At 38.3% G+C, this 57,671-nt stretch carries 58 protein-coding genes (2 of these 58 only partly in view); 11 read left to right on the forward strand and 47 right to left on the reverse strand.

Annotated features, from left to right (window positions below; all coding sequences use genetic code 11):
• From fliG to bioD, 21 genes are all read right to left on the reverse strand, one after another.
• Positions 1 to 394: the 5' end (the start) of a flagellar motor switch protein FliG gene (gene fliG / locus CCAL_RS07715; RefSeq protein WP_194239021.1), read on the reverse strand. 608 nt of this gene lie to the left of the window's left edge; 394 of the gene's 1,002 nt are visible here — the first part of the coding sequence; it begins with the start codon at positions 392 to 394; its stop codon lies beyond the left edge, outside the window.
• A gap of 29 nt (positions 395 to 423) precedes the next feature.
• Positions 424 to 2,127 carry a flagellar basal-body MS-ring/collar protein FliF gene (gene fliF, locus CCAL_RS07720; RefSeq protein ID WP_170015809.1) on the reverse strand — a complete coding sequence of 568 codons (1,704 nt, stop codon included), beginning with the start codon at positions 2,125 to 2,127 and terminating at the stop codon, positions 424 to 426.
• A 4-nt stretch (positions 2,128 to 2,131) separates the two neighbouring features.
• Complete coding sequence (gene hisC / locus CCAL_RS07725; protein WP_170015810.1) at positions 2,132 to 3,232, reverse strand: histidinol-phosphate transaminase; 1,101 nt, start codon at positions 3,230 to 3,232, stop codon at positions 2,132 to 2,134.
• Complete coding sequence (pheA, locus tag CCAL_RS07730; RefSeq protein WP_169936699.1) at positions 3,229 to 4,308, reverse strand: prephenate dehydratase; 1,080 nt, start codon at positions 4,306 to 4,308, stop codon at positions 3,229 to 3,231. Before pheA ends, hisC begins: the two co-directional genes overlap by 4 nt.
• 7 nt (positions 4,309 to 4,315) lie before the next feature.
• Positions 4,316 to 5,515: a diaminopimelate decarboxylase gene (gene lysA / locus CCAL_RS07735; protein ID WP_169999876.1), complete on the reverse strand. Its 1,200-nt coding sequence runs from the start codon at positions 5,513 to 5,515 to the stop codon at positions 4,316 to 4,318.
• Between the two features lie 55 nt (positions 5,516 to 5,570).
• Positions 5,571 to 6,632, reverse strand: coding sequence for an LptF/LptG family permease (locus CCAL_RS07740; RefSeq protein WP_169936703.1), 1,062 nt, complete (start codon positions 6,630 to 6,632; stop codon positions 5,571 to 5,573).
• A complete protein-coding gene (pth, locus tag CCAL_RS07745; protein ID WP_169936705.1) occupies positions 6,629 to 7,177 on the reverse strand; it encodes an aminoacyl-tRNA hydrolase in 549 nt (182 codons plus the stop codon). The genes CCAL_RS07740 and pth overlap by 4 nt, the downstream gene beginning before the upstream one ends.
• Positions 7,178 to 7,186: 9 nt before the next feature.
• Positions 7,187 to 7,723: a 50S ribosomal protein L25/general stress protein Ctc gene (locus tag CCAL_RS07750; protein WP_170015811.1), complete on the reverse strand. Its 537-nt coding sequence runs from the start codon at positions 7,721 to 7,723 to the stop codon at positions 7,187 to 7,189.
• Positions 7,724 to 7,847: 124 nt separating this feature from the next.
• Complete coding sequence (locus CCAL_RS07755; RefSeq protein ID WP_169936709.1) at positions 7,848 to 9,032, reverse strand: type IV pilus twitching motility protein PilT; 1,185 nt, start codon at positions 9,030 to 9,032, stop codon at positions 7,848 to 7,850.
• Positions 9,033 to 9,041: 9 nt separating this feature from the next.
• Positions 9,042 to 10,040, reverse strand: coding sequence for a transaldolase (locus CCAL_RS07760; RefSeq protein WP_170015812.1), 999 nt, complete (start codon positions 10,038 to 10,040; stop codon positions 9,042 to 9,044).
• 2 nt (positions 10,041 to 10,042) lie between these two features.
• A complete protein-coding gene (gene serB / locus CCAL_RS07765) occupies positions 10,043 to 10,669 on the reverse strand; it encodes a phosphoserine phosphatase SerB (protein ID WP_169936712.1) in 627 nt (208 codons plus the stop codon).
• Positions 10,670 to 10,683: 14 nt separating this feature from the next.
• A complete protein-coding gene (locus CCAL_RS07770; RefSeq protein WP_169936714.1) occupies positions 10,684 to 11,178 on the reverse strand; it encodes a chemotaxis protein CheW in 495 nt (164 codons plus the stop codon).
• 10 nt (positions 11,179 to 11,188) lie between these two features.
• Complete coding sequence (locus CCAL_RS07775) at positions 11,189 to 13,513, reverse strand: hybrid sensor histidine kinase/response regulator (RefSeq protein WP_169936716.1); 2,325 nt, start codon at positions 13,511 to 13,513, stop codon at positions 11,189 to 11,191.
• Between the two features lie 8 nt (positions 13,514 to 13,521).
• A complete protein-coding gene (locus CCAL_RS07780; RefSeq protein ID WP_169971975.1) occupies positions 13,522 to 14,475 on the reverse strand; it encodes a chemotaxis protein in 954 nt (317 codons plus the stop codon).
• Complete coding sequence (locus CCAL_RS07785; protein WP_169972038.1) at positions 14,475 to 15,197, reverse strand: UDP-2,3-diacylglucosamine diphosphatase; 723 nt, start codon at positions 15,195 to 15,197, stop codon at positions 14,475 to 14,477. Before CCAL_RS07785 ends, CCAL_RS07780 begins: the two co-directional genes overlap by 1 nt.
• Positions 15,198 to 15,214: 17 nt before the next feature.
• On the reverse strand, positions 15,215 to 16,219 hold the full coding sequence (gene argC / locus CCAL_RS07790; protein ID WP_170015813.1) for an N-acetyl-gamma-glutamyl-phosphate reductase: 1,005 nt from the start codon (positions 16,217 to 16,219) through the stop codon (positions 15,215 to 15,217).
• Positions 16,220 to 16,221: 2 nt separating this feature from the next.
• A complete protein-coding gene (greA, locus tag CCAL_RS07795) occupies positions 16,222 to 16,710 on the reverse strand; it encodes a transcription elongation factor GreA (protein ID WP_169936722.1) in 489 nt (162 codons plus the stop codon).
• Between the two features lie 68 nt (positions 16,711 to 16,778).
• Complete coding sequence (gene lpxB / locus CCAL_RS07800; RefSeq protein ID WP_170015814.1) at positions 16,779 to 17,825, reverse strand: lipid-A-disaccharide synthase; 1,047 nt, start codon at positions 17,823 to 17,825, stop codon at positions 16,779 to 16,781.
• 49 nt (positions 17,826 to 17,874) lie between these two features.
• Complete coding sequence (locus CCAL_RS07805) at positions 17,875 to 19,455, reverse strand: peptide MFS transporter (RefSeq protein ID WP_170015815.1); 1,581 nt, start codon at positions 19,453 to 19,455, stop codon at positions 17,875 to 17,877.
• Positions 19,456 to 19,492: 37 nt separating this feature from the next.
• A complete protein-coding gene (gene bioA, locus CCAL_RS07810; RefSeq protein WP_172285142.1) occupies positions 19,493 to 20,836 on the reverse strand; it encodes an adenosylmethionine--8-amino-7-oxononanoate transaminase in 1,344 nt (447 codons plus the stop codon).
• The gene (gene bioD, locus CCAL_RS07815) at positions 20,829 to 21,512 is read right to left on the reverse strand and encodes a dethiobiotin synthase (protein WP_170015818.1); all 684 of its coding nucleotides are present in this window, start codon (positions 21,510 to 21,512) and stop codon (positions 20,829 to 20,831) included. The genes bioA and bioD overlap by 8 nt, the downstream gene beginning before the upstream one ends.
• Before the next feature lie 116 nt (positions 21,513 to 21,628).
• On the opposite strand from bioD, the gene surE reads away from it, so the two are divergent.
• On the forward strand, positions 21,629 to 22,405 hold the full coding sequence (surE, locus tag CCAL_RS07820; protein ID WP_169936732.1) for a 5'/3'-nucleotidase SurE: 777 nt from the start codon (positions 21,629 to 21,631) through the stop codon (positions 22,403 to 22,405).
• A 12-nt stretch (positions 22,406 to 22,417) separates the two neighbouring features.
• On the forward strand, positions 22,418 to 23,068 hold the full coding sequence (locus CCAL_RS07825) for a tRNA threonylcarbamoyladenosine dehydratase (RefSeq protein WP_170015820.1): 651 nt from the start codon (positions 22,418 to 22,420) through the stop codon (positions 23,066 to 23,068).
• On the opposite strand, the gene CCAL_RS07830 is transcribed toward CCAL_RS07825, so the two are convergent.
• From CCAL_RS07830 to CCAL_RS07920, 19 genes are all read right to left on the reverse strand, one after another.
• On the reverse strand, positions 23,069 to 23,638 hold the full coding sequence (locus CCAL_RS07830) for a MotE family protein (RefSeq protein ID WP_169936735.1): 570 nt from the start codon (positions 23,636 to 23,638) through the stop codon (positions 23,069 to 23,071).
• Positions 23,631 to 24,077: a flagellar export protein FliJ gene (locus CCAL_RS07835; RefSeq protein ID WP_169936737.1), complete on the reverse strand. Its 447-nt coding sequence runs from the start codon at positions 24,075 to 24,077 to the stop codon at positions 23,631 to 23,633. The genes CCAL_RS07830 and CCAL_RS07835 overlap by 8 nt, the downstream gene beginning before the upstream one ends.
• Positions 24,074 to 25,324, reverse strand: coding sequence for an adenylosuccinate synthase (locus CCAL_RS07840; RefSeq protein ID WP_169971983.1), 1,251 nt, complete (start codon positions 25,322 to 25,324; stop codon positions 24,074 to 24,076). The genes CCAL_RS07835 and CCAL_RS07840 overlap by 4 nt, the downstream gene beginning before the upstream one ends.
• Before the next feature lie 12 nt (positions 25,325 to 25,336).
• Positions 25,337 to 26,200 carry an ATP phosphoribosyltransferase regulatory subunit gene (locus CCAL_RS07845; RefSeq protein WP_170015822.1) on the reverse strand — a complete coding sequence of 288 codons (864 nt, stop codon included), beginning with the start codon at positions 26,198 to 26,200 and terminating at the stop codon, positions 25,337 to 25,339.
• An 11-nt stretch (positions 26,201 to 26,211) separates the two neighbouring features.
• Positions 26,212 to 30,312: an EAL domain-containing protein gene (locus CCAL_RS07850; RefSeq protein WP_170015824.1), complete on the reverse strand. Its 4,101-nt coding sequence runs from the start codon at positions 30,310 to 30,312 to the stop codon at positions 26,212 to 26,214.
• Positions 30,313 to 30,407: 95 nt separating this feature from the next.
• The gene (gene selD / locus CCAL_RS07855; protein ID WP_170015979.1) at positions 30,408 to 31,433 is read right to left on the reverse strand and encodes a selenide, water dikinase SelD; all 1,026 of its coding nucleotides are present in this window, start codon (positions 31,431 to 31,433) and stop codon (positions 30,408 to 30,410) included.
• Entirely contained in the window at positions 31,433 to 32,032 is a 600-nt protein-coding gene (gene yedF / locus CCAL_RS07860; protein ID WP_170015826.1) for a sulfurtransferase-like selenium metabolism protein YedF, read from the reverse strand. The genes selD and yedF overlap by 1 nt, the downstream gene beginning before the upstream one ends.
• Before the next feature lie 57 nt (positions 32,033 to 32,089).
• Positions 32,090 to 33,178, reverse strand: coding sequence for a methyl-accepting chemotaxis protein (locus tag CCAL_RS07865; protein WP_170015828.1), 1,089 nt, complete (start codon positions 33,176 to 33,178; stop codon positions 32,090 to 32,092).
• Between the two features lie 114 nt (positions 33,179 to 33,292).
• The gene (locus CCAL_RS07870) at positions 33,293 to 33,478 is read right to left on the reverse strand and encodes a sodium-dependent tyrosine transporter (RefSeq protein WP_169936749.1); all 186 of its coding nucleotides are present in this window, start codon (positions 33,476 to 33,478) and stop codon (positions 33,293 to 33,295) included.
• A 477-nt stretch (positions 33,479 to 33,955) separates the two neighbouring features.
• Positions 33,956 to 34,696, reverse strand: a complete 741-nt coding sequence (locus CCAL_RS07875; protein ID WP_169936751.1) for a winged helix-turn-helix domain-containing protein — start codon at positions 34,694 to 34,696, stop codon at positions 33,956 to 33,958.
• A complete protein-coding gene (gene fdhD, locus CCAL_RS07880) occupies positions 34,689 to 35,468 on the reverse strand; it encodes a formate dehydrogenase accessory sulfurtransferase FdhD (RefSeq protein ID WP_169936754.1) in 780 nt (259 codons plus the stop codon). Before fdhD ends, CCAL_RS07875 begins: the two co-directional genes overlap by 8 nt.
• 51 nt (positions 35,469 to 35,519) lie before the next feature.
• Positions 35,520 to 36,464: a formate dehydrogenase subunit gamma gene (locus CCAL_RS07885; RefSeq protein ID WP_170015830.1), complete on the reverse strand. Its 945-nt coding sequence runs from the start codon at positions 36,462 to 36,464 to the stop codon at positions 35,520 to 35,522.
• Complete coding sequence (gene fdh3B / locus CCAL_RS07890; protein ID WP_169936758.1) at positions 36,461 to 37,093, reverse strand: formate dehydrogenase FDH3 subunit beta; 633 nt, start codon at positions 37,091 to 37,093, stop codon at positions 36,461 to 36,463. The genes CCAL_RS07885 and fdh3B overlap by 4 nt, the downstream gene beginning before the upstream one ends.
• A 10-nt stretch (positions 37,094 to 37,103) precedes the next feature.
• Entirely contained in the window at positions 37,104 to 39,917 is a 2,814-nt protein-coding gene (locus tag CCAL_RS07895) for a formate dehydrogenase subunit alpha (RefSeq protein WP_170015832.1), read from the reverse strand.
• Between the two features lie 31 nt (positions 39,918 to 39,948).
• Positions 39,949 to 40,122: a twin-arginine translocation signal domain-containing protein gene (locus CCAL_RS07900; protein ID WP_169936762.1), complete on the reverse strand. Its 174-nt coding sequence runs from the start codon at positions 40,120 to 40,122 to the stop codon at positions 39,949 to 39,951.
• Between the two features lie 54 nt (positions 40,123 to 40,176).
• Positions 40,177 to 40,899, reverse strand: coding sequence for a TorD/DmsD family molecular chaperone (locus tag CCAL_RS07905; RefSeq protein WP_170015834.1), 723 nt, complete (start codon positions 40,897 to 40,899; stop codon positions 40,177 to 40,179).
• Between the two features lie 340 nt (positions 40,900 to 41,239).
• Positions 41,240 to 42,382 carry a carboxynorspermidine decarboxylase gene (gene nspC, locus CCAL_RS07910; RefSeq protein WP_194239102.1) on the reverse strand — a complete coding sequence of 381 codons (1,143 nt, stop codon included), beginning with the start codon at positions 42,380 to 42,382 and terminating at the stop codon, positions 41,240 to 41,242.
• 42 nt (positions 42,383 to 42,424) lie between these two features.
• Positions 42,425 to 43,039 (reverse strand): non-canonical purine NTP pyrophosphatase, encoded by a 615-nt coding sequence (locus CCAL_RS07915; RefSeq protein WP_170015836.1) that lies wholly within the window; start codon positions 43,037 to 43,039, stop codon positions 42,425 to 42,427.
• Complete coding sequence (locus tag CCAL_RS07920) at positions 43,036 to 43,530, reverse strand: tetratricopeptide repeat protein (protein ID WP_170015838.1); 495 nt, start codon at positions 43,528 to 43,530, stop codon at positions 43,036 to 43,038. The genes CCAL_RS07915 and CCAL_RS07920 overlap by 4 nt, the downstream gene beginning before the upstream one ends.
• A gap of 97 nt (positions 43,531 to 43,627) precedes the next feature.
• Here CCAL_RS07920 and CCAL_RS07925 point away from each other — a divergent pair, with 97 nt between their 5' ends.
• Genes CCAL_RS07925 through CCAL_RS07940 form a run of 4 tightly spaced genes read left to right on the forward strand, consistent with a single transcriptional unit; the run spans position 43,628 to position 46,845 of the window.
• The gene (locus CCAL_RS07925; RefSeq protein ID WP_169936774.1) at positions 43,628 to 44,929 is read left to right on the forward strand and encodes an MFS transporter; all 1,302 of its coding nucleotides are present in this window, start codon (positions 43,628 to 43,630) and stop codon (positions 44,927 to 44,929) included.
• Positions 44,930 to 44,944: 15 nt separating this feature from the next.
• Complete coding sequence (locus CCAL_RS07930; RefSeq protein WP_236860483.1) at positions 44,945 to 46,084, forward strand: BaiN/RdsA family NAD(P)/FAD-dependent oxidoreductase; 1,140 nt, start codon at positions 44,945 to 44,947, stop codon at positions 46,082 to 46,084.
• Positions 46,085 to 46,094: 10 nt separating this feature from the next.
• Positions 46,095 to 46,556 (forward strand): ribonuclease domain-containing protein, encoded by a 462-nt coding sequence (locus CCAL_RS07935; RefSeq protein WP_170015841.1) that lies wholly within the window; start codon positions 46,095 to 46,097, stop codon positions 46,554 to 46,556.
• Positions 46,546 to 46,845 carry a barstar family protein gene (locus CCAL_RS07940; RefSeq protein WP_169936778.1) on the forward strand — a complete coding sequence of 100 codons (300 nt, stop codon included), beginning with the start codon at positions 46,546 to 46,548 and terminating at the stop codon, positions 46,843 to 46,845. The genes CCAL_RS07935 and CCAL_RS07940 overlap by 11 nt, the downstream gene beginning before the upstream one ends.
• A 45-nt stretch (positions 46,846 to 46,890) precedes the next feature.
• Here the strand turns inward: CCAL_RS07940 and CCAL_RS07945 are convergent, their stop codons facing one another.
• Positions 46,891 to 48,087 carry a molybdopterin molybdotransferase MoeA gene (locus CCAL_RS07945; protein WP_170015843.1) on the reverse strand — a complete coding sequence of 399 codons (1,197 nt, stop codon included), beginning with the start codon at positions 48,085 to 48,087 and terminating at the stop codon, positions 46,891 to 46,893.
• A 150-nt stretch (positions 48,088 to 48,237) separates the two neighbouring features.
• Here CCAL_RS07945 and yedE point away from each other — a divergent pair, with 150 nt between their 5' ends.
• Positions 48,238 to 49,299 (forward strand): YedE family putative selenium transporter, encoded by a 1,062-nt coding sequence (yedE, locus tag CCAL_RS07950; protein WP_170015845.1) that lies wholly within the window; start codon positions 48,238 to 48,240, stop codon positions 49,297 to 49,299.
• Positions 49,300 to 49,340: 41 nt separating this feature from the next.
• Here the strand turns inward: yedE and CCAL_RS07955 are convergent, their stop codons facing one another.
• A complete protein-coding gene (locus tag CCAL_RS07955) occupies positions 49,341 to 49,775 on the reverse strand; it encodes a molybdopterin synthase catalytic subunit (protein ID WP_169936784.1) in 435 nt (144 codons plus the stop codon).
• 1 nt (position 49,776) lies between these two features.
• Positions 49,777 to 50,004: a MoaD/ThiS family protein gene (locus CCAL_RS07960; protein WP_170015848.1), complete on the reverse strand. Its 228-nt coding sequence runs from the start codon at positions 50,002 to 50,004 to the stop codon at positions 49,777 to 49,779.
• Positions 50,005 to 50,200: 196 nt separating this feature from the next.
• Between CCAL_RS07960 and CCAL_RS07965 the strand changes: the two genes are divergently transcribed.
• A complete protein-coding gene (locus CCAL_RS07965) occupies positions 50,201 to 51,415 on the forward strand; it encodes a saccharopine dehydrogenase family protein (protein ID WP_170015850.1) in 1,215 nt (404 codons plus the stop codon).
• Between the two features lie 29 nt (positions 51,416 to 51,444).
• Here the strand turns inward: CCAL_RS07965 and CCAL_RS07970 are convergent, their stop codons facing one another.
• From CCAL_RS07970 to CCAL_RS07980, 3 genes are all read right to left on the reverse strand, one after another.
• Positions 51,445 to 51,939, reverse strand: coding sequence for a low molecular weight protein-tyrosine-phosphatase (locus CCAL_RS07970; RefSeq protein ID WP_194239103.1), 495 nt, complete (start codon positions 51,937 to 51,939; stop codon positions 51,445 to 51,447).
• A 34-nt stretch (positions 51,940 to 51,973) separates the two neighbouring features.
• Positions 51,974 to 52,444, reverse strand: coding sequence for an MARVEL/CASP family protein (locus CCAL_RS07975; RefSeq protein ID WP_170015853.1), 471 nt, complete (start codon positions 52,442 to 52,444; stop codon positions 51,974 to 51,976).
• Positions 52,445 to 52,571: 127 nt separating this feature from the next.
• Positions 52,572 to 53,975 (reverse strand): carbon starvation CstA family protein, encoded by a 1,404-nt coding sequence (locus CCAL_RS07980; protein WP_170015856.1) that lies wholly within the window; start codon positions 53,973 to 53,975, stop codon positions 52,572 to 52,574.
• A 208-nt stretch (positions 53,976 to 54,183) separates the two neighbouring features.
• Between CCAL_RS07980 and CCAL_RS07985 the strand changes: the two genes are divergently transcribed.
• Complete coding sequence (locus tag CCAL_RS07985) at positions 54,184 to 55,011, forward strand: substrate-binding domain-containing protein (RefSeq protein WP_170015858.1); 828 nt, start codon at positions 54,184 to 54,186, stop codon at positions 55,009 to 55,011.
• 33 nt (positions 55,012 to 55,044) lie between these two features.
• On the opposite strand, the gene traT is transcribed toward CCAL_RS07985, so the two are convergent.
• Positions 55,045 to 55,620: a complement resistance protein TraT gene (gene traT, locus CCAL_RS07990; RefSeq protein ID WP_170015861.1), complete on the reverse strand. Its 576-nt coding sequence runs from the start codon at positions 55,618 to 55,620 to the stop codon at positions 55,045 to 55,047.
• Between the two features lie 157 nt (positions 55,621 to 55,777).
• On the opposite strand from traT, the gene CCAL_RS07995 reads away from it, so the two are divergent.
• Positions 55,778 to 56,005 carry a FeoA family protein gene (locus CCAL_RS07995; protein ID WP_172285143.1) on the forward strand — a complete coding sequence of 76 codons (228 nt, stop codon included), beginning with the start codon at positions 55,778 to 55,780 and terminating at the stop codon, positions 56,003 to 56,005.
• Positions 55,996 to 57,671: the 5' portion of a ferrous iron transport protein B gene (gene feoB / locus CCAL_RS08000; protein ID WP_170015864.1), read on the forward strand. It continues 844 nt past the right edge of the window; the window shows 1,676 of its 2,520 coding nt (coding positions 1–1,676); it begins with the start codon at positions 55,996 to 55,998; its stop codon lies beyond the right edge, outside the window. The genes CCAL_RS07995 and feoB overlap by 10 nt, the downstream gene beginning before the upstream one ends.

Consider the following 57,671-nt stretch of genomic DNA (forward strand, 5'->3'; position numbering starts at 1 on the left):
TAGTTTGCGGGTGTTCTTTGATGATAAAGTCGGCTAGTTGCTGAGGCTTGATCTTACTAAGATAGCCAAAGCTTTTTGTATTTTCCATACTTTTTGCTAGTTTATCAAGGATCTTTTGCGCCACTTCGGCTCCAAAAGTTCGATATAAAATTTCTTTTGCGTATTCTAAACCACCGCTTCTCATGTATTGATTTGACTGCATGAGAGCATAAAATTCTTCCAAGATAGCAGCAGCTACTTGCTTGTCTATGTTTCTTGCGGTTGCGATATACCCCGATATATCAGTGATAACATCAACATCCATATGAGAAAATATAAGGCTCGTCGCCTCCTCACCAAGCTGAATAAGAAAAATAGCAATCTTTTCAGGCATAGAAAGGTCATCATATATCATCTTTTGTTGTTCGGTTAATTTTACTGACACTAAATCTCCTTGCGGACGTTAAAGTCACTATCGTTTCTAACTAGCTCTTGAAGCAACGACGCTATCTCTTCGTTTCTATCAATCACCATATTTCTTATCTTTTCAAGAAGCACATCATATCTAAGCTCATCCTCATTAAAGTCACCACTAAGACCAAGTTGCTCCTCAACCTTTCGTCTTGCCGCTTTAAATTTCTCAAGCGTATCTTCCGCATCTGTCTCGATCTCTTCAAGCTGATCTTGCAACATTTGAGGATCGTCTTCTTTTGTCTCTTCAAGCATTTTTTGCATAAAGACGACGATGACCTTTTTATAAAACACATAAAGTAGCAGCACGACAAAAAGATATTTAAATATCGGCATAAACGGCATGATATAATTTTGCATAAAGCCGTTTACTCGTTGGTCTGTGCTTAAATTATCTTTAAATTTAAATTCAAAATTATCAAGCGTGACCTCATCACCTCTTTGCTGATTATATCCAATAGCTTGTTTGATCAAATTTGTTATAGACTCTTTTTGTGCAGGCGTAAGCTCGATAAATTCTATCTCACCGGTATCTTTACCGTTTTCATCTTTTTTGCCTTGATACTTACCGTCAACAACGACTGCAGCACTAACTCTAACAATACTTGCAAACTGACCTTTTATGTTTGTAACTTTTTTTGAAACTTCGTAGTTTGTTTGTTGTGAGCTTTTATTGTATTGCTCTCTTATGTTGCCATCTTCAAGACCTTGAACCGGGCCTATATTACTAACGGCACCCGGTACTCCCTGGATCTCATTTGGAGAGGTTCCTTGACGTTTTTCTTCGATATTGCTTTCGCTTCTAACCACGTTGTTTGGGTCATAAACTTCACTCAAGCTATCTTTTTTATCAAAGTCAAATTCTATATTTACCTTTGCAACAACACGCTCACTACCTCCTACTATCGGAGAAAGAACATTCATGATCTTTTGCTCGTAGTTATTTTCAAATTCTCGCTTATATCTTATCTGCTGAGCGATCATCTCACTATCAAATTCGCCATCCTCTTCGCCAAGAGCTATGCCGTCTTGATTTACGATCTTGACATTTTCTATATTTAAATTTGTAACTGCGGCTGCGACTAAATTTTTAATACCAAAAATTTGCTTTGAATTTAGACTTATACCCTGCTTTAGCTCAACAACGATCGAAGCCGTCGGAGGTGCTTGGCGTTCGGTAAATACCGTCTCTTTGGGTATCGCGATACGCACGGTTGCTTTTTGTATAGTTGAAAGGCTTTCTATTGTTCTAGCAAGCTCTCCCTCTAGTGCACGTTGAAATTTCACGCGCTGTTCGGCATCGGTCGAGCCAAATTCTTGTTTGTCAAATATCTCAAAACCTATCTTGCTATCTTTTGGAATTCCAAGTGTCGCAACCGCGATACGTTCTCTATAAACATCCGCAGTAGGAACAAGGATAGTGCCTTCGTTTGCAAGCTTGTATTTTACTCCGTCTTTATTTAGTTGATCAACTATCAAGGCGGAGTCATTTGGGCTTATGTTTTCAAAAAGCACACTATAGCCTGCGTACGTATCGCCTCGCATATCTTTGTATATACTTAAAAAAACTAAAAATCCCACAACAACGACAACCGAGCTTGCCGCTACTATCCTCTGCTTTAGTGTTAGCTTTTGGTAAATTTGACTTATTTGCTGAAGTAATGCCCGAAAATCCATATCTTCACTTTAACATTTCTTTTAACTCTTTAAGCACCCTATCGTTTTGCCACGGCTGGCCTATGGTTATACGCAAAGCGTTCATGCCGTAACTTTTAAGATCCCTTAAAATTATACCTTTTTTTAACATTTTTTGCACTATTTCGCTTGCGTTTTGCTCTTTAAATTTAAATGTAATAAAATTAGTATAGCTAGGGATAAATTCTATATCAAATTCGCGAGCAAATTCCTCATATCTAGTCATCTCTTTGAAGTTATTTTCAAGAGATTTTGTAACAAATTCTTCATCTTTTAGGGCCTCTATCGCGGCTTTTAAACTAAGAGTTGTTATGTTAAAAGGAGAGCGGATTTTACCTAGTTCTGCTATTATATTTTCATCAGCTATACCGTATCCTACGCGCATACCGCCAAGTCCATAAGCCTTTGAAAATGTCCCAAGATAGATCGCATTTTTAAATTCATTTACGATCTTAGCAGGATCTATCCATTTTTTCTTATCTTTAAATTCCGCAAATTCATTATACGCACAATCAAAAACAACAAGTGTTTCTTTACTGATTTCATTTAAAAATTTATATACCTCGTCTGCATCCAAGCAGCCTCCAAGCGGATTATTAGGAAGGCATAAAAATATGATCGCGATCTCATCTTTGTTAGCTTTATAAATTTCTAAAAATTCAGTCAAATCATGCTCTTGTGCTTTCGTGCGATAAACTTTAGCCCCTACGTGCTTTGTGTAAATTTCATACATAGCAAAGGTTACGCCAGCCATCAAAACGGCATTTTTTTCATTTGCTTTTGCGTGTATGCAAAATTCTATCACCTGATCACTTCCGGAGCCTATGATTATATTTTTTGCACCGATATTAAATTTACTAGCTAGAGAATTTTTAAGCTCAAAGTAGCTATCGTCAGGGTATAAAAACGCATTTTTAGCCACATCTTTTATCGCGTTTACAACACGCTCGCTAGTGCCAAATGGGTTTTCATTGCTTGCAAGCTTTATAACATCTTTTGGTTCTATTCCAAACTCTCTAACAACAAGTTCTATAGGCTTTCCTGCTTCGTAATTTACAAGTTGGGCTAAATTTTCATTAAATTTCATTGTTCGTCTCCGTTTAAATAGCTTCCAAGCCAAGTGATCTCGGCACCGCATTCTTTTGCTAACGAAAAGACATTTTGGACTTTCTCGTCATCAACATGACCTTCAAAATCAAGATAGAAAACCGACTTAAATTCGCGTTGTTTTATCGGACGGCTTTCTAATTTTGTTATATTTATATTTTCATTTTTAAAAATTTGAAGTAAGTCCACAAGACTTCCGGGCTTATGATCAGTCTTTGCAAGTATCGAAGTCTTAGAGCCTTGTGCTTTTGCATTTTTAAAGTCACTTAGTATAAAAAATCTCGTTCTATTTGCCATATTATCCTCTATGGTGTCATAAAGAATAGGCACATTGTGAAGCTTTGCCGCTATCTTCGAGCAAATGGCTGCCGAGTTTGAATTTTTAGAAGCAAGATAAGCAGCTTCAGCGGTTGATCTTGACGGTATAAATTCCACATCCAAAAGCATATGATCCTCTAAAAATTTACGACACTGGTTATAGCCTTGGGGATGTGAATATATCTTTTTTATATCTTTTATGTTTTCGCACTCGCTTACAAAACTGTGGTGTATGTCAAGATAAAGTTCTGCAACTATCTTAATATCAGGGAATTTTCTAAAACAGTCAAGAGTAGCGCCCACTGCGCCTTCGGTGTTATTTTCGATAGGAACAACGCCGTATTTTACCTCTTTTTGAGCAAGTATATTAAACACGGCTTCTATGGTTGCAAGTGGCAGATAAGAGCTCATCGCACCAAATCTACTCTCTGCGGCTTGATGAGTATATGTGCCTTCAGGTCCGAGATAGGCTATCTTTTGAGGCATCTCTAAATTTCTGCTAACTGCAAAAATTTCAAGATATATAGCCTCTATCGCCGCACGGTTTAAAAGCCCGCCTTTACGATTTATTAAGCGGTTTATTATCGCTTTTTCGCGCTCGGGTCTATAGATAGGAGCGCCGCTTGTTTGCTTTAAAACTCCTATCTTTTTAACAAATTCCATTCTCTCATTTAATTTTGACAAGACAAGATCATCTATCTCGTCGATATTTTTACGAAGTTCGTTTAACTCTTGCATGTTTTTCCTACATCAAATCTTTTTCAAGCGCGACTATATCCTCAAAACTCTCTCTACGTCTAATAAGCCTATCTTCACCGTCTTGCACCGCTACTTCAGCTGCGCGAGCTCGTGAGTTATAGTTAGAACTCATTGTAAAACCGTAAGCCCCGGCACTTTTTACCACAAGCAAATCCCCGCTCTCGCATGCAGGTAGATTTAAATTTTTAGCCAAAAAGTCGCCGCTTTCACATATCGGTCCGACTACATCGCAAAGTCCGGCACTTGTGTTTTTGCCGACAACATTTACATCATGATATGCACCGTATAAGCTGGGACGGATAAGGTCATTCATCGCACCATCTACTACGATAAAACGCTTTTGCTTATTAAATTTCTCATACAATACGCTAGTTACGAAGTATCCTGCATTTCCCACGATAAAACGTCCGGGCTCGCAAACTATCGTTAGGTCTTGCGCGCTTAATTGTCCTAAAATTCCTTGAGCGTAGTCATACAAGCTAACATTGTTTTCATTTTGATAAACGATACCTACACCGCCTCCGACGTCAAAAAATTTAATATCTATATCAAGCGCCTTTAACTCACGCACAAGTTCGCTTACTATACCTGCCGCTTCGATGATAGGCTCGATATTTGTAAGCTGTGAACCGATATGAAAATGCACTCCGATAGGCTCTATATGAGGTGAGTTTTTAGCATAGATATACATTTTCTTGCCGGTTGTGATATCAACACCGAATTTATTTTCATTAAGTCCGGTTGAGATGTATGGGTGTGTTTTTGCGTCTACGTCAGGGTTGATACGTATGCTTATGCGAGCTTTTAAATTTAGCTCCTTCGCGATACTTTCAAGACGATACATCTCGGCTTCGCTCTCTAAATTTATCATTAAAATTTCGTTTTCAAGCGCCTCTTTTAGCTCGTCGTCGCTTTTACCTACGCCGCTAAATATGATTTGATACTTTTTGGCTCCCGCCATGATCGCGCGTCTTACCTCACCGATGCTTACGCAGTCAAATCCTGCTCCAAGCTCTGCTAAGAGTTTTAAAACACTTAAATTTGAATTTGCTTTTACTGCGTAGCATATCAGGGATTTTCTAGCGTGAAACGCATCTTTTAGCTCGTTGTATCTACTTTTTATATGATCAAAATCATAAACATAAAGAGGGGTTTTGTATTTTTGTGCGAGAGCTTTAAAATTCATAAAATAACCTTTGTTAAAATGGGTTGATTTTACAAAAAAAATGCCAAAATTTGGCTTAACGATGCGTTTTTAGAAGATAAAGAGCATAAAGCATGAGACCAAAAACTGGCAAAACTATGCCAAGCTCAGGCAAGATGACCGAATTTTGAGAAAATTTACCAAGCACAAACAGCAATCCCCAAACCACAAGCGTGCTCACAACAAAGACAAATGTAGCAAACGCAAGGTTAAAAAACCTACCCGTAACAGGCAGATGATAGTAAAGTATAAGCACTAAAAACGGTGCGAAAAACGGTGCTATCGCAAGCGTATAAAAAACCGACTTAGCTCCGTCAAGCTCAACGCCTTCGTCTTTAAACGTAAAGATAAAATCAAGCACATCAGGTATACTAAAACTCGTTCTCTCACTCGTGTTTGCGCTTTGGATGCTTTTTGGGGTAAATCCCTTGAGCCCTTGACTGCGGGAGATATTTTGCACTTCAAGACCTTTTGCGCCAAGCTCTAAATTTGACGGCAAATATGTAACATTCATGTCTTTTAGTAACCATCTATTATCTTGAAAGTCGGCACTTTTAGCAAATGCGGTTGAGACTAAATTTGTGCCGTTTATATCAAAAATTCGCAAGTCGTTAGCAGTTTTTTCAAGTAAATTTAGCTCTTTTATATATATAAATTTGCCCTCGAATTTTAAAAAAGTATCGGTTGTGCTTTTACCAAAAGTAGCATTTGCGATATTTTTTTGAAATTCGTATGCGTATGCAAACGGGGTGCAATTTAACCCAACGTATATAATCGTTACACATAAAGATATAAAAAACGGCGGTAAAATAAGTGCGTTTTTACTCACACCAAGAGCATAAAAACTGATAAGTTCGTTAGAGCGAACCATATTTATATGCGCTACGATAATAGCAAAAACAAGCGAGATCGGCATAACGTAAGATGTTGCCGTAAGCATTGTAAGACCAACATAAAGCAACTGCAAGTTTGCAGAACTCGGTAGATCTTTTAAATTTGTAAGTAGATCAATACCGACATAAAAAAGCTCAAGTGCAAGAAAGATTATCAAAAACGACTTTAGATAAACCCAGCCGACATATCTGGCATAAAGATTCATATCTCTACGCCTTTTTTGATGCTAAATTTCTGAGAAATAGCATTTATATCGCTTTTTAAAAGCTCAACTACGGCCTCTTTGCAGTGAATTAAAATTTTATCTAAATACTCTTTTTCGGCTTGGCTAAATTCGCCTAAAACAAAATTTGCCGCATTTCCCTTGCGTCCGATACCGATACGAACACGCTCATAGTCGTTGCCGATAAGATTATCGATAGACTTTATACCGTTGTGTCCGCCGCTACTTCCGCCTTTTTTAAATCTTACTGCGCCGAAATTTAGATCCAAATCGTCATGTATCACTATAATTCTATCAGGTTTATAAAAGTCATTTACGGCCTTTACGCTATTGCCTGATAAATTCATATAAGTTTGAGGTTTTAAAAGTAAGGTATTTTTAAATTTATAAAGTTCGCCTTGAAATTTAGCCGAACTAACATCGATAAATTCAGGACTCTTAAGTAGATCTATCAGCATAAAGCCGACATTGTGTCTTGTGTTTTCATACTGTTTTGTGGGGTTTCCAAGCCCCACGATAAGCGTCATCAACCAGCCTTATCTAGCTTTGATAACCCCAAGAACAGCAACACGATCCGCATCAACGATAGTGACACCTGCAGGAACTGCTATGTCACGAACCAAGATCGTATCATCAACGTCAAGCTTACTAACATCTACATCAAATGAATTTGGTAGATTTTCAGCTGTACATTTTACTGCTAAACGACGCTTTGACTGGATCAAAACACCCTTGTTTTTAAGACCTATCGGAGTGCCTACAGGTTTAACAGGGATCATATATCTTGATACAACACCAGGAAGTGCCACTTTAAGGTCAACGTGTTTTAAGTCGTTTGTTACAACGTCTCTTTGGTAGTCAACAATAACAACGTTATATACCTTGTCGCCAACTTTTACATCAAACGCAAGGGTCTCTTTTTTACGTGCCTCTTTTATAAAGTCATTGACTTTAAATGCAGCAGCAATATTCTCTAATCCCTTACCGTAAATGTTCGCGATTAGATAACCATCTCTTCTTAAAGCCTTTGCAGACTTCTTACCGATACTCTCTCTAACGATACCTTCTAACATCGTTACCCTTTCATAAAAAATAAACGCCGAGTATATCTTAAATTTGTTAAATTTAAGATAAATTTAACCAACCAGTAAAGTCTAATTATAGCTTTATCGCCGGTATCGTGACGTTGTGTTTTGATTACAATTTTTTTAGTGCGATTATATCATTGCCGATATCGTTTATGTTTTGCTCTTCGTTTGATGTCTTAGATCTTGATAAATTTACATTTTTTATCTTTATCTCAAGATCGTTTCGTCTGCTTGACTTTTCTAATGCCTCATTGGCACTTATAATGTCGTCTGAGTAAAGCTCAAGCAAATGCTGGTCAAAAGTCTGCATACCATAGGTGTTTTTACTCTCGGAAATAGCCGTGTAAATATCATCAATCTTGTCATTTAATATCGTCTCTTTGATACGAGCGTTATTTATCAAAATTTCAACCGCAGCACGTCTTTTGCCATCTTTGGTTTGCGCAAGGCGCTGTGATATTATAGCGCTTAGAACCGATGTAAAAGTAAGTTTAACGCGGTTTTGCTCCTCTTTTTTAAACATATTTACGATTCTATTTATACTCTCTTTTGCGTCAAGAGTATGAAGGGTAGAAAGCACCAAGTGACCTGTTTCGGCAGCTCTAATCGCTGTTTCTATCGTTTCTAAATCCCTCATTTCACCTACAAGTATGACATCCGGGTCTTCGCGCAAAGAGGCCCTAAGCGCATCGGCAAAATTTAAAGCATCCTGTCCGATAGAGCGTTGGTTTATAATACTTAGTTCGTCCGAATAGACATACTCTATTGGGTCTTCAATGGTTATTATATGTTTTCTTTTGGTTTTATTGATGTGATTTATCATGCTGGCTAAAGTGGTTGTCTTGCCGCTACCAGTAGGTCCGGTTACCAGTATGATACCGCGATTTGTATTGTTACAAATTTTTTCAATCGAAGCAGGAAGTTTTAAGTCGTTAAAATTTGGAATTTTATTTGGTATTGTTCTAAAAACCGCCGACACACCTTCCATTTGGAAAAATATATTCACACGAAAACGATAGTCGGAATTCAGCTTATGGGTAAAATCAACACTTAAGTTATTAACAAGATTTTTAAAATTTGAGCGCAAAAGCTCTTTTGCTAGAGTGATACCGTCCTCTCTTGAGAGAATTTTATCACTCATTTTTACTATCTCGCCGTTAAATCGGCCTCTGATATATCCGCCTGACTTAATGTGTAGGTCACTTCCTCCGCCATCTACTAGACGTTTTAGGTATTCATTTAACTCATCTCTTAGCTTAAAGTTGAGTTTGCTGACATCAACGTCAAATTCCATATTTCTCTCTTATTTTAGAGTCTTCATAATATTTTCAAATGCAACCACAAAGGCTTTTAGTCCATCATTTAAAAGCTCTTTATAAGCAAAGTTCATATCGATATCGGCATTATTTACAACTTCAAAAAAGCTCTCTATGCTCTCTTTGCTAGGGGCTTTTTTAGGTGTCGCTTTCTCTTTTATAAATTCTTTTATCGTATCAAGCGGAGCTGTATTTATAGAGTTTTCATACATTAGCTCACGAACATAATAATCAGCCCTTAGCTCACCGCCCTTAACGCCTGTGCTAGCAAAAAGCGCGCGAACATTTGGTAAATTTCTATCTTGTATGATGTGATAAATTTTTGCGGCGTTCATTATGCCAATTTGCCCTTTAGGTAGACTTTTTTGCGCCATTTTCTCATCAAGAAGTCTATCAAAACGGCTAACAAAAATACTTATAACGCCTTTTGGTAGCGGAGTATTTGGGAAGCGTCGCTTATAAATTTCAGCTCCTGCCTCAAAAGCGTCAAGACAATTTTGTGCTTGCTCAGGTGAAAAGATAAGAGTTGCATTTACGCTTATACCTTTTGCCATAAGCGCGCTCATAGCTGTAAAACCCTCTTTTGTGGCAGGAACTTTTATCATCACATTTGGCATGCCGATACTTGCATGAAGTCTAACACCCTCTTCTATGGTTGCATTTGTATCATCTGATAAATTTGGATCAACTTCAATACTAACAAAACCGTCGTCATCATTTACGTAATTTTTAAGCATCTTACATGCAGCCATCTTAATATCTTGAGTAGCCAATGTCTCGTAAATGCTTTTTGGATGGCGTTTATCACTTTTTAATATCGACTCTTTATACGCCTGTGAACTTGAAAAAGCGCTTTTAAATATCGCCGGGTTACTTGTAGCCCCGTTTATAATCTCTTTATTTAAAAGCTCTAAAAATTCATTATCCAAAAACTCACGTTCAATAAAATCACACCAAAGTGAAAATTTTACATTATTGTCATACATTTTTAATCCAATATCCTTAAAATTTCGCGAAGATCTTTTGTATCAACACAGTGTGTTGCACTCTTTTTTAAAATTTCTTTTGCGCAAAAAGCAACGCTAATACCGGCATGCTTAAACATCGAAGCATCATTTGCGCCGTCTCCTACGCACATAGTTTCATCTTTACTAACACCTAAAATTTTTTGCATACGCTTAATCATCTCGCCTTTTGAGAAACCAAACATCATTTCGCCGCCCACGAGCCCAGTTAAAACACCGTCTTTTTCATGCAAGATATTTGCAAAGCTCTCATCATAACCGATCTCTTCACGCATCAAATCAGTTGCTATATGAAAACCGCCGCTAAAAACGATAACCTTTATGCCACGCTCTTTTAGCCCTTTAACAAGCTCTTTTGCACCGTTCATTTGCTTTAAATTTGAACAAACTTCACTTACCAATGAAGTTGGCATGCCATTTAGCAAAGCCACTCTTTTACTCAAGCTTTCAAAAAAGTCAAGTTCGCCTTGCATAGCCTTTTTGGTTATCTCTTTTACTTTATCTCCTACACCATAAGCATCGGCGAGAATATCTATCGTCTCGCCGTCCATTAATGTGGAGTCAAAATCAAAAACACAAAGCTTTATCAAATTTGACCTCTACTTTAAAAATCGCGCTTTAAAAGACTTTCGACCTTTAAGATCGTAAGGATGTTTTGATCTCTTTTACCGATACCATAAATCATGCCTTTATCTTTTATCAAAGTCTCAGGCGGCGGATCTATCCTGTTTCTATTTATACGAATAGCCTCTGTTAGCCTATCTATAACAAAGCCTGCGATATTTTCCTCATCCTTCATAACTATGTAGCGAGTACTAGCGCTTTGCTTACTTGCATTAAGCGAAAAACGCTTTCTTAGATCGATAAGAGGGATAACATTACCCCTTAAGTTAAACACGCCAAGAACATACTCAGGCACACTAGGAACTCTTGTAAATTCTATCGGTTTAATGATCTCTTGTATGTTTAAAATAGGTATCGCGTACTCCTCTTCACCCACTACAAAACCAACTAGCTGGATAATATCCTCACTACTTTTTGAAGGCTCGTCGATCTGCTGTTTTTGCCTTTGTAATACTTCGTTTAGTTTATTGCTCATATCATACTCCCTACGGCAACTTTATATTTTTTCTAACAACGCTTTCAAGATACTCAGAAGAGTATGGCTTAGTAATATACTCAGTCATTCCTACCTCAACACCTCTAAGCCTATCTGTTTTTGACGTCCTTGAAGTAACTGCTATAAGCGGTAAATTTCTATATTTTGAATACTTACGAATTTCACCGGCTAAAGTATAACCGTCCATTCTAGGCATTTCTATATCAATTAAAACCGCGTCAAAAACGTGTTCGCCTGATTTTATTAAAGTTAAAGCTTCAACACCATTAGTTGCCTCTATGACAGTTACTCCAGTTGGCTCTAGTGATTTTTGCATTATCGTTCTATCCATTTTTGAATCATCAACGATAAGGACTTTATAATCACTCGGTTGCTCCTTAACTTTTTTGGCTTCTGCGTCTATTTCGGCTCTTATGTTTACTTTTATATCTTTTGCCATTTCCATCATTGCAGCAACATCGATAATAAGAGTAACACGACCGTCACCTCTTATCGTAGCTCCCGCAATACCAGGGATATTTTGCAAATAATCCCCCATTGATTTAATAACAATCTCTTCTTGTCCGACAAGGGTATCTACTATGATACCGAGTTTTGTCTCGGCAACTCCGATTATAACAACATAAGTATGCTCTCCGCCATCAAACACCTTTCTAACGCCAAATACATCAGAAAGCCTAACCAAAGATAAAACCTCATCACGTAAACGAAGAACGTTTTTGCCGTCTATCGTATAGATGTCGTCTATCGGCACGCGAACGGTTTCAAGAACGCTAGCAAGCGGTATAGCATAATACTCCTCTTGCGTTCCAACAAGTAGCGACTGGATAATCGCAAGTGTTAGAGGAATTTTTAGTTTTATAACAGTGCCTTTTCCAACTTCGCTTTCGATGTCGATTATGCCGTTTAGTTTTTCGATATTTGTCTTAACAACGTCCATACCAACACCGCGTCCACTTACGTTTGTAACTTTTGCAGCAGTTGAAAATCCAGGTTTAAATATAAGACCAAATGCCTCTTTATCGCTCATTGTATCGGCTTCGCGCTCGGTTATTATGCCTTTTTCGATTGATTTTGCTTTTAACATATCCACATCAAGACCCTTACCGTCATCAACGATTTCGATAACGATATGGTTGCCTTCGTTATAGGCTTTAAGCTCTACTGTGCCTTTTTCAGGTTTGCCGGCAGCCTTTCTTATCTCAGGATCTTCTATACCGTGGTCGCATGAGTTTCTAATGATATGCACTAGCGGATCGCCTATCTCTTCAACGATAGACTTATCAAGCTCGGTCTCTTCACCTGAAATTTCAAGATCGATTTGCTTGCCAAGCTCGCGGCTAAGATCGCGTATCATTCTAGGGAATTTATTAAACACTTTTGCTATCGGAAGCATTCTTGTTTTCATAACGGCAAGCTGAATATCTGTCGTTACCAAGCTTAAGCTTGAAACTACTTGATTTAGCTCTTCAAGGAATTTTTCACCCTCGTATCTCTCTTCAACATCATCATAAATTTTAAGAAGTCTGTTTTTACCAAGAACAAGTTCGCCGATCAGGTTCATTAGGTGATCTAGTCTTTTAACCTCAACACGTATGGTTTGCTCTTGCGCAACTGTACCGCCGGCTTGTGCAGGGACTTTTTTGTCGGCATCTTCTTTTTTAGCAGCAGGTTTTGGCGCAGCAGCAGGTGCTGGAGTCGGAGCAGGAGTGCTTTGAGCAGCAGGAGCGTTTGTTTTTTTACTTGCTCGTCTGGCTTTGTCTTCGGCTTTTCTAACTTTTAAAAGACGCTCTATCTCAGCCTCTACTTCATCATCGCTTAGACTTGATAAATTTTCATCACTTATATCAAGTTCTTCTTCAGGCTGCGGGGCTACTTCAGGCTCAGGTGTTTGCTCAACAACAGGAGCTGCAACATGCGCTTCGCCTTCTGATATCACGGTTAATCTAGCACAAATATCTTTAATATCTATACCTACGTCTTTGTCGTTGCCGTAATCACGAATGCCGTGCAATAAACCTTTCATCATATCAACAGACTCAAGCACAACGTCCATAACATCAGGAGTAATTTTAAGCTCGCCTTTTCTAGCTTTATTTAACACGTCTTCCATGTGATGAGTAAGCTCGGTTAAAATATCAAAATTTAAAAAGCTTGAACTTCCTTTAACTGTGTGCGCAACGCGAAAAATTCTATTTAAAAGCTCAAGATCTTCAGGATTTGCCTCAAGCTCAACAAGGTCATGGTCTATCTGCTCAATAAGTTCGAAAGCTTCTATCAAGAAGTCTTCCATTATCTCTTTCATATCATCCATTTTTCACCTCATTTTGCAGATTTTGAGTGTGCTTCAATAACTTTTAGCACCTCTTGATAAAATATACTTGCATCAAATTTAGTAAGATACGCTGCACCGCCGGCTTCTTTGCTCTTGCCTTCGCTAAATTCATTACTTAAAGATGAATTAAACACTATCGGAATATCCTTAAATCTCTCATCATCTTTAATGTGTGCCGCAAAGTGATAGCCGTCCATTTGAGGCATCTCGATATCACTAAGTATCACGCGAACCTCTTTATTAATATCCTCACCGTATCTTTCGTAAAGCTCATTCATCTTCTCTAGGCCTTCAACGCCGTTTTTAGCCTCAACTATATTTAGACCCATTTTTTCAAGCGCGTCTTTAACAAGTTTTCTAGCCGTAGAGCTATCATCAAGAACAAGAGCTATACCCTTTATCTTTCTGTCTTCGTCGATGTCAACATCAAGTTTTGGAGAGTAAATTCCAAGCTCTTCAACTATACTTTCAAGATCAAGTATAAGTAAAACTTCGTCATTTTCTATCCTGGTTACGCCGGTTATCTTGCCTTTATCAAGCGCACCGGCACTGCTAGCAAAATTTGCTGGCTCTATGTCTTTCCAGTTGATACGGCGAATTCTCTTTGCCTCATGAACGATAAATCCAATAAGTATCCCGCTAAATTCTGCGATGATAACGCGAGGTTTTATAACGACCCCTGCGCTTGGCTCTACTATATTCATCCATCTAGCTAAATTTACAACAGGTATAACGACACCGCGCAAATCAAAAATTCCTTCAATATATTCAGGAACGCCCGGTAGTTCAGTGAGATTTGGCATTTTTATGATTTCACGCACTTTTGCGACATTAACGCCGTATATACCCTCATATACCTTGTCTTTTGCCTCTTTAAAGATACGAAAATCAACAAGTTCCATCTCGTTTGAACCCGTTTTTAATACGTTGTCTCCAAACATCAATGTCCTTTCAGACTCTTTCGAGCAAAATTTATTTTTTCGTCGCGGTATTCTACAATAAAATAACTTTGGTCGCACGCAAAAGCAGGAAGATTGACATAAATTTTATCGCCTATATCAAAAATTTCACCCTGATGATAGTGTCCCTCTATCACAATATCTGCGCTATAATGTCGCATTTTAGGGCTTATAAAGGCTTTGAAATTTGAAATTTTATAATCAAGCTTCTTAACGGTAAGTCTGTTTAAAATCCAATTTGAAATTTTAAATCCACACAAAATATCTATAAAATTCATAAACATTAAAAACCATTCAAGCCTCAAAAATAAAAGCGCGTATTTGCTAACAAATGGCAAAAAATTATCACCATGAGCTATCTGCACGCTTTGAGCTAACTCGGTTTTAAAATTTACCGGTTGGGCGCTGATAGGAAAAACTTTAACATTTTTAAAGAGTGAGGAGAGGACAAAGTCGTGGTTGCCTTCGATGTAAATAACCTCTGTTTTAAGCGCTATTTTGTTGATAAGCTCGATGTGCTTTTCATAAAATTTCACTGTGTTTTTTGCATGAGCAGCCAAGAAGTCAAACATATCACCCATCAAAAAAAGTTGCGGCGCGCTTATCTCACCTCTATCAAAGCTTTGTAAAAATCTTAAAAAATCATCTCGGTTAACGTTTTCATGGGCGTCAGAGATAAATATCGCACCGTTTTTTATTATCATTTCTTGCAAACGAGGTCCTAGCAAAATTGTGAAATTTTAGGCATGGCTAAATTTTCATCAAAGCCAAACATCAAATTTGCATTTGCTAAAGCTTGAGAACTTGCGCCCTTTAAAAGGTTGTCAATGGCTGAATTTATAAAAATTTTATCTTCCCAAACTACTGCAAAAATATCGCAAAAATGCGTTCCGGCAACATCTTTTACACTAACAGGGGATGTTTTAATACGGATAAATTCTTCATTTTTATAAAATTCGCGCAGAATTTCAAGCGGTTTTATCTCTTTGTTAAGCTTGGCATAAACGCTTACTAACATGCCACGAGTCAAAGGTACCAAGTGCGGCACAAACACTGTTGACATACTCTTTTGACAAAAATTTTCAAGGTGCATTTTTATCTCGTCGGCGTGGCGATGGATTAGCGGGTTGTAGGCGTTTAAATTTTCATTCACGCTTACAAAATGACTAGTCGCGCTTGGCTTTTTACCTGCGCCGCTTACTCCGCTTTTAGCATCTATCATCACGCCTAAATTTGTATCTATATATGGCAAAAATGGAGTTATGGCAAGTAGCGAGGCTGTTGGATAACAGCCTGGGTTTGCCACAAGTTTTGCGTTTTTTACTTTATCGCGGTTTATAGGTAAAAGCCCATAAACCGCATGAGCTAAATTTTTATCATCCAAATGCGGACAGTAATTTTTCTCATAAAGCTCTTTATTTAGTCTATAATCAGCCGATAAATCAACAACCTTAACGCCAAGCTCTAAAAGCTCGCTCGCATATCTCATGGCCTCTTGATGCGGTAGGGCTAAAAAGACAAGTTCGCATTTTTGCGCGGCTTCTCTTACGTCAGCAATACTTACTTCAAAGTCCAAAACGCCTCTTAGAGAGCTAAAAATTTCATCTATCTTGCCCTTTGAACTAGCTGCTAGATAGTTTATCTTAAATTCCGGGTGGTTTAGCAAAAGACGTATAAGCTCAAAACCGGTATATCCGCTAACGCCGATGACTCCGACATTTATCATTTCTAATCCTTAAAATTTATCGGTTTATAACATATAGAAACTATTTCTACGTCTATATTACCTTTTGGCAAACTTAGTCTAACCTCATCGCCCTCACTCTTGCCGATAAGCTGGCGCGCCAAAGGCGAGCTTATAGAGATAAGACCTCTCTCAAGGTCGCTCTCACTAACCCCGACTATCGTATAAGTATCCTCAAGCTCAGTATCAACATCAAGTATCGTAACATTTGAGCCAAATCTAACTTTATCATGCACATATGTGCTAGGGTCGATAACTTCGGCGTTTGCAAGAAGTGTGCTTAGCTCTGCGATACGAGCGTCTATGAAGCTTTGCTTCTCTTTTGCGGCGTGATATTCAGCATTTTCTTTTAAGTCGCCGTGACTTCTTGCGATATCTATTTCTATAACTATTTGCGGACGTTGAACATGCTTTAAATCTTTTAATTCCGCTTCTACTTTTTCATAACCGTAAATCGTCATCGGTTCACTCATTACTTCTCCTTTTAATTATTTTAATAACAAATTATGATTTTTAAATTTAATTACAGATAATTTTGTAATCACTCTTGCCGACTTGGCATTAAAAATTTCGCTACATTTACACTTGAGCCGTGCTTTAGGTATGCTCTAAGTTCGTTGCAGCCAGTTAAAAATTTATCTTTATCGCAATTTTTGTAAGCATTTAGCAAATTTAAAGCACTTACTTGCTCTTGTATAAGCTCGTCATGAAGTGCGCCTTTGCCCATAAAGTCATACATAATGTTTGCAAGTCCTGCGTATTTTACTTTTACAAGTTTGCGCGCTAGCCAAACATCTATCGCTTTTGCCTTATAGCAAAGCACAAAAGGAGTGCCTATAAGTGCGGCTTCAAGTGTTGCAGTCCCGGAACACACAAAGGCAAATTCACTTTCATAAAGTGCCTTTGGAGCTTCATTTACTATGTTAAATTCGCTCACGTCACCGTAAAGCTCAGCTACCTTATCTATTAAAAAAGGAGGGATAACAAGAAGTTTTTCTTTATCTTTTATATCTTTTGCAACCTCACGGTAAATAGGCATCAACCTAGTTATCTCGGAGCGTCTTGAACCTGGCAGAAAGGCGATCTTACTGCTATTTATCAGCTTTTCTTTTTTAAATTTAAGCTCATCTAAAAGTGGGTGTCCTACATAAACTGCGCGAGAGTAAAATTTTTCGTCAAAGGGTAAGATCGAGGCTAGATTATCACAAAATTTCTCAACTTTTTCCACACGTTTTGGTTTCCAAGCCCAAACTTGCGGCAGTATGTAGTATGTGATCGGTGCTTTAACCCCGGCCTCTCTCATGGCTTTTGCTAAAGGCAGGTTAAAGGCAGGGCTGTCTATAAGTAGCACCGCATCGGCGGTTTTGGCTAGTTTTACCATCTGCTTTATAGCTCTTTTTGCTTTAAATATAAGCGGCAAAACCTCCACAAAACCCATCGCAGAAAATTCGGAACTTTTCATAAAAGGAGTACCGAATTTCTCATCAAATATGCCTAAAATTTCAGAGCCTAATGTGTGTTTAAGCACCTCGCCTAAATGCAAATTCGCAGACGGCTCAAGCGCTGAAACTAAAATTTTTCTACTCATTTTTATCCATAGTTTTTTAGTAGATTATAGCTTGTTTAACTTAAAAAATTTAACAAGCTCTCGCATTTGTCCTATCCATGGCCCGACAAATCGCAAAAAGCAACACTCCTGCACCAAAACAAAGTATAAAAAATAATATAAAAAAATGAAAAAGTGTTGAAATTTCATAACCAAAAATTTGAGGATACGAGCTTGGCAAGTTATTTGCCTTTAAAATTTCAAGTGTCACCTCTGAAATTTCAGCCCTTTGGTTTAAAATTTCTTTTAAATTTATACCAAGTTCGCTTGCTTTTATGAATTTGTCGGCTGTTGGAGGAAGAAGTGAGGCTAAAGTGCCAGATAGTGCGTAACCTGTGGCATTTGCAAGGTAAAATATACCAAAAATAAGTCCCAAAAGTCTCTTTGGGGAAAGCTTTGCTACAAGAGCAAAACCGATAGGTGAAACTAAAAGTTCGGCACAAGTATGCATAAAATAAAGCAAAATAAACCATCTTATATGAAGCAGCTCATCACCCAAATCGCGAACATTTAAAGCTATGATAAGATAGCTAACACCCATCAAGCAAAGCCCCAAAGCTTGCTTATAAAGTCCGTTTGGCTCCAAATTTTTACGTCCCAGCTTTATGTAAAATGCCGAGAAAACAAAACTGAGCACAAGCACAAAAAGCGGGTTAAACATACTTATCATAGAAGGAGGGATGTCAAAACCAAGCAAATTTCTATCCATTTGGTTGTTTGCTATAAATGTTAGCGACGAGCCTATTTGCTCAAAACTCGCCCAAAAAAAGACGATAAACACAGCACTTATAAAGATAGTGATGATATTTTTTCTCTCATCCTTACTGATGCTTTCATCAAGCAAAACATAAAAACCAAGTGAGATACCAAAGGCATAAATAGTCGGATAAAGGTAGCTTTTAACAATATTTGCACCGCTTGAAAAATAGCTAATAGCCGCAAAAATAAGCACAAAGACAAATAACGAAACAAGTGCGTTTTTAAGATCAAATCTTATACCATCACTAACCTTTGGCGTGAAATTTTCATCATTTTTACAAAATACGACAAAGACCAAAAGTCCGATACTCATAGCAACAAAAGCCGACAAAAAGCCAAATTTAAATGCAGATACATCACGAACTCCGTTAACAACGACATCTCCAAAGTAAGGCACGATAAACGATCCAAGAAGTACGCCCAAATTTAAAAAGAAGTAGTATGAACTAAAAACAGCGTCCATACTTACGTTCCTAGGTGCTTTTATGCTTAAAAGTGCCGTTATACTAGGCTTAAAAAAGCCGTTGCCACACATAACCAAAACAGCACCACAAAGCGTAAGCCAAGCACCGCCAAAACTACTGGCATTTGCATAAAAAAACAGCTGCGCTACCGTAAGTAAAGCACACCCGATAATCACGCTTTTATGATATCCTAAAAATTTATCCGCCAAAAAACCGCCAATGATAGGAGTAAGGTAACTAAGAGCCAAAAAGGCACCATAGTATATGGCTGCATCTGTTTCGCTAATGGCTAAAAAGTGCACCAAGAAAAGTGCAAATATCGCGCGCATACCGTAAAAGTTAAATTTCTCCCACATCTCCGTGGAAAACAAAACCCGAATTTTTTTCAAACCTATCCCCTTAAAAAACAATACTCGTTTTTGCGTGTTATCCTAAAATTTCTCTTATGCTTTTTTCACACAAAGCCATTGCTTTTTCGCACTCTTCTTGTGTGATATTTAGTGGAGGGTTAAAATATATAACATCTCCCAATGGACGTAATAATAGTCCGTTTTTAAGAGCTTTTTTATAAATTTCATATCCAACTCGCCTGCTTGCCTTAAATGCTTGCTTCAGGCTTTTGTCCTCTACAAGCTCGATAGCATTTATAAGACCTATTTGCCTTATCTCGCCGACATTTTTATGTCCTAGTAACACTTTGCTTAGTGTTTCGTTTAAAAATTTAGCCGTTTTATTTGCTCGTGTTAAAACATCATCGTTTTCAATAATATCTAGAACCGCTAAAGCCGCCGCACAACCAAGTGGGTTACCGCTATAAGTATGTGAGTGCATGAAAGCCTTGCCTTCACTATAAGGAGCATAGAATGCATCATAAATTTTTTGCGTAGTCGCAGTGATAGACATAGGCATATAGCCCCCCGTTAGACCCTTACTAAGTGTCATGATGTCAGGACTTACCCCGGCATGATCAAATGCAAACATCTTGCCCGTCCTACCAAAACCAGTAGCGATCTCATCGGCGATAAGAAGCACGTCGTAAGCGTCGCAAATTTCACGAAGCTTTTTAAGATAAAGCGCAGGGTAAATTCTCATGCCAGCAGCACCTTGCACTAGCGGCTCGATAATGATGGCGACCGTTTCATGCCCGTGTTTTTCAAACTCCTCTTTTGCGTGACAAAAGCACTCGCAAGAGCAGCTTTGACGAGTTAGACCAAATTCGCAACGATAACAATCAGGCGACTTTATACGTATCACATCCATTAACATAGGTTTATAAATTTTTGCATACAAGTCCATAGTTCCCACGCTTAATGCACCTATAGTTTCTCCGTGATATCCCTCCTCAAGGCACATAAAACGGGTTTTGTTTGGTTTACCCGTTTGGTAATGATACTGAAAGGCCATCTTAAGTGCGCTCTCGACAGCCGAGCTCCCGTTATCGCTGAAATTTAACTTCACAAGCCCTTTTGGCAAAATTTCAACAAGTCGTGATGATAAATTTATCGCGCTTTCGTGAGTAAAATTTGCAAATATCACGTGCTCAAGCCTATCAAGTTGCACTTTAATTGCTTCATTTATGCGCTCGTTTGAGTGTCCTAAAAGGTTGCACCACCAAGAACTTATGATGTCAATATACCTCTTATCGTATTCGTCGTATAAAAATACACCCTTTGCTCTTTTTATAACTATGGGAGGCAAGCTTTCGTAGTCATGCATTTGCGAGCAAGGATGCCAGATGTATTTTAGGTCAAGTTTAGCTAGTTCACTCATATACCGCCGCCAATTTTTTAGAATTTATACAGTTTTCTTGCCCTTGTTTTGTGATGGTAAAAAGCACCGGAAGAGCGCAAAGCTCTTGTATCATAAATTTATTATCGATATGGATTTGGTTGCTTTCGTCAAATTTATTTAGCACAAAGCCCTTTTGCTCTATGCCCTCTTCGCGCAGGTATTTACTTGTTAGCACTGCCGCATTGATGCCGCCAAGTCCTGCATCGGCAACGATTAACACGGGACATTTTAAAGCTTTTATGAGATCTACTTGCATGATCTTAACTTCGTCGTATCTAAGCGGACAGATAGCACCGCCGCAACCCTCTATATTTAGATACTCATACTCGTTTTTTAGTTCATCAAATTTAGCTAAAATTTTATTTAGCTCAGGCGGATTGCCCTCAAATTTGGCAGCTAAGTGCGGAGAAAAAGCTCTTTCATATACGTAAACATTCATGCTTGTTACATCTTGCTTGGTGCCTGAGATCTCTTTTACAAATTTAACATCACCTACTTCAAGCTCACCGCTAGGTGTGCGTAAATTTCCGCTTGCAAGAGGTTTAAAATACCCCGCCTTATAACCCTCTTTAAGCAAAGCCTTTGTTATAAGTCCGCTCACGTAGGTCTTACCTACATCCGTTGCCGTGCCTGTTATAAATAAATTTTTACTCATTTTTAGCCTCTTTAGACTTTAAAAACCAAAATTCTATCAAAAACGTCTTAAAATTTTAAATTTAACCCGTGCTAAATAAAGATGTGATAAAATCGGCAAAATTTAAAAGGACGATATTGAAAGAAATTCTCATAACAAACGATGATGGATTTGAAGCAAGAGGGCTTCATGAGCTTGCTCTTGAGCTTAAAAAACTTCCTGACGTAAATGTAACCATAGTAGCGCCAAGTGCCGAAAAATCAGCCTGCGCACACTCTCTAACCCTCACAAAACCACTTAGATTTATAAAACTTGATGATGGATTTTTCAAGCTTGACGACGCAACGCCTAGCGACTGCGTATATCTTGCACTTCATGCACTTTATGCCAAAAAACCAGACCTCATAATCTCAGGCATAAACCACGGAGCAAATTTAGGAGAGGACATAACATACTCTGGAACGTGCGGTGCAGCCATGGAAGGGGTTTTGCAAGGTGTTAAAAGTATCGCATTTTCACAGTTTTATCAAAACGATAGCATAGACGTTTTAGGCTTTGACCTTGCAAGAGAAGTGGTAAAATTTATCGTTTCAAAGGTATTAAATGATGAAATTTCGCTTCCTCCAAGACAGTTTTTAAATGTAAATATCCCTGCCGTAAGCTCTAAGAATTTCAAAGGTTACGCTGTCGTTCCGGTTGGAAACCGCACCTATGCAACAAGTGCCAGTCTAAATCGCAACCCACGAGGAGTGGAGTATTACTGGCTTGGAAACGCCGCGCTTGATTATATAGACAGCACTCAAAAAACCGACCTAAGCGAGATAAATGCAGGTTTTGCAACCATAACTCCAATCATGCTTGATATGACGGCACACGATAGCCTAGAACACTTAAGAGCAAATTTAAATGTTTAAGCAAGGACAAAAATGGACAAGATAGATAGATTTACTCGCTCAAGATGGCTCTTTGGTGATGACTTTGAGAAGTTAAAAAATGCTAAAATTTTAATTTGTGGGGTTGGCGGAGTTGGCGGTATATGCGTTGACGCGCTATCTCGCGCTGGAGTTGGCAAGATAGTTATCATCGATAAAGATACCTTTGATATAACAAATCAAAACAGACAAATTTACAGCGAGGCTACAGGCGCTATAAAAGTAGATGAATTTAAAAAACGCTACGAATGCATAGAGGCGATAAATGAGCTTATCACGCCCGAATTTATACAAAATTTTGACTTTAGCGAATTTGACCTTGTTATAGACGCTATTGATGATATGAGCGCAAAAGTCGCCCTAGCGCTAAAGGTTGGCGATAAACTGATCGCTTCGATGGGAGGGGGCAAACGGATAGATGCCACAAAGGTTAAAGTAGCTTCGATTTGGAAAACAAGCGTTGATGCTTTGGCTAGAAAATACCGCTACGAGCTTAGGAAAGCCGGGTTTAACGGGGATTTTGAAGTGGTCTTTTCAACCGAAGAGCCGCGTTGTAAATCACTTGGAAGTTTTATGGGTGTTACGGCGGTTTTTGGACTAAATTTAGCCTCTCTCGCCGTTAGAAAAATTTTATCAAAAGCCTAATTACTCGAGTAAGTTTCCAGCCGGTGCATCAAATTTAACATCCTTTGGCTCATCGACAAAGGGTGGTCCTTTTGTTAAAAGGATGGTGATCTCAGACGCAACTTTTGGCTCCATTTTAGCCATAACGGTTGAAATCTTTTTAGGCTCTAAAGCATACATTATCGTTGCAGCCTGAGCCCTACTCATCTGCGATAAAACATCGGCTGCAGACTGATCTTTCATCTTTGCATAAGACTCGCTTACTTTATCCGTAGTCATCGTGCGAAGCTCTTTTAAAATTTCCTCGTTTTGTGCAACTCTTTCATCGATCTCTCTACGTTTTTGATCAACTACTCTCATGGTGGCATTTATGTCCGCTTCTTTTTTGCTAAGTTTTGCCATGGAGCTTTCATAAGCAGCTTGCGTGCTAGCGCGAAACGCCTCAAGAGCCTGGCGCTCCTCATCTATACGCTCAACCTCTTTTAAAATTTCAGCCTTTCTAGCTTCAAAAATTTGTGTGCAATCAACAGGAATATCATAAGCAAAAGTAAATTTCAGACTAACAAAAACTACAAATAAAATCCTAAGCATCAACAACCTCTTTAATAGCCTCGTTTGACCTAGATGCAAATTTCATCACGGCAAACTCATCAAGAGCCGCACTTTGCTCTCTTTGAACTCTTTTTATCTCGGTCTTAAAGTCTTCTTGCTCAAGGTATTTCATTTTTTCATAGTCCAAACTCGCGTTTTTATGCTGGTGGTTTAGATGGATGAGCTCTTTCTTGGCTAGCTCCAAGCGCTCTTTTAGCCCCTTAAGCTCATCTCGCATTATCTTTAAAAGCTCTAAATTTTGTCTCAAGTCGCTTGCGCTACCACTTCTTGGCATGTCAAATTTACTTAATGTTTGAGTAGCAAACAATACGTTGTTCTCGCATGTAACGATATTTGACCTAGCCAGGACAAGTTTGGCTTCGATCTTGTCTAAAACCTGTTTTTTAACGCGAACGACTTGAGTAAATTTACTTTTCATCTGATGATAGTGTCGCTTCTTTCAGGGCTTGTAGAGATAAGTCCTACTTTAACACCCGTTAATGCCTCTATACGCTCGATATAAGCTATCGCATTTTTTGGAAGGTCTTCATATCTTGATATACCCTTAACACTGTCCCAGCCCTCAAGCTCTTCATATATCGGAGTTGCGTTTTCAAGATCTGTCGGAACATAGTCGATAGTTTCGCCGTTATATTGATATGCTTTGCAAATTTTAACAGTTTCAAATCCATCAAGCACGTCAAGTTTCATAAGTGCAAATTTATCTACGGCGTTTAGTCTTGCAGAGTATTTTACACTAACGGCGTCAAACCAACCGCAGCGCCTTCTACGACCGGTTGTAGTGCCAAATTCCTTGCCGATATCACACATATCATCTCCGGCTTTTGTCTTATCCTCGGTAGGAAACGGTCCAAAGCCAACTCTTGTCGTATAAGCCTTTATAACTCCTACAACATCGCCTATCTCTTTTGGGTTTAGTCCAAGTCCCGTGCAAGCGCCGGCACTTATAGTGTTTGAGCTAGTTACGTAAGGATATGTTCCGTGATCAATATCAAGAAGAGTTCCTTGAGCGCCCTCTAATAAAATTTTCTTACCTTCATCGATCGCTTGCCATATAATGCGGGTTGTGTTTGCGATATACGGCTCAAGCACCTCTTTGTATCTTTTTAACTCTTCCAAAAGCTCTTGTCTATCAGGAGTTTTGATACCAAGTGCGTCAAACACGTCTTTGTTTGCCTTAAAATCACGCATAAGCGCCTCACAAAGAGCATCCGGATCTCTTAGCTCACCAACCCTATGTCCCGTGCGGCTTATCTTATCGGCATAAGTAGGTCCGATGCCTTTACCTGTAGTTCCGATAGCCTTATCGCCTTTTAGACGCTCTTTTGCTTGATCGATTAGTCCGTGATGAGCTAAATTTAAATGTGCCTTATCACTTATGTAAAGTCTTCCTTCAAGTTCGTCAAATTGCGCCATTTCGCTTATCAAAACTTCAGGGCTTACAACAACGCCGTTGCCTATTATGTTTATGATATTTTTATGCAAAATTCCGCTTGGCATAAGGTGAAGAGCGTATCTTACGCCATCTACCCAGATCGTATGACCGGCGTTGTGACCGCCTTGAGAGCGACAAACCATATCGTAAGTTTGTGATAGCATATCAACTATCTTACCCTTACCTTCATCTCCCCATTGGATACCGACAACCAAATCAGCTTTTCTCATTTTCCGTCCTTTTTAATCAATTAATTGTTCTATCAATGCATCAGTATAAACAGCAAAGCCACTACTTTGAGCGCCGTCTATTTCGTAGTTTCCACCGCCGGCAAGTATCGAATTTTGGCTTAAAAACCTAAAGAATAACTTATCATAATATCTCATTTTTGAATAATATAGCGGAACTATTCTTAAATTTTCATATTCCGAAGCCTTTGCAAGTTCTTTTAAATTTGTAAGCGGCTTTACAAGCTCTTTTGGCACAATTTTACTTACCTCGTCGATCTCTTCGGGTGATTTTAAAAGAGCTAGGCGATTTAACCAATCAACATCTTGAGCCAAAATTTGCTCTATCTGCCCGCGCTCAAAAACATCTATGGATAAATTTAAAATTTCACATATCGTATGAGGAATTTCTATGTTGCTTACTTGTAATACCGGCTTTAGCCCAAGCTCGCCTAAAAGTTTCGCAACGATCTTTAAGCTGATAGAAAGGTCACTTTCTCCGATAAGTTCAGCACCTATTTGATAAATTTCAGAGCTTGGATATCGAAAAACAGGCTGTATATAAAACCATTTCTTGCCTTTATCGCTTTTTAGCCTTCGAAGCGCTATGCGCACTACGTCTACGGTGCTATCTGCACGCAGACTTATTTGGTGGTTGGCATGATCGCTAAATCTTAAAAGCTGTGTTGCATTTACGCTTAAGTGCTGGTGATAAGAGAAAAAGGGCGTTACCATCTCACTAAAGCCTTCATCGGTCAAAATTTCACTTGCCTTTTGCTCTATCTCTCTCTTTACTTTTGCGCTTTTACCAAAATAAAGTCTACTTCCGATAGGAATTTCATGTTCATAGACATTTAAATTTTGTGTGTTTTCTCTCATTGCTTCCTCGTTTATAAATTTAAGTTCTCATCACATATTAAGCTTACTTCTTGAGCCAGTTGTATGGCGCTGGCTTCGTCGTTTGCTTCAAGCGCCGATATGAGTTTTTCTCTAATATCCATATAAATTTCATTTGTAGCTTTTAGTTTTTTGCTTATATCATCTTTTAAGATATCAAACTCAAAGTCACCCCTTATCGTCTCATCGCCAGTTAAATATAAGATGATATCGTTTGCATAACTTTTTAACTCAATATAATCCCTTAATCTTTCAAACTCACTATCGCTTATATACTCTTGTTTAACGTCATCGTCAAGTCCCTTAAATTCAAACCTCAACGCCTCATCAAGTCTTAACGGTTTTGTAAAGTAATTACCCTGGAAACACTCGTAGCCAAATCCTATAAGCGTTTCTAACATGCGTTTGTTTTCGATATTTTTTATAGTTACTTCGCGATGAAGCATATTTGAAATTTGTCTTACCATTCTTAAAATAACGATCGCACCTTTTGAGGCAAACATGCGAACAGTAAGTCTTTTGTCGGTTTTAAATCTCTCTATAGGCAATACACTAAAAGCTTCAAGCGAACTAGCACGAGAAGCAAAATCATCAAGCGAGAAATTTATCCCGTAACGCTTATATCTCTTTAAAATTTTAGAAGCTATCGGCAAATTCTCAACCGTGTTTGAGTCAACGATCTCGAATATAAGCATGCTAGTATCAAGCTTGTTGTCGCTTTCAACCAAGGCTTCAAATTTATTAAAAAACTCATCACTGCAAAGCTGCTCTATGCCCAAATTTACACATACTTTTATGTTTTTGCCGTTTTTATTCCACAGTGCGCAAGCATCTAGGGCTTTTCTAATGGCAAACAGCGCGATATCATCAAGGATGTATTGCTTTTTTATAAGAGGTAAGAAGCTATCAGGATAGCATATCTCGCCGCCGTTGTTCCAACGTATAAGCGCCTCATATCTTACAACTTGTTTTGTTTTGATATTAACTTCAGGTTGATACTCGATAAAGAATTCGTTGTTTGCAAGGGCTTTTGAAATTTTAAGTCCATCTTCGTATTGGTTTTTGAAATTTCTATCTTTTTTAACATCAAAGATATAATACCCGCCTTTTCCGGCAAGTTTTGCCTGATACATCGCCCAGTCAGCTTGCTCTAGCAAGTCATCTCCGCTTACGTTGTTCTCTTCGCTTCGCATGCTAACACCGATACTTGCGCTTACTTTTATATGACCGCCGTTATGTTCTATGTTTTCAGACGCGATACGAAGCATGTTTTGCACCATCTCGTAGACTTCGCCCTTTTTCTCATAAGGGATAAGTGCAACAAATTCATCTCCGCCTATCCTTGAGAGCATATCTTGATCGTCAAAAAGCTTGTTTATCTCGTTAGAAATTTCAAGCAGTAGCTTATCTCCTGTGTGATGACCGTAAGTTTCGTTTATCTCTCTAAAGCCGTCCATATCGATGTAGGCTACGGCTATATTTTTATGTTTTACATTCATCATCTCATCAAGTTTACGAGTGAGCAAAAATCTATTTGGAAGTTTTGTTAAAGGATCGTGATAAGCGATGTATTCAAGATAGTCTTTGTTTGCGGCAAAGTCATTTATAGAAGAGACGATCACAACATAACAAAATACATTTGCGTCATTATCCCTTAGTTCTGAAACATTGACGGTTTCAAGTCTATTTTCGCCGTTTTTATGTCTGCTCCAAATTTTACTCTGTATAGTTCCTTGAGCTTTTACAGCAGGTAAAATTCTATCCTTAAACTCAACCCCTTTTATCTCAGAGATATTTTTGCTAAGAACCTCTTCTTGCTCGTGTCCGGACATATTTAAAAACGCTTCATTGGCGTCTATGATGTTAAAATTTAGATCAATTATAGCTATGCCATCTTTTGCGTATGAAAAAACAGAAGACAACATCTGCTGATATATCAAGAACTGCTGGTCTTTCATGATATTTCTAAAGACGCCGTTTATGATAAGAGGCTTGCCGTCATCGCTAAATTCTAAATTTTTGCCTCGCATATTTATCCAAACTACGCTTCTATCTCTGGCATAAAATTTAATATCGCTCATATATGAGCCGTCTTCAAGCTTCATCTCGTCAAAAAAGCTTTCAAAATCATTAACGTAATCAACCGCAAGCTCTCTTATGCGCTTAATGTCGATTATCCCCAGGTCGCTTTTAGAGTTATATCCTAACATCTTGGCGAATTCGTCGCTAGTTTGTATCTCCTTGCTTTGTGCATCATAAGTCCATGCCACCGACGATGAAGCCCAAAGAACATTTTTATATTTTTTTATCTCAAGCTCGTATCTATCTTGAAGTTGCTGTTCGTCCGTTAAGTCGCTAAAAGAGTAGACGATCTTACTAATGTCATTGTCGTCATCGAGTATAAATTTAGCATATACTTTAAAAAACAACTTTTTACCATCAGCTGTTATCACACCCGTGTTTAGCCTTACGCTATCAGAAACATTTTTGTTTAATGTAAATAACCTAATACCTACCTCGATAGCGCTAACAAAATTCATCAAACTCTCTTGAGTGATAAAATTTCTAACATCAAACGAAAAGCTAAATTCCTTATCTTCTGCTATACCTAAAATTTTATTAGTATTATTTGTAAATTGTTTTATCACAAACGGCTCGCTTGCATCAGCGATCATCATCATATTTGGCGAGACAAATATATACTTTTGCAAAATTTCATTTATCTTGCTTTCGTTTTCTACACCGGTAATGTCTCTCATAACAGAAAATGCAAGGCGTTGGTTGTCTATCTCTATATTTGAAACAACCACGCTCATATCGCGTAATTCGCCGTTTTTAAGAAGGTGTTTTGTTTTAAATGGCTTTAAATTTTCTATACTGCTTCTTCTGTCATAAAACATATCAGCAAATGTCGAGTATACAATGTCCCTGATATTTAAGCTAAGCATCTCCTCCATGCTATATCCGTAAACATCTAACGCCTTGTTGCTTACATTTACGATATCTCCCGTATATGCGTCATATACTATGATATTTAAAAAACTCTGTTCAAACACATATCCAAAGCGTTTTTTATACGCCTCAAGAGCCATCTTAGCTTCATCGAGCTCTTTGTAAAGATCTGTTATGCCGTCGTTTATGGTTAGGATATCACCTGTGATATTTTGCGTATCTAGCTTATTTTTTTTATTTGATAAAAACCTAACAAGTTCGCCCAGCGGGGCTAGAAAGTCATTTCTAATATACTTTATATCTTTTATCCACAAAAAGATAAAAGCAATAAAGCTTATAAAACTTATAGATAAAAGTATCGCTTGATAAAGTATCTCACCGTGTTTTGTAGATCTTGATATAACAAAAATTTTATACGCCTCGATATAGCTTATCGTTTCGTATCTCATCTGTGTTAGTGAAAATATACCTCTTGTGTTGCCAAATTCCTCACCAAATTTTATATAAGCATCATATCTGTCTTTATCGTATGTTTGGGCAAAATTGCTTGTTAGTAAATTTCCGTTTCTATCAACAACATATGCTATATCGTTGCTTTGACTTAAAGCGTTATTTAGGCTTAAATTTAAAAGCTTTAGATCTATCTGAACGATAATCTTCTTGCCGTTATTTAGCTCGTATGAGGCATATACGGCCTCTAGCGCACCATCTTTATAAAATCTTCTTGAGAGAGAAAAGTATTGAAAATGCGGAAGCTGTATCCAAGGTATATTAAAGCTTTTTAAAGGGGTTGCATCTTCAAATTCACGCTTATACAGCAAATTTGCGTCTTCATCTATAATATAAAACGCGTTATAAAATTCTCGTAGAGTTTTATCGGTTATAAGACTATACTCTTTTTGAAGACCGGAATTTAGAATTTTAGCCTTCATAGCAAGGTCGTCTTCTATGACCCTAAAGTTTCTATTTATGGCGAAATTTATATCGGTGTTTAGCTTTTCAAGATCACGCGCGATATTGCTGTCTTTAAAGCTGATTAAGAAAAAGCAAAGAGCGACAAACGCAACCAATGCGAGTAAATTTTCGATATAAAGTTTTTTTATTACCTGCCAACTTGTTTTGCCGACTATACTTTTTTGCATAAACTTTAAAACCCTTCAGTATTTTAAGTTTGTAAGGATTGATTCTATCAAAACTTTACTTGTTTTAGCATAAGTTGCGCGCTTTTAGTGTCTTTTTAAACCAAATTTATCAGACTTTTCCCACTTTGTCTTGTTTTAACCTCACCAACCACGCTTGTGTAGTCATACCCTACATCCTTTAGTCTATCAAAGGCTTTATTTGCGTCTTTTTCATCCACTGCCAAAAGTAGTCCGCCCGAAGTTTGTGCATCATAAAGCAAAATATCCGCATCGCCGTTTACAAATTTACTTGCAAATTCACGGTTTTTATAGCTGCCTTCAGGCAAAAGTCCGATGTTTGCCATCTCGTAAACACTCTTTAAGATCGGTATATTTTTAGTATAAATTTCAAACGATATATCATCTCTTCCCATTTCGCTCAAATGCCCCAAAAAGCCAAATCCTGTTACATCCGTAGCTGCATTTACACGAACTTCACTCATCGCACCAACTGCATAGAAATTTAAGTGAGCCATATGAAAAGCAGCCTCTTTTATCTGCTCTAAACCTAAAAATCCACCCTTTATCGCTGTGCTTAAAACACCCATACCAAGCGGTTTTGTTAGGATTAATACATCTCCGACTTTTGCGGTGTTGTTTGCCCAAAATTTCTTTGGATGAACCCTACCGGTAACGCTAAGACCATAATACATCTCAGGAGTTGCTATGCTATGTCCGCCGACTATCACGCCACCACACTCTCTCACCTTATCGGCACCGCCGGCCATTATCTCGGTTAAAATTTCCTCGCTTAAGTTGCAACTATCAAAACCAACAATGTTTAAAGCATTGATCACCTGTGCGCCCATGGCAAAAACATCGCTTAACGAATTTGCCGCGGCTATCTGCCCGTAAATAAACGGATCGTTTACCACAGGCGTTATAAAGTCAAGCGTCTGAACAAGCGCCAGGTCTTCGCTTAACTTAAAAACACTAGCATCTTCATTGCTATTTGTTGATGAGATTAAATTTTCGTGAGCTAAATTTAGTGTGCCTATACTTTTGTTTAGACCCGCCGGGTCAAGTTTGGCAGCTCAACCCGCGGCACGAACAAATTTGGTCAGTTGTTTATCGTTATAAATCATAATTTTATCGTATCAAACCTACTTAGTAAATCAGCAACTTCAAAAGCATTTGTTATCTCACCTATGGCTAATTTATCAACTAATCTATAAGCTTCAAGGCAGCTTCCGCAACTAAGAATTTTAACCCCTGCGTTTTCTAGGTCTTTTAATGCTTTAAAGCTAACATGTCCGCGATCAGTCGTCATTTTAACGGCGTTATTTACAAGTAAAACCGCATAAGGCTTAGTCTCAACCTGCATAAATGCACCTAAAAATTTTGACAATAAAGTTTCACCAACCGGTCCGCTACCTGTTCTATCTTCGTTAAGATAGATGACTTTTCCTGGTTTTTTGCTTACGATCTCGCAGCTGTATTCATCTAAATTTACGTCAGAAATTTCGCCGTTTTTTACGGTTTTTATAAGAGTTTCGCCGTTTGCAAGGTCGCTTAGGCTAAATTTTTGATTTTGGTTTTTTAAAAATCTCGATATATTTTCGCGTGGGGCAAGCGAATTTACCAAGATTTCAAGCTCTTCGCCGTCTTTTAAGCCTTCAATGGCATTTTTAGTTCTAATAACCGGCTCAGGGCACTCTAAATTTCTACAGTCTAATTGCATGTTTTTCCTTTAAAATTTGATTTATTCAAGACTTGAATCTTATTTGTATTTTTAAATTTATCTTCTAGTTTTTCTAACCGCTTCTAGTAAAATTTCAAACCCGTGCTTACTTGAATTTTCAACATCGGCAAGCACGCTAACACCATCTTTTTTGCTACTTTTGTCGCCAAAAAGCGTAACTGCTTTTTGCAACCCTTTATGCACGTTGTCATGATGTTTTGCCACTTCATCTATCACACGAGAGTTGTTTGATAAAATTTGCTTGATATGTTCGCTAAACCACCTGCCAAAACGGCAATTAACATGATCTGACATATCTACTTTTTCGCCGTAAAGAAAGTTCTTATATGCCGATAGTTTTAAATTTATATGATCTATCTTTCCGTTGCTGATATTTATCTCGTTTGTTACGTTCATGGTTTGATTTAGGATATCATCCGTGTTTGTTTTTACATCTTCGATATTGCTTTGAAATTCACCCAAAGTCGTTGAGACCTCTTGCGAAAGACTGATAAATTTCTCCGCTATCTCAGTCATGGAGTTAGCATTTTGTTTAAGTCCGTTTATGTTTACTTCAACCTCTTGAGTCGCCTTTTGCGTTCTTTCGGCAAGCTTTCTAACTTCATCGGCAACCACGGCAAAACCTCGTCCGTGTTCGCCGGCACGAGCAGCCTCGATAGCAGCGTTTAAAGCAAGTAAATTTGTCTGATCGGATATGTCTTTGATTAAATTTATTATCTCAACGATAGAGTCCACACTTGAGTTTAGACTAGAAACATTAGTGTGCAAAACATCGCTTGAGCCTTGCACATCTTGCATTGATTTTACAACCGCTACAACTCTCTCTTGAAGCCCCTTGGTCTTGCCGAAGGTTTCGTTATTTAGGCTATTTACACTACCTAGCATCAATAGATTTTCCTCCATAGTGCCTTGCAGGAAATTTATACCGTCCGCATAGCTATTTATTAAAAGATCGATAATGTTTTGCTTTAACTTCTCTTTATCGCTTTGTTTATTATCTGCGCTTTTAAGGCTTGAAATTTGGGACTTTAGGGCATCTATTTCATGCTTTAAAGCACTGTTTTCTTCGTTTAAAAGACGCAATTTTTCATTTGTTTCATCCAGTCTTTTGCCACTGCCAAACATGCAAACCTCCTAGAGATTGATATATTTTTATGTATTTTACAATATTTTGTATAAAAGGTAGTATACGGGAGTAAATTTATAAGGATTAATCGGGTCTTTTGCAACCCGACGGGTTTATTTTACGAAATTAGCCTCAAGCCACTTTTGAGCAGCTTCATAGCTTTCAAATTTACCGCTTTTAGCAACTTGTGCAGCGCCTTCATAAAAGCGGATGCGGATGCCGTCTTGGACATTATCTATCTTTACTCTTGTTATGCGATCGGTGTTTAGATACACACGGTCATTTAGCTTAATAAACATACTTTCTCCTTTATATAAATTTCAAACTTATATTACATGATTTTATATATTTAAATGCTTATAAAGCTTGATTTTACGGTATTTGGCTTAAATTTGTTACGAATGTAAATTCTGCATTTTAGGCATATAAATCCTGCCGTTTTAGCATAATTTTTAAAGAGTAAATTTAACCAAAATACAAATCATGACACTACAATAAGCACGCTGTTTGAAAGTTTACTTTACCCCAAAGCCAAAAACGTAAAATTTAACAGTAAAAAGCATTAAGAACTGATGAGATGAACGTATTTCAAAAGCCAACGGCTTAAATTTGGTATCACTTTACCGAAGAATTGGTATTAAAAAGCATTTTACAAGCATCAAGATAAATTTAACTTTTGCGCAAAACTTAAAAATTTTGCCACAAGAAGTCACATTTAGAGTCTAAAAATTTTGAGTTTTCAAACCAGATTTATTGGCTTGGCTTAAAAATTTTAATTATTTTTTGCTAACTCTATCTTTTTGATCATTTAAAAACAGCTCTTTAAAGCGGTTATTTGCATAGTCTTCTATGTCTCTTTGAAGCTGCTTGTATGCATTTATAAGCTCATAAGCACGTGGATTTAACGTAGTTCCGGCACTTCCGCCGCCGCCTTGTTTTGTGTTTACAAGATCTTCGTCTAAATTTTTAGCCAAAATTTGCAAGTGAGTCCAGCATTTTTTATAGTTCATGCCTAAAATTTCAGCCGCTTTTACTATGCTGCCCGATTCCGCTATAACTTCAAGAACTTCAGTTTTTCCCTTGCCAAAGAGCAACTCGCCTTCGCTGTTTTCTATCCAAGTCTTTGTTTTTACGATCATCTTCTTTCCTTTTTTTTCTTTAAAGCAGCCAAGCTGACAGTATTTTACATCGATATTGTAATCACGCAAAGTTGAACGGATCTTTTTCATGCCAACGCCCTTTGCCGCGTCTCTAGCATCTTTGCAAGTTATACGACACTTCTCGTCAAGCATGGGCTGAAGGTTTTTGTATGCCATTACACTACCAAATTCCAAAGGCAACTTGCCAAACTGACCAAGCTCACAAGCGTCTATTTTTACACCCATTTGCGTTGCCGTATCTCCAACAAGAGCAACGTCTACTTGGAGCTTATCGGCTATTTTAAATGCAACTCCGCAGTCAAGCCTACCGTTTTTATTTTTAAATTTTTCTATATATTCTTGCACTTTATCAAGCATAGACACGCTCCGCTCCGCTATAAACGTTTAAATTTTCTCCTCTTACAAAACCGCAAAGAGTTAAGTTAAATCTTCTTGCGATAAGCACACCTAGACTGGTTGGAGCCGTTCTTGAAACAAGCACCGCGATAGAATTTGTAACAGCCTTTACTACCATTTCAGAGCTTAACCTTCCGCTTACCATCAAAATTCCATCTCTTAAATTTGCACCATCCATCACGGCCTTACCTATGGCTTTGTCTATAGTATTATGCTGGGCTATATCTTCGCCGATATAAAATTTATCCCCTATCATGAGTTTTGCGGTATGAACGCAACCTGTCTTTTCATAAAGGTCACACTGGGTGTAAAATTCACCCATTTGCTTTGAAATTTCAGAGCGTTTAAATTTTATATCATTTTGTATAACTTTGGCTTTCATGTTTGCAGGATTTACACTAGCAGTTACACTTCTACCACAACCGCTTATGATCACATTTTCCGTAGTTAAAATGTTTAAACTTCCCTCATCTATACGCGCGGTTATGTTTAATGCTAACTCAGCTTCGTTAAAATCTATATGTTCTATATCAGAGTAAGATTTAATTATATTTTCACTTAAAAGATAACCTATCCCAAGAGCTTCTACGTCTGTAGGTGTTGCCATCATAGAGCCTGCTTTGGCACCGTTAACATTTATATCAAGTTTGATCTCTCTTACAAGTATGTCATCGCATTCGAAACTATCGTTTGACTTAAATTTTGTTATCTTTGTAGTAAAAATAGGTTGCATATTTACCTTTTGAAGAAAAAAGGGCTTTAGAGTAAAGCCCTTTTAAGTGTTTTATTTTAGTTTATCGTAAACTTTCTCGTAGTCAGATACGGGAATTTTATTTTTAGAGACAAGCTCTTGATACCAGTAATGGTGAAGTACATATACCTCTTCTTCCTCTTTGTATCCATTTACCATAGACCAAATAGCTCCATGGATAGCAATAGCTGCCATATAGATGTGAACTAGGAAGAATACCGCACAAACGATACCCAAGATATTATGTATGATTACACTCCAGCGAAGAACTTCGATCTGTGAAATTCCAAGCCAGTCAGCTACCGGAACCGCTTTAAAGTCAAGAAAATACATCGCAGCACCTGTTGCTATCATAACTAAACCGCCAGGTATAGCAACCCAGTACCATGCCTTTTGACCGGCATTAAATTTACCTGCCGGAACAGGACGTTTTTTCTTAGACAAATATCCGCCTACTATGAACATCCAGCGGATATCATAAACCGCAGGAAGCATTCTAATAGTCCAGTAAAATATCATAGGAAATACTGAGATCGTAAAGAAAACAGTAGCGATAACGTGTAAATCTTGCATGAAATTTACAAATGCACCGCCGCCAAATGAGCTACCCCACATCATAATTATACCGGTAGGAACCAATATAACCCATGAAAGAGCAGCAATACCGTGAGAAATTCTCTCAACTATGTCAAACGCATAAACTTTTTTACCGTCGTGGCTAAAGTGTTTTGGACCGATGATTAAAAAGTGCAGGATAAATGCACCAATAACCGCCAAAATAATCGCTACAACGCCGTAAGCAAAGTAGTTATTTCCTTGGATGAATGTAAAAATTTCACCCATTCCGCCTTCGTAACCTTTTATGTTTTCAACTCTACCCGCAGCCCAAACATTACTGTCATACTGATTTGTTCCATCAGGTAAATGCAAAGCAAAAGCACTCATTACACAGGCAATAAAAGCTAATATTACTCTCATACTCTGTCCTTTGTATAATACGCGATTTTCCATGTCGGAGATTCTTTGATGTTTTTAACACCATATCCTCTTGCGCTGACCCGATCAAGATAAATCTGCTCTATTATATCAGATTCTCCCACAAGTAAAGCTTTTGTCGAACACATAGCCGCGCAAACAGGCACTTTTCCTTCTGCTATACGATTTTGACCATACTCTTCAAATTCATGCTCTGAATTTGTTTGGATATTAACACCGCCGGCACACATAGTACATTTATCCATGCTACCTTTTGCACCAAAAACACCCTCTCTAGGGAATTGTGGAGCACCGAAAGGACAAGCATATAAGCAGTAACCGCAACCTATACAAACCTCTTTATCGTGAAGAACGATACCATCAGGACGTATAACAAAGCAGTCAACCGGACAAACAAGCGAACAAGGCGCATCTTCGCAGTGCATACAAGCTATAGACGTAGATACCTCTTTGCCTATAACTCCTTCGTTTAGCGTAATAACACGGCGTCTTCTAACGCCGATAGGAAGCTCGTGAGCCTCATCACATGCGACCGCACAACCGTTGCAGTCAATACAACGGTCGTTGTCACAGTAAAATTTTAGTCTATTATTTTGATTAAATTCGCTCATCATAGTCTCCTTACGCCTTCTCTATCCTACACAAACCACCTTTTGTTTCAGGGATTTGAGTAACAATATCATATCCGTAATTCGCAACAGTGTTTGCACTCTCGCCTACGGCAAAAGGTTTAGTTCCATCAGGGAAATTTCCCGTCATATCAACGCCCTGCATAACACCCGTAAAGTGGAATGGCAAGAACACCATACCAGGAAGAACAGACGGAACAACACGTGCCTTGACTTTTATCTTCGTGCCTTCAGGTGAATGTATCCATATCATATCGCCGTCTTTAAGATTATAATCTTTAGCCATATCAGGATGGATGTCGGCAAACATTTCAGGTGTTAGTCTTGCTAGGTATTTACTAGCTCTAGTTTCCATACCTGCACCACTCATATTTACTAAGCGAGCAGTTATTAAGTTTACAGGAAATTCTTTTGAGAAATCCTTGCTTAGCTGCAAGCTCTTGTATTGAGTATGAACACGATAGTGGTTTGGCTTATCTTCAAAGTTTGGATACTTTTGCGCTAGGTCATGACGTGGTGAGTGCAATGGCTCTCTGTGTTTTGGAATTTGATCGACAAATGTCCAAACAATAGTTCTAGCTCTTGCATTTCCATATGGAGCAATGCCCTTTTCCATACATTTTTTAGCGATTATACCACTTCCGTCAGTCGCCCATGTAGCGCCCATTGCTTCACGCTCTTCATCGGTTAGAGTTATGCCAAGCACTGCTTCGATATTTGCTTTTGTTATTTGAGGATAACCGCCGTTTACAACACCCCCAACAGGAGCAGAGCCCTCAGCTGCCAACTGGCTAACACCGTTGTGCTCTAGTCCAAAGCGATTTCTAAAGCCCATACCGCCTTTCATAACAGGAACATCTACGTTATATAGTATCGGGCTGCCTGGGTGATCTTCTGTCCAGCAAGGCCATGGAAGTCCGTAGTACTCTCCCTCAACAGGAGTTCCTGGTTTACCAAGAAGTGTTTTCTCGTCAAATTTATCCCAGTTTTCTTGGTGATTTTTTAGTCTTTCAGGCGTCCAACCGGTAAGGCCGATAGATTTTACTATTTTTGCTATTTCGCGAGTTGCTGCTTCAGGCCATTCAATGTTACCGTTTGCATCACGGATAGTGCGAGTTAGTTCATCATAGAATCCCAAACGCTTAGCTAGCTCAAATAAAATTTCATGATCCGGTTTGCTTTCATACATTGCGTTAGAAATTTTGCTTCTCCATTGACCGCTTCTGTTTGTAGCTACAACTGTTCCGCTGTTTTCAAACTGTGATGTAGCAGGAAGTAAAAATACATTATCTTTTTTGTTTGTTATAATTCCCGCTTCATTTACAAATGGATCGGCTAAAACCAAAAGCTCCAACGCGTCAAGACCCTCTTGAACCTTAACTTGTTGAGCAGTTGAAGTTATACCGTTGCCTATAACAACAAGAGCCTTTAGTGCATCTCCCGCATTTTCTATCGCATCATTTCCATCTTTGCCGTTTAATGCGCCTGCCCACCATCTAGCTAGTGTAAAGCCGGGTTTAAACATCCATTCAGGTTTGATGTAATTTTTTTGTAACCATTCGTATTCTACGCCCCACATTTTGGCAAAATACTTCCAAGTTTCTTCATTTTTAGCATAATAACCAGGTAAGCTATCAGGAGCATTTGCCATATCGCTAGCACCTTGAACGTTATCGTGACCGCGAAGGATGTTACAGCCGCCGCCCTCTTTACCCATGTTGCCTATAACTAATTGCAAAATAGAAGCTATACGAGTATTTGAACTACCGATAGTGTGTTGTGTTAGACCCATTGCCCATACTACACATCCGGGTTTGTTTTTAGCAAAAGCTTCTGTTACTTCAAGTAGTTTTTCAGGCTTGCAGCCGGTTACATCCTCAACTACTTCAGGTGTCCAGTGCTCAGCCTCTTTACGAATTTCATCCATTCCATAAACACGATCTTCGATAAATTTCTTATCTTCCCAGCCGTTTTTAAAGATCAAATGCATCATACCATACATAAACGGTATGTCTGTTCCAGGACGAATTTGAGCAAAAATATCAGCTTTTGCCGCAGTTCTTGTGTATCTTGGTTCAACTACGATTAGTTTCGCACCGTTGTTTTCTTTAGCCTTTAAAAAGTGTCTAAAACCAACAGGGTGATTTACCGCTGGGTTTGCACCTATTATAAATATAGATTTTGAGTTTTGGATATCTCCAAGGTGGTTTGTCATTGCGCCATAACCCCACGTATTCGCCACACCGGCGACTGTTGCGCTATGTCAAATTCTTGCTTGGTGATCTAAGTTATTTGTCCCAAACATTGCAGCAAATTTACTGATGTAGTAACTTTGCTCGTTGCTATCTTTTGCAGATCCTAAGAACATTACTTGTTCAGGGTTTTTCTCTCTATATTTTTTTAGTTGTTCAGCTATTCTATCAAACGCTTCGGTATAGCTTATGCGTTTCCATTTGCCGTTTTCTTTTACCATAGGGTATTTTACACGACAATGTGAACGTACCATATCGATAACGTCGCTTCCCTTACAGCAGTGTCCGCCTGCGCTTATCGGGTGATCTTGTGCTACCTCTTGGCGTACCCAAACTCCGTCTACGACTTCGCCCATTACACCACAGCCTACAGAGCAAATACTGCAAATCGATTTAACCATTTTTGAACCCGGATATGGGTTGCCTATCTCATGAGCCGTAGCTTTTCTAACGGCATCACTAGCAAATGCGCTACCTGCACCGGCAATAGCACCCAAGGATGCCATTTTAAGAAAAGAGCGTCTGCCCACTAAAGGCGATGCATTTTCTATCATTTCCTCTTCCTTTCATTATTATTGTTTTTATCTATTTTGCTTGTTTATAGTAAAATTCCCAAGTTTTACTTCTTTTATATAAAACTTGCTTTGTTTGCTCGTCCTCTTTGACTTCGAGCGCCTTAGATCCAACAGCTACGGCACCCACCGCAGTTGTTCCTAACATAAGTTTTTTTATAAACTCACGTCTACTCTTTTTTTCCATAAAGTTTCCTTTCTGTGTTATAGCCACTCTTTTTTATTATCGTTCTTATTTCGTTTATACATCACTACTAAGCTCTCGCTCAAGGCGTTTAGCTCGTCTGTTTTGTTCTCTTCTTAAAGCCTCTGAGCGTGATACTCCGTCTTGAACCTTTATCTTTCTATCTACGATAGGTTTTGGTGTTTCGTAAAAAATTCTTTCAAATTCTATAAAATTTTGTAGAATGATACAGGCTAGCGCATAAGCGTCTGAATTTTCATGCTCATAAACAGCATCTATGAAGTCATCTATGTTTGGATTTATAATAGTTTTAAAAAGCTGTGAGGCAAATTCTCCACTCTCTTCGTCATCTGAAATTTGAGAACTTAAAAACTCTTGCATAAGCGCAAAACAAAATCCAACATTGTCTTCATTCTCTTTAAAATCTACTTCATTTCTTCTGATCTTGGTTTTAGCAAGTATTTTTCTAACTCTAGCACACGCACTTCCGGTCTCATAACCCTCTTCATAAAAAGAAAAACTGTTGTGTATAGCATGTGGTGGAGCATGAAATATATCGTCGTATTCTTGCACGATATTTTCAAGGTTTTGTGTATTAAATTTTAATAAAAGGTTGTCTATTGCTTTGGCGCATTCATCATTAAGAGGGGACTGTTTTATGATATTTAAAAGGTCTAAAACCTTATCATAGCGATTTTGTTTATCTGTAAAAACAAAAAGTTGCGAAAATAGCAGATAATAAATTCGCCTAGCGTTTAAGACACTTTTTGTATCGCTCATTTTATTTCCTTATTTTAAGCTCCCTAAAGAAGCCATTTTGATAACTCAATATTATCCATTTTTGAAAATTTATCACAACTTTGCTTAGTAGCTAGTCTTAAAAAAATATAAGTTTTTAAAATTAAACGTTACTTAAATATGCCTTAATTGCATATTATAATTTTGATGTTTTTGTGCGATTTTCGTGTTAAAACTACATCGAAATCTTTTACAAAACTCACAGAAGATATAACAAAGTTGCCTTTTAAAAGCTATTTGCCCAATCCAAAAAAGTAAAAATTCTAAAAAGCAACTCGTTTTTCATATAAGCATATCCGACTTTTTGGTCAAATTTATAATTTTAGTTTCTATCTCGGTAGCTCTCAAAGCCAAACTTCCTAAGCGTCTTTATCTCGCCGTTTTGTTTAAGCAGGAGCAAATCCGGCAGCATAATACCGTTAAAAGTCGTGTTTTTTACGATTGTGTAGTGAATTTGATCCTCAAATATCACCTTGTCGCCGATCTTTAATTCGTTCTCGAATTTATAGTCTGCATTTCCTGCATCTTGCCCTACGATATCTCCTGCTAAACAAGTGTTGCCCCCAAAGCGGTAGCTAAATTTGCCGTTTTTACTCTCGCCTCTTACGGCAGGGCGATAAGGCATGAGGATGGTATCTGGCATGTGCGCCTCGGCAGAAGTATCTAAAATGGCGATATTTTTCTCATTTTCTACTATATCAAGCACGCTTGAGATCAAAAATCCAGTCTGCCAGCCAACTGCCTCTCCAGGCTCAAGATAAACCTCGACGCCGTATTTCTCACGAAAATTTTTAATAAGCGAGATGAGCAAATCTACATCATAATCGGCCCGTGTAATATGGTGTCCGCCACCAAAATTTATCCATTTCATCTTTGGTATAAACTCTCCAAATTTCTCCTCAAACGCCATTAACACGGTCTCTAAGCTTTGCGCACTCTCCTCACAAAGTGCATGAAAATGCAGCCCCGTGATACCTTCCAGCATTTCAGGCTTGAAATTTGCCCTTGTGATACCAAGACGGCTAAATTTAGCACATGGATTATACATATCAGTTGGCGACGCAGAGCTCTCTGGGTTGAGGCGAAGCCCACAAACTACGCCGTTTGCTAGCGCTTTATCTTTAAATTTCGCCCATTGATTAAAGCTATTAAAAACCACGTGTTTTGAGATAGCCATTATCTCCTCAAAGTCCTCATCTTTAAAGGCTGGAGAGTAGGTGTGGATCTCGCCTTTTACGAACTCATGAGCAAATTTAGCTTCCCAAAGTCCGCTACAAGTCGCTCCGTCAAGATACTCGCTAACGATATCCATAACTCCGCTTAGAGCAAAGCCTTTAAGCGCGACTAAAATTTTAGCCCCACTCTCATCTTTAACGCGCTTTAAAAGCTCTAAATTTTTACGCAAAAGCGCCTCTTCGCAGACGTATGCCGGGGTTTTTATCGAATTTATTACATCATTTATCATTTTATTCCTTTATATTGCAAAAGTCGTTTTTGCGCTCTAGTGCTACTTAAATTTCTTTTTTAACGACTTTAATACAAATTTAATAAGCAAAAGCCCTTTTGAGCGATGTGAAATTTCAAGCTTCACATCATCTTTGAGCTCTCCGAGTGTATGATTAAAACCGTTTGGGATAAAAAGCGCGTCATATCCAAAACCGTTTTCACCTCTTTCTTTATCAATCGCCATTCCGTTCATAAAACCATGTGCGCTAAATTCACCGTATTTTGAAGCCACTGCGATACAGGCCGTATAATGCGCCTTTGAGCTTTTAACGTTTTTATTTTTTAGTCCTTCGATCAGCTTTGCACGGTTGCTGGCATCAGTAGCTCCCTCGCCACTATATCTAGCCGAGTAAATTCCGGGCGCGCCACCTAAAACATCGACACTTATGCCACTGTCATCGCTTAATGCGATAAATTCATCTTGCAAATTTAACTCGCAAAGCTTCTTAAAAACCGCGCGAGCTTTGATGAGTGCATTTTGCTTAAAGTCCTCTCCGTTTTCAACTATCTCAAACGGCGACATGATCTCGCTTAATGCGTAAATTTCATACTCTTTTAGAAATTCTCTTATCTCTTTTACCTTACCTTTGTTTGATGTTGCAAGTACTATTTTCATTTGTTTTGCTCACAAAATTCTTTATCGATCATACATGCTTTTTTATGATACTCGCTTGCTATACTTTCATCTTTTTTTATAACTTCACCCATACCAACCGTATGCAATCTAGCAAGATAAGCGCAAGATAGAGCATCTTGTAGTTCACACGCCTTTTTCAAAGCCTCAAAACCACCTTTAATATCTGAACTTCCCATTAAAAGTCGCCCTAGTTTTGCGCAAGCTAACGCATGATCAAACTCGCAAGCTTTGGTAAATCTCTTAATTGCCGATGGTTTATTTTGCGCATGCAAATAAAGCTGACCATCCGCATAACACGCCTGCGCATGGTTCATAGCGCACGCACTATCTACGTTTTTCTTAGCCTTATCATAGTCCTTAACTTTCATTGCCGCTTCAAAATTTTCAAAATGCTTTTGTGCGGTATCCGGCTTAGCGCAACCCACCAGCAAAATCATCACAAACAAAATCCCCGCAAAGATTTTATACATCCTCGCTCCTTAAAAAATAATACGGATTTTATCAAAAAACACTTTAAATTTTAAGTCTTTTTAGTGTAAAATCTATATTTTTCAAAGGAAATTTTTAATGTTTAAAAGCGTTTTGCCTATATCTTTTATCATTGGTAGTAGATTTTTTGGTATTTTTATCATTCTTCCGGTTATCAGCCTTTATGCGCTTGAGCTTGATGGTTCAAACGAATTTCTAATCGGCGTTCTAATCGGTGTTTACGCGCTCATGCAGGTGATCTTCCAGATACCTTTTGGCTATCTTTCGGATCGTTTCGGACGCAAGGTTACACTACTTTTTGGACTTTTAGTCTTTATCGTCGGTGGATTTATCTGTGCGTGGGCGCAAGATATTTATACCATGATTCTTGGTCGTTTAGTCCAAGGCGTAGGCGCGATAGGTGGCGTGGCGACGGCACTTATAAGCGACAACACAAAAGAAGAGATGCGCGGTAAGGCTATGGCGATAATGGGTGGCTTTATCGGAGTTTCATTTGCGCTTTCAATGCTTATAGCTCCAGCAATGAGCGCTAAATTTGGACTTTCAAGCCTCTTTTATCTTAGTATCATGCTTACTTTTTTAAGCATTATCTTACTCTACACTCTAGTGCCAAAAGAGCAAAAGATAGAGTCCTTTCGTTCAAAAACTCCATTTTTCAAACTAATCTCAAATAAAAATTTATTTCTCATGAACACTACAAATTTTATGCAAAAGATGCTGATGTCTGTCGCATTTTTGATAATTCCTATCGTCTTAGTGCATGATTTTGGCTGGGATAAACAAGAGCTTTGGAAAATCTACTCCATTTCCACGGTATTTGGTTTTATGGCCATGGGCTTGGGCGGAGCGATGGGAGAAAAAAGAGGGCTTGGAAAGCAACTTTTGCTCATAGGAATTTTACTATTTATTGCGGCTTATCTACTTTTTGGCTTTAGCGCAAACGAGATCATGTTTTGTGCAGGGATCGTGATGTTTTTCATCGGCTTTAATCTTCACGAACCAATAATGCAATCAATCGCCTCAAAATTTGCAAAAGCAGGAGAAAAAGGTGCCGCACTTGGAGTGTTTAACTCCTCTGGCTTTATGGGGACATTTATCGGCGGAGTTGGCGCGGGTGCTTTACTCAAATTTTTCGATCTTGACGCTCTTTGCGGAGTCTTTATTCTGCTTTGTATAGTTTGGCTTATACTTTTAACAAGACTTGATAATCCCGCTTTATTTAAAAATTTATACCTAGAGCTTTCTAAGAGTCTAAATTTAAATGAAATTTCACAACTAAAAGGCATAGTTGAGTGCTATAAAACACAAACAAACTATGTGATAAAATACAACTCGCAAATCATAACCCAAGATCAGCTCAAAGAAGCACTAGGAATTTAAGGCATTAGCGATAAAGTGGATAAAATTTATGACGTTTTAATCATCGGTGCAGGCGCTTCAGGGCTCTTTCTAGCAGCAAATTTAAAAGCAAAAAACGTAGCTATCCTTGAGAAAAATCCATCCGCCGGAAATAAAATTTTAACCAGTGGCGGAGGTCGTTGTAATATCACAAATAGGCACATCAGCGAGCAAAACTACCTTACAGATGGTAAATTTATAAAAAAAGCCTTGAATGCGTTTAAGTTTAATGATGTTTTAGACTTTTTTAAAAATATCGAATTTAAAGAGCAAAAAGAGTCGCAGTTTTTTACAAAAAGCTCTTCCAAAAGTGTTTTAAACACGCTTTTACAAAAGATAAATGCTAAAATTTTTTACAACACCGAGGTTATAAACGCTAGTAAAAACGGTGAAATTTTTGAAATTTTATCAACAAAGGGCGAGAAATTTTATGCCGTAAATTTAGTCGTAGCAACCGGGGGTATAAGCTATAAAAGGCTTGGAGTAAGCGATATAGGGCTTAAAATCGCACAAAATTTCGGGCTCAAAACGATAAATTTCTCCCCTGCCCTAGTTGGCTTTAGCGTTCAAAAAAGCGAATTTTGGTTTAAAGAACTAAGCGGAATTAGCCTAAATGCTAAAATGTCTGTAGGTGATAAAAATTTACAAGGCGACATACTTTTTACACACAAAGGTATTAGCGGTCCTTGCGTGCTTAACGCCTCACTTTTTTGGCAAAAGGGGACAATTAGTATAAATTTCTTACCAAATTTCGAGCCTAAGAATTTAACCCAAGGCAAAAAACAACTAACAAGCGTCCTGCCTTTGCCAAAGAGATTTGTGCTTGAATTTCTACGTCAAAACAACATACAAGACGCTGCTTTTAGCGAATATAGCAATGATGAAAAGGCTAAAATTTTAGAGCTTTTTAACTATCGTTTCGCACCTGCCGGGACATTTGGATTTGACAAAGCAGAAGTGTCTAAAGGTGGGGTTACTACTGCACAAATTGATGAAAATTTCCAGAGCAAGGATATTAAAAATTTATACTTTATCGGCGAAGTTTTAGACGTTACCGGCATGCTTGGCGGTTATAATCTCCACTTTGCTTTCACAAGTGCCAAAATCGTCTCAAACGCGCTTAATAAGGTATATTAACGGAATTCAAATGAACAAAAAAACGATTTTATCTCTTGTATTTTTACTTGCGGTATCTATAAATTTCTTTATAAATCAACCAAGCAACACGCCAAACCAAATCCAACAAACACAGATAAATATCGATAAAAACGGTGTTTATACAAGCAAAAAAGAAGTTGCTAGCTATGTCTTTTACTACAAACATCTTCCAAATAACTACATAACTAAAAAAGAAGCTTTAAAGCTTGGTTGGCAGGCAAACAAAGGCAACCTATGGGAAGTGGCCAAAGGTAAAAGTATCGGTGGAGATGTTTTTAGAAATTTTGAAAGAAAACTTCCCGAGGCAAAAGGTCGTATATGGCGCGAGGCGGATATCGACTACAAAGGCGGCAAGCGTGGCGCAAAACGCATAGTATTTTCAAACGACGGGCTGATATTTTATACCGCCGATCATTATGAGAGCTTTGAACAAGTAAAAAATGAAAAGTAAAGCTTCAAAACACACAAGATACGTCATCGACGCTAGTAAGATAACAGACAAACAAAGCTTACTATCTTGTATTCAAGTCGCTTTCTTTCCACATCTTAATGAATGCGCTAAAAATTTAGACGCGTTTTGGGATGAGTTAAACTCTTTGCGAAACGGTAAAATTTTAATAAAAAACGCACAAATTTTACTCAACACCAAAGATGACTTTGCACAAAATATGCTTACCTTTTTAAATGCCTTAAAAGATGAGGGCTGGAAGATAAAATTTAAAGAGGCAAAAGACGCTTGATGTTTGCATTTACCTCTCAATGCTAGTTTAAAACCCAAAGCCGATCTAAACCATCCTTAAAATTTCAACAACCTCGCCTTTAGCGATAAATTCCGTCTCTTTTGGCACTATCAAAAGTGCGGCTTCGTTGGTTAGGTTATTTACTATCGCGGAGCTTCCTAGCTTTTTACCGTCTAAATTTGCATAAATTTTACCATCTCTCACACTTAAATTTACAGCCGTAAATTCTAAAAATGGCGAACGTTTCGTGTAGTCTTCATCAAGTATCGCCGTTAGTTTTGGCTCGCTTACACCAAACCAAGCATTAAGCAAGACGCGCACGTAAAGCACGCACATAACCATCGCCGAGTAAGGAAAACCAGGAAGTGCAAATATGTATTTATCGCCTGAAGTAGCGACTTTTATATGACGTCCCGGTTTTATGCCCGCCCCATCTATAATGATATTAAAATTATCTTTTAGTGCCGCCTTTACAAAGTCATAGTCCCCCATACTAACGCCACCTGTAGTAATTAACACGTCAGCACTCTTAAGAGCGTTTACTATGGCTTCTTGCACGAGTTCTTTTTTATCGCGAACTATCTCGCAAACTATCGGCTCAGCTCCCATTTTTTGCATCATCATGGCCAAGGCGATATGGTTTGAACTTCTAATTTGTGCCGGATTTTCAAGTGCTTCACCAAGGTCTTTTATCTCGCTTCCGGTTGCAAGTATCGCGACTCTAGGACGGATAAAAACGCTTACATGAAATTCTCCAAGCTCGGCAAGAAGAGCGATCTCGGCATAACCTAGCTTAGCGCCTTTTTTGATTAAAATTTCTCCTTTTTTATAGCTTTCGCCTATTTCACGCACGGCAAAACCCTTTGGTACTTGTTTTTTGATTAAAATTTTATTGCCGTTTATTTCGACGTTTTCAACCGGTATAAGCGTGTCTGTCCCTTCGCTCATAAGCGAGCCAGTAAAAGTTTTTATGCATTCATTTTCATTTATAACTAGCCCTTTATCGGTACCTGCGGGCAAATCAGTCGTTAAATTTAGTTCACTTAAATTTTGACTCCATTTAAAGGCGTAGCCGTCCATTGCCGAAAGCTCTCTTGAGGGATAGTTGTCTTTTGCGACTATATCGACGGCTATATAGCGGTCAAGCGCTTGCGTAATGGCTACTTTTTGCACATTACTCCAAGGCTTTATCGTTGATCTTAAAATTTCTAGCGTATCTTCATATTTTGCCCATTGTTTCACACTATTCTCCTATTTTAAAACTTTTAAACATGCATCATTGTAACATTTTTGCATTAAATAATCAGTATTATTTTATTTGTTTTTTATTTTATTGAGTGTAGAATTCGACCTTAGAAATCAGGTTGGTTTTATCTTAATTCAGGAAATTTCATGAATAATTTCAAATGGTATATAGTCGCTGGTGCGGCTTTGGGTGCTTTGGGTTCGCTTTTAGTCTATCTTGGCAATCCAGGAAACATGGGTGTTTGCGCTGCATGCTTCTTAAGAGATACGACAGGAGCTCTTGGTTTTCACAATGTAGCCACATTGCAATATCTAAGACCGGAGATCATTGGTCTAATTTTTGGCGGATTTTTAGCCAGTGTGTTTTGGACTAAAGAATTTACACCGACAACCGGTTCATCGCCTTTTACGAGATTTTTCTTAGGCGTTTTTGCAATGATAGGTTGCCTTGTATTTTTAGGTTGTCCATGGAGAGCATTTTTACGACTTGGTGGCGGAGATATGAGTGCGATAGCCGGATTTTTAGGTATCGCAGTCGGAGTTAGTGCCGGTATCTTCTTTAAAAAACGTGGATATGCTTTAAACAAGGGCGTAAAAATACAAGCCGCGATAGGAATTTTACCTGTTATCATGGCGGTTATTCTTCTTTTAGCTTTGATTTTTGGACTTAAAGTAGGCAACGGTGCGATATTTACTTCCGAAAAAGGTCCTGGTGCTATGCATGCAAGCATACTTGTTTCGCTTGTTGCAAGCGTAATTATCGGCATATTTATGCAAAAAAGTAAATTTTGTAGCGTAGGCGCTTTTAGTAAAGCGTTTAGAGGTGATTTTTCGATGTTTTCCGGCATTATTAGCATTATCATTTTTGCCACAATAGCAAACATTATCTTTGGTCAATACAAATTCGGTTTTGAAGGACAGCCTATCGCGCACAACCAATACATCTGGAACTTTTTGGGCATGATGTTGGCAGGTCTTTGCTTTAGCCTAAGCGAGGGTTGCCCTGGTAAACATTTAGTGCAGATGGGAACCGGAAATTTAAGCTCAGTGATCTTTGTTATCGGCATGATGGCAGGAGCAGCATTTGCTCACAACTTCATACTTGCAAGTTCACCAAAAGGTATAACGGACGCTGCGCCTTATGCGCTTTTGATCGGTTTTGCTTTTGCTGTTTATGTTGGAGTATTTAATAAAAAAGTAACAGCCTAATGGTTAAAGACGGGGTGAAATTTATCACTCCGTTTATCTTATCACGCCAAAAGTCCAGCACCGTTTATCGCCTGAGAGCGATCTTTGGCATAAATTCTCTCGCCATCTATCACATCGTATTTCCAAATCGGTGCATTTGCCTTAAAATCCTCGACAAATTCATTTATAAGTCTTAATGCAACCTTCCTTTGTGGGCTTACGACACCTGCTATATACGAGCTAGTATGCACTGCCACATCACCTTTTGAGTGAGCAAAAAGCACAAACGCTCCCTGTTCTGCCGCCCTTTGCTCCCAAGCGTTAAACCATTTTTTCAGTATGGGCTCATACACATCAAAGCTTAGCGCGCTTATGCCACCCTCTTCACGCACGATACCAGTAAAGGTAATGAGCGCTCCGCAGTTTTTATCTTTAACATCGTTATACCAACGATTTGTTATCTTGCAAACATCAAGACTTCCGTCGTAAAGTTCCATCTCAACCTCCGCAAATCGGTGGCAATATAGAAATTTTATCGCCATCTTTTAGAGGTGTATCAAGACTTGTTACAACATCGTCATTAACCGCTACTGCACAAATTTTAAGCCACTCATTTAGCTCAAGCTCGTTGTATTCGCTAAGTTTTTCTTTTACTTCACCCAAATTTGACGCTTGCATTTTGATATTTTGAAATTTAATAGGTCCTAAAAATTCAATCTCTACCATACAAATCCTTAACAATTTTGTCTTCGTTCGTATGATAAAATAAAGGCGATTAAGCAAAGCTTAACAGCACTTAAACAAGAGATAAATTACAAATTCATATCGTTAAAAACTCCGACATGACGCCTGATAAATATGTAAAGCCATAAATTTATATTAACTTTGATAAAATTAAGCTTTGAAAATTTAAGGAGCCAAAATGAAACATATTTTAATCATCGGGGCTGGCGGAGTAAGCCAAGTAGCGACCGTAAAATGCGCTATGAATAGTGATGTTTTTAGCAAGATAACCCTTGCAAGCCGTACAAAAAGCAAGTGCGATAATATAGCTAAATTTATAAAAGAGCGTTTGGGTGTCACTATAGATACAGCAAGCATAGACGCTGACGATACGGACGCTGTAGTAGAGCTTATTAAAAAAACGGGTGCAGACCTACTGCTAAATGTGGCACTTCCATATCAAGACCTAACGCTTATGGAAGCGTGCATGAAAGCTGGTATCCCATACATCGATACCGCAAACTACGAACACCCAGACACTGCTAAATTTGAGTATAAACTGCAATGGGCGAAGGATGAAAATTTCAAAAAGGCAAATACAATGGCACTTCTAGGCTCAGGATTTGACCCAGGCGTGACAAACGTATTTTGCGCCTACGCACAGCAAAATTTATTTGACGAGATTCACGAGATAGATATCCTAGACTGCAACGCAGGCGATCACGGACATGCATTCGCAACAAACTTCAACCCTGAAATCAACCTACGCGAAGTAAGCTCAAAGGGCAGATACTGGGAAAACGGCAAGTGGATAGAAACTGAGCCTATGGAGATAGGATTTAAGTGGGACTACCCAAAAGTAGGCGTGAAAGACAGCTACTTACTATACCACGAGGAGCTTGAAAGTCTAGTGCAAAACATCAAAGGACTTAAGCGCATCCGCTTCTTTATGACATTTGGACAAAGCTATCTAACGCATATGAAGTGCCTAGAAAACGTGGGTATGCTACGCATAGACGAAGTCGAGCATAACGGCGTAAAGATCGTGCCTATACAGTTTCTAAAGACTCTGCTTCCTGACCCTGCAAGCCTAGGTCCACGCACAAAGGGTAAAACAAATATCGGCTGCGTGATACGCGGACTAAAAGATGGCAAGGAAAGACAGGTCTATATATATAATGTATGCGACCACGAAGAGTGCTTTAAAGAGACAGGTGCACAGGCGGTGAGCTACACGACAGGTGTGCCAGCGATGATAGGCTCACTGATGGTAGCTAAAGGAATTTGGAGTGGCAAAGGTGTGTTTAATATGGAGCAGTTTGACGCGAAACCATTTATGGATGAGCTAAACAAACAAGGTCTGCCATGGGAGATCATCGAGATGAACCCAGGCGAGAGATACGAGGTAAAGTAAATTTAAGGCGGATTTCCGCCTTTTTTGTTTTAAATTTTTTGCATTAAATACTCAAGTAAGCCTTCGCACGAACGGCTTATATCTTCATAGCATTTTTTAAAATCACGCGTGTAATACGGATCATCGATGATCAAATTCTTATGATCGGAAGTGTTTCTGCTTAAATTTTCTGGTGCAAATTCAAGCAGAAATTTTACCTTTTGACTAACATCGTCATGAGTACCAAAAACTCTTTTTAAAGAGTGCATATTTTCATCATCCATACAAAGGATCAGATCGTGGTTTGCAAAGTCGCAATGCTTTATCTGTGTTGCCTTATGATCTATAAGGGGAATAGAGTTTTCACGTAAAATTCTAACAGTTTCATAGTATGGAGGCGAGCCGATCTCATCGGTATGCGTAGCTTTTGAGTCCACATAGATTTTATCATCAAGCCCATTTTGGCTGATTAAATTTTGCATAAATATCTGCGCCATTGGCGAACGGCAAATATTTCCATGGCAAACAAATAAAATTTTTATCATTTTTACTTCTTACTCGGTTTAAATTTAGTCCGTTTTAGGCTTGTTTTGAGTTGAAATTTTCAAGCTTCTCTTTGATAATGCTTCTTATCTCATAGATCGATTTTTCATATATATTTGGCAAACTCGCATCACTCTCACCCGCATGATACATAAGTCCACGGATAAGCTCAAGGTCAAATTTGGCTCGACCAAAACTTACGACTAAAATTTCAACCCCACTCTTCTTTTCTACGATCTTCGTGTAAACACCTTTTATATCGGCAAAGTAAAATTTAGCCTGCCTGCCTGCCTTTTTTATAACAAACCCGTCATCTTCTATCAAGATAAAACTCTCTTGAAATATCTTTTTCAAGCAAAACACAGCGCAAATCGCACTCACAACCATAGTAAATATCGCTGAAGCCCTGTAGTCGTAGTAATAATAAAGCACTCCGCCGATACAAAAAAGTATAAGAGAAGATAAAAGGTTGAGCTTAGCACCCTTTTTGTTTTCTAAAATTTTCATAAATGTTCCTTTTGGTGATTTAAAGGGGTGATTATATCAAAAAATATATGACGTTTAAATTTGATGTTTTATAAGCTAGGAGAAATTTGATCCCAAGGGTGGACCGCTCCACTCTTGGGACTACATTTTAGGCTTTGTTGCGTGGGATTTTAAGAAATGCTACCAAACAAGCAAACGAAACAACCACACCAATAGCAGTTGATACATTTATCTCAAGCCCAAAACCTATCTTTGCATTTGCAAGATAAGTGGCAACTACAGCAGTCATAAACACAGCAGGTATCGTAGTGATCCAGTGAAATTTATTGGTTTTATAAAGATAAGCCGAAGCTGCCCATAGCATTATGGCAGCGGTTGTTTGATTTGCCCAACCAAAATATCTCCAAATGATATTAAAATCCTGAGTAGATACAAAGATACCAAGGGCAAATAACGGCACGGCTATCATAAGCCTTTTAATTATCTCTTTTTGAGATAGCTTAAAAAAGTCTGCGATGATAAGACGAGCCGAGCGAAATGCCGTATCTCCAGAAGTTATAGGAAGTATAACGACACCCAAAACAGCTATGATACCGCCTACGCTACCAAGAAGTGCGATAGATATCTCATGAACAACACCGGACGGAGATCCTGCTGCAATAGCAGCACCTAAAAGCTCAGGACTTTCATAAAAGCTAAGTCCTAATGTGCACCAGATAAGACCGATAATACCTTCAAGTATCATCGCCCCATAAAATATCATGCGACCTGACTTCTCGTCTTGTATACATCTTGCCATAAGAGGTGATTGAGTCGCGTGAAAGCCAGAGATCGCGCCACAAGAGATAGTAACAAACAGTAAAGGCCAGATAGGCAGCCCTTTTGGATCGTAGTTAGTAAAAAGGTCAAGACCGACTGAGTAAAATTCCTTACCGCTAACTATAAGACCTATCGTAAGTCCAGCTGACATAAACAGTAGCAATGCCCCAAAAAATGGGTAAAATCTACCTATGATCTTATCAATAGAAACAAGCGTAGCAAGGATGTAGTAAGCAAATATGATAAATACCCACAAACTAACATCAAGTGAAGTAAGACCGGATAAAAGCTTAGCCGGACCAAGAACAAAAACCACTCCGACAAGAAGCAAAAGCACAAGTGCAAAGATATTCATAAAGTGTTTAGCCCATGTGCCAAGCCACTCGCCAACTACCGTAGGCACAGACGCGCCGTTGGCTCTAACGCTTAACATACCGGAAAAATAATCATGCACCGCACCAGCAAATATACAACCAAAAACTATCCAAAGCATAGCAACCGGTCCATAAAGCGCGCCCATGATCGGACCAAATATCGGACCAAGTCCTGCGATATTTAAAAGCTGTATCAAAAACACTTTTGGATTTGACATCTTGACATAATCCACACCGTCAGCCATCTGCATGGCGGGTGTTTTACGATCAGGGTTTATGACAAAGATCTTCTCAACTATCTTACCGTAAGTAAAATAGGCTAGTATAAGTAGCCCAACGCAAAAGAAAAACCAAATCATCGCTCATCCTTTGTTTTTAATTTTTATTAATTCTACTAAAATTTTATTTGGTTTTGGTAACAAAAACACTATTTTGTAAAATTTTCATACTCTTATCGGAAAAATTTGCACATTTCCATCTTGATCACACCTATAAATTTAAAAATACGCTCTTGTAAAATTTTGCAGATATGCTAAAATAGCATAATCTTAAAAATAAGGAGTTAAGATGAAAAAACTGTTATTGTTAAGTCTGCTTTTGGTTTCAAATTTCTACGCTGCAGAGTGTAGTAAAATTTACGGCAACGGCGCTACCGAGCTTAAACTAGCCACAGGAAGCCCTGGCGAACTTGGACTTTTAGAGGCTCTTGCAAACAGCTTTAACGCCAAAAATGATACAAAAATTTGCTGGATAAAAGCTGGTAGCGGTAAAGGGCTAAAGCTACTTGAAGACGGGAAAGTCGATATATCCATGACGCACTCTCCAAAAGAAGAAAAGGAGCTTGTTGCAAAAGGTGCGGCTAAAAATCGAACGTTAATTGGGTCTAATGAATTTTACATCATAGGTCCAAAAGATGATCCCGCACAGATAAAAACCGCCAAAACCGCAGCCCAAGCATATACTAATATCGCAAACAAAAAGGCGCTATTTTATACAAGAGATGACAAAAGTGGCACTCACGTAAAAGAACTTAGCATATGGAAGCTTGCAAATATCACTCCTAGCGGCAAATGGTATAAGCCAAATCGTGATTTCATGCTAGCTACCTTACGCAAAGCCGATGAAACAAGAGGCTATTTTATGAGTGACTCAAGCACATATAAAAGTATCCAAAACGAGCTAAAAAACAGCGAAGTGCTATTTGCAGGAGATAAGGTGCTTGTAAATGTTTATGTCGCCATGAGTGCGAAAAATGCACCAAAAGAGGCTGATAAATTTATAGAATTTCTAAAAAGTGATGAAGCGCAAGAAATTTTTCAAAACTACGGCAAAAAAGAATTTGGTGTGGCGCTTTACGAAGATGCCTCTTACGCACAAAAATACTTCATTCCTTAAAACTAAACAGTGGCAAACTAGCCCCTTTTCATCTTAAAATTTATAAAAAAACGCAACGATCTGCTCTGCTAGACGCTGTTTAAAAAACGGCCAAATATAACTTGGCGAGTAAGTCGAACCGCCATGCGATAGCGTTATCATCGTGCTTTTATCACCATCCTTACTCTTAATCAGCACACTTGCATTTAAAACATATATATAGCTATTTGTGTAGAAGTCATCATCATGATATCCAAGCGGAAAGCCTAAACCAAATGCACCAAAAGGCCTTCGTCCAAAGCCATATCCCATGTAAAATCTAGCCCTATTTTCATCTCTTTTTGTAAATCTATCAAAGCTTTGAACATCGCCGATCACAACATAATCAGCCGTTTTCGCCTCACTACTTACTCTAAAACCGCGTTTTATAAACTCCGTAGCGATATCTGAGTTTACGCTCATATCGCCGCTTGTGCTATTTTTAAAATTTATAAACACACTTTGGTTGTTATCGCTTGTTTGGATAAATAACGCTTCGCTCGTTTTAGAAGAAATTTTAGGAGTGGCGCTTGAGGCGCATCCAAAAAACATAAATGCCACAAATAAAACGGATAAAATTTTAAATTTCATTTTCTTCTCCTTGAAATTTGCCTATTTTAGCACAAAAAATCAAACTGTAAAGCAAAGGATTTGTTTTTATAAAACCGTTTTATATTATATTAAAGAGCAAGGTTATATAATTACTTCTATAATAATTATCACTTTTATAGTGTGCAGGGGTATTTTTATGAATTTAGACGAAGTAGCGACAAGGCAAACATATAAAATAGTATCCATAAATGCCAACGGAAAGTTGATGCAAAAACTTCTTGACATGGGATTTGTTATAGGAGCGCAAATAGAAGTTATAAGAGAAGCTCCACTATCAGACCCGATGGAGATAAAAATACACAGCTATCTTATCTCGCTTAGAAAGAGTGAAGCAATGCTTATCAAGGTTGAACAATGTCTATAAAAGTAGCTCTTGCAGGTCAACCAAACTGTGGCAAATCAACGATATTTAACATGGTAAGCGGCATACGCCAGCATATCGCAAACTATCCAGGTGTTACGGTAGATAAAAAGTCGGGGTATTTTAGCGTAGGTGATATCGACATCGAGATGGTTGATCTTCCAGGCACTTACTCTTTTAGTTCATACTCTCTTGAAGAAAAAGTTGCAAAAGAATTTATTATAAACGAAAGTCCCGACATCATCCTAAACATAGTCGATGCGTCAAATTTAAAGAGAAATTTATATCTTACCTTTCAACTTCTTGAGGTTGGGGTGCCGGTTGTCATAGTCTTAAACATGAGCGATGTGGCAAATCGTCGCGGCATAATCATCGATGCTAAAAAAATGAGTGAATTTTTAGGTTGTCCCGTGATAGAGGCAAGCGCCGCAAAGGGGCAAGGTAAAGATGAGATACTAGAAATTTTAAGAAAGACAAGTGAATTAAAAGAAAATTATCAAGAATTTCGCGCCAACTACGACGAGCTTGAAGAGTATATCTTAGAGCTTGAAAATGAAGTAAATTTAGAAGATAAAACAGCCATTAGCAAAAGATGGCTTTGCATAAAGGCACTTGAAAAAGACCAAGCCATACTTGAAATACTAAAATCCACACACAAAGATATAAATTCAAAAATAACCGCCTTAAGAGAGAAATTTAACTCCAAACTTGGTAAGAATATCGAGACTTTTTTGGCATCATTTAGATATGAAAACGCTGATATTATATTTAACGAATGCGTGAGTGAAACCAAAAAAGGCGAACTAACTACGACAGATAAAGCCGACAAGATCATCTTAAACAAATGGCTAAGTTTTCCTATCTTATTTTTGATAATCTTCATCACATACGAGCTAAGCATCGTCTTTGGCTATCATCTTACAAACTATACCTGGCCTGTGCTTGCGGCTATTAAAAATTTCATAATAGATATATCTCCATCGGCTGATATCGCACGTATCCCTTTAATAACCGATATGGCAGTTTGGCTTGCAAATTCTACGATAGCGCTCTTAAACTATCTGCCGATATTTTTTATACTTTTTGCATTAATCGCCATAATGGAAGACGTCGGTTACATGCCTAGAATGGCGTTTATCTTAGATAAGTTGTTTAGAAAATTCGGTCTTCACGGGCAAAGCACGCTACCATTGGTGCTTGGTGGAGCATTTGTAGGAGGTTGTGCGGTACCTGGAGTAATGAGCACAAAAGGTATATCAGACGATAGAGCCAGGATGGCAACCATCCTTACTGTTCCTTTAATGAACTGTCTTGCTAAAGTGCCGTTTTACACCTTGCTTCTTGGAGCGTTTTTCCCGACACAAATGAGCATAATGCTCTTTTATATATCTACAGTTACCGTTCTAGCAGCACTTTTGATAGCCAAGCTCTTAACCTCAACCGTTTTAAGAACAAGAGAGACAGCGCCATTTGTTATGGAGCTGCCGCCATATCATATGCCGACCTTTAAAGGTGTGATACTAAGATCTTGTGAGCGTGTTTGGATATATATAAAAAAGGTCTGTACTATCGTTGTTGCCGTAGCCGTGATACTTTTTGTCCTTTTACAATTTCCTGGACTTTCTAAAGAAAAGCAAGAACACTACACAAACGAAGAGCAAGTGCTACT

Origin of the sequence: Campylobacter sp. RM6914 (genome assembly GCF_004803835.1) — a bacterium.
GTDB classification, from domain to species: domain Bacteria; phylum Campylobacterota; class Campylobacteria; order Campylobacterales; family Campylobacteraceae; genus Campylobacter_A; species Campylobacter_A californiensis.

Excerpts from the sequence above, each read along its gene's own strand:
- bioD (WP_170015818.1), bottom strand. The coding sequence starts at position 21,512 with ATGAGTAAAAATTTATTTATAACAGGCACGGCAACGGATGTAGGTAAG.
- CCAL_RS07785 (WP_169972038.1), bottom strand. The coding sequence starts at position 15,197 with ATGATAATAAAAAACGGTGCGATATTTATCTCTGACGCCCATGAAAAC.
- CCAL_RS07850 (WP_170015824.1), bottom strand. The coding sequence starts at position 30,312 with ATGCAAAAAAGTATAGTCGGCAAAACAAGTTGGCAGGTAATAAAAAAA.
- fdhD (WP_169936754.1), bottom strand. The coding sequence starts at position 35,468 with ATGCAACCTATTTTTACTACAAAGATAACAAAATTTAAGTCAAACGAT.
- CCAL_RS07925 (WP_169936774.1), top strand. The coding sequence starts at position 43,628 with ATGTTTAAAAGCGTTTTGCCTATATCTTTTATCATTGGTAGTAGATTT.
- CCAL_RS07865 (WP_170015828.1), bottom strand. The coding sequence starts at position 33,178 with ATGTTTGGCAGTGGCAAAAGACTGGATGAAACAAATGAAAAATTGCGT.
- CCAL_RS07985 (WP_170015858.1), top strand. The coding sequence starts at position 54,184 with ATGAAAAAACTGTTATTGTTAAGTCTGCTTTTGGTTTCAAATTTCTAC.
- CCAL_RS07740 (WP_169936703.1), bottom strand. The coding sequence starts at position 6,632 with ATGAATCTTTATGCCAGATATGTCGGCTGGGTTTATCTAAAGTCGTTT.
- hisC (WP_170015810.1), bottom strand. The coding sequence starts at position 3,232 with ATGAAATTTAATGAAAATTTAGCCCAACTTGTAAATTACGAAGCAGGA.
- CCAL_RS07940 (WP_169936778.1), top strand. The coding sequence starts at position 46,546 with ATGAAAAGTAAAGCTTCAAAACACACAAGATACGTCATCGACGCTAGT.
- yedF (WP_170015826.1), bottom strand. The coding sequence starts at position 32,032 with ATGCAATTAGACTGTAGAAATTTAGAGTGCCCTGAGCCGGTTATTAGA.
- CCAL_RS07845 (WP_170015822.1), bottom strand. The coding sequence starts at position 26,200 with ATGAGAGAAAACACACAAAATTTAAATGTCTATGAACATGAAATTCCT.
- CCAL_RS07755 (WP_169936709.1), bottom strand. The coding sequence starts at position 9,032 with ATGGAATTTGACGTTGATGTCAGCAAACTCAACTTTAAGCTAAGAGAT.
- nspC (WP_194239102.1), bottom strand. The coding sequence starts at position 42,382 with ATGATAAATGATGTAATAAATTCGATAAAAACCCCGGCATACGTCTGC.
- bioA (WP_172285142.1), bottom strand. The coding sequence starts at position 20,836 with ATGAGTGAACTAGCTAAACTTGACCTAAAATACATCTGGCATCCTTGC.
- CCAL_RS07780 (WP_169971975.1), bottom strand. The coding sequence starts at position 14,475 with ATGTTTGGAGACAACGTATTAAAAACGGGTTCAAACGAGATGGAACTT.
- fliF (WP_170015809.1), bottom strand. The coding sequence starts at position 2,127 with ATGGATTTTCGGGCATTACTTCAGCAAATAAGTCAAATTTACCAAAAG.
- CCAL_RS07955 (WP_169936784.1), bottom strand. The coding sequence starts at position 49,775 with ATGGAACTTTACGACGGAAGTCTTGATGTTTGCAAGATAACAAATCGT.
- CCAL_RS07975 (WP_170015853.1), bottom strand. The coding sequence starts at position 52,444 with ATGAAAATTTTAGAAAACAAAAAGGGTGCTAAGCTCAACCTTTTATCT.
- CCAL_RS07830 (WP_169936735.1), bottom strand. The coding sequence starts at position 23,638 with ATGCTTAGGATTTTATTTGTAGTTTTTGTTAGTCTGAAATTTACTTTT.
- CCAL_RS07825 (WP_170015820.1), top strand. The coding sequence starts at position 22,418 with ATGGACAAGATAGATAGATTTACTCGCTCAAGATGGCTCTTTGGTGAT.
- CCAL_RS07835 (WP_169936737.1), bottom strand. The coding sequence starts at position 24,077 with ATGAAAAGTAAATTTACTCAAGTCGTTCGCGTTAAAAAACAGGTTTTA.
- fdh3B (WP_169936758.1), bottom strand. The coding sequence starts at position 37,093 with ATGAGCGAATTTAATCAAAATAATAGACTAAAATTTTACTGTGACAAC.
- yedE (WP_170015845.1), top strand. The coding sequence starts at position 48,238 with ATGAATAATTTCAAATGGTATATAGTCGCTGGTGCGGCTTTGGGTGCT.
- lysA (WP_169999876.1), bottom strand. The coding sequence starts at position 5,515 with ATGAATTTTAAAGCTCTCGCACAAAAATACAAAACCCCTCTTTATGTT.
- CCAL_RS07760 (WP_170015812.1), bottom strand. The coding sequence starts at position 10,040 with ATGTATGACAATAATGTAAAATTTTCACTTTGGTGTGATTTTATTGAA.
- CCAL_RS07775 (WP_169936716.1), bottom strand. The coding sequence starts at position 13,513 with ATGGATGATATGAAAGAGATAATGGAAGACTTCTTGATAGAAGCTTTC.
- CCAL_RS07995 (WP_172285143.1), top strand. The coding sequence starts at position 55,778 with ATGAATTTAGACGAAGTAGCGACAAGGCAAACATATAAAATAGTATCC.
- CCAL_RS07770 (WP_169936714.1), bottom strand. The coding sequence starts at position 11,178 with ATGAGCAATAAACTAAACGAAGTATTACAAAGGCAAAAACAGCAGATC.
- CCAL_RS07965 (WP_170015850.1), top strand. The coding sequence starts at position 50,201 with ATGAAACATATTTTAATCATCGGGGCTGGCGGAGTAAGCCAAGTAGCG.
- CCAL_RS07905 (WP_170015834.1), bottom strand. The coding sequence starts at position 40,899 with ATGAGCGATACAAAAAGTGTCTTAAACGCTAGGCGAATTTATTATCTG.
- CCAL_RS07885 (WP_170015830.1), bottom strand. The coding sequence starts at position 36,464 with ATGAGAGTAATATTAGCTTTTATTGCCTGTGTAATGAGTGCTTTTGCT.
- pth (WP_169936705.1), bottom strand. The coding sequence starts at position 7,177 with ATGACGCTTATCGTGGGGCTTGGAAACCCCACAAAACAGTATGAAAAC.
- CCAL_RS07970 (WP_194239103.1), bottom strand. The coding sequence starts at position 51,939 with ATGATAAAAATTTTATTTGTTTGCCATGGAAATATTTGCCGTTCGCCA.
- greA (WP_169936722.1), bottom strand. The coding sequence starts at position 16,710 with ATGAGTGAACCGATGACGATTTACGGTTATGAAAAAGTAGAAGCGGAA.
- traT (WP_170015861.1), bottom strand. The coding sequence starts at position 55,620 with ATGAAATTTAAAATTTTATCCGTTTTATTTGTGGCATTTATGTTTTTT.
- argC (WP_170015813.1), bottom strand. The coding sequence starts at position 16,219 with ATGATAAATGTCGGAGTCATCGGCGTTAGCGGATATACCGGTTTTGAG.
- CCAL_RS07900 (WP_169936762.1), bottom strand. The coding sequence starts at position 40,122 with ATGGAAAAAAAGAGTAGACGTGAGTTTATAAAAAAACTTATGTTAGGA.
- CCAL_RS07980 (WP_170015856.1), bottom strand. The coding sequence starts at position 53,975 with ATGATTTGGTTTTTCTTTTGCGTTGGGCTACTTATACTAGCCTATTTT.
- CCAL_RS07935 (WP_170015841.1), top strand. The coding sequence starts at position 46,095 with ATGAACAAAAAAACGATTTTATCTCTTGTATTTTTACTTGCGGTATCT.
- CCAL_RS07915 (WP_170015836.1), bottom strand. The coding sequence starts at position 43,039 with ATGAAAATAGTACTTGCAACATCAAACAAAGGTAAGGTAAAAGAGATA.
- CCAL_RS07840 (WP_169971983.1), bottom strand. The coding sequence starts at position 25,324 with ATGAGAAAAGCTGATTTGGTTGTCGGTATCCAATGGGGAGATGAAGGT.
- CCAL_RS07960 (WP_170015848.1), bottom strand. The coding sequence starts at position 50,004 with ATGGTAGAGATTGAATTTTTAGGACCTATTAAATTTCAAAATATCAAA.
- CCAL_RS07750 (WP_170015811.1), bottom strand. The coding sequence starts at position 7,723 with ATGTTAGAAGGTATCGTTAGAGAGAGTATCGGTAAGAAGTCTGCAAAG.
- CCAL_RS07920 (WP_170015838.1), bottom strand. The coding sequence starts at position 43,530 with ATGTATAAAATCTTTGCGGGGATTTTGTTTGTGATGATTTTGCTGGTG.
- CCAL_RS07870 (WP_169936749.1), bottom strand. The coding sequence starts at position 33,478 with ATGTTTATTAAGCTAAATGACCGTGTGTATCTAAACACCGATCGCATA.
- pheA (WP_169936699.1), bottom strand. The coding sequence starts at position 4,308 with ATGCAAGAGTTAAACGAACTTCGTAAAAATATCGACGAGATAGATGAT.
- CCAL_RS07875 (WP_169936751.1), bottom strand. The coding sequence starts at position 34,696 with ATGCTTGATAAAGTGCAAGAATATATAGAAAAATTTAAAAATAAAAAC.
- lpxB (WP_170015814.1), bottom strand. The coding sequence starts at position 17,825 with ATGAGTAGAAAAATTTTAGTTTCAGCGCTTGAGCCGTCTGCGAATTTG.